Raw genomic sequence first — 57671 nt, forward strand, 5'->3', positions numbered from 1 at the left:
CAAAGACCTACTTAAATCTACAGGTCAACCAAATCCACAGACCGAAAAACCCATAAGACTATCTGCCAAATACCAACTACGGTTCGTTCAACACTACATTCATGCTTGGCCTATCGGCCGCACGAATGCTTAGTTATTACGCAGTTATTGTATTTTGTGATGTTATTTCTCGGAGGTAGAGATTAACATGCACACAGGAAATTGATGAAAAGGGATTTGGTATAATAATCAAATCCCTTTTTTATTTTAGATTTGAAGACAACATTACCAAATCCAAAAATGAATTTTAATTTTACAGAAGAGCAACTCGCTGTGAAAGAGGCTGCTCGTGAATTTGCCCAATCTGAATTACTGCCAGGAGTAATAGATCGAGACAACAGTCAAACCTTTCCTAAAGAGGAAATCAAAAAAATGGCTGATCTCGGTTTTTTAGGAATGATGGTTGACCCCAAATATAATGGAGGCGGTATGGATACTGTTTCTTATGTGCTGGCCATGGAGGAAATTTCCAAAGTGGATGCTTCCTGTGCAGTAGTTATGTCGGTAAACAACTCTCTGGTATGCTGGGGACTGGAAAAATACGGCACAGAAGATCAAAAAGAAAAATACCTCAAACGCCTGGCAACAGGAGAAATTCTCGGTGCTTTCTGTTTATCAGAACCGGAAGCAGGTTCTGATGCTACTTCGCAACATACTACAGCCGAAGACAAAGGCGACCATTATTTGTTGAATGGAACCAAAAATTGGATCACAAACGGTAATAGTGCCTCAATATATCTCGTGATGGCTCAAACCAATCCCGAAAAAAGACACAACGGAATAAATTGCCTGATTGTAGAAAGAGGAATGGAGGGATTTGTCGTTGGAAAAAAAGAAGACAAGCTTGGCATCCGAGGCTCGGATACACACTCTTTGATGTTTACCGATGTAAAAGTCCCAAAGGAAAATAGAATAGGAGAAGATGGGTTCGGTTTTAAATTTGCCATGCAAGTATTAAACGGAGGTCGTATTGGTATTGCATCTCAAGCTTTGGGAATTGCCTCGGGAGCATATGAACTTGCCTTAAAATACTCCAAGGAAAGAAAAGCTTTCGGAAAAGAAATTTCTCAACATCAGGGTATTTCTTTTAAGCTAGCAGATATGGCTACTAACATTGATGCTGCCAGATTGTTGTGCATACAAGCTGCTCAACTAAAAGATCAGGGAAAAGGCTTTGTAAAAGCCGCAGCTATGGCAAAGCTTTTTGCCTCAAAAACGGCCATGGATACTACCATTGAAGCTGTTCAGGTTCATGGAGGATATGGCTTTGTAAAAGAATTTCATGTAGAAAGAATGATGCGTGATGCCAAAATCACCCAGATATATGAAGGTACTTCGGAAATACAAAAACTGGTAATAGCGAGAGAATTATTGAAATAATCAAAAAACCGCTATGTATAATTTCACATACAATATTTTGTATTGAATTGATATTATATTAGATTTATACAATAAATTGGGCTGATTTTATTGAAAATTCAGAGATTATTTATAAAAATTAATGGAAGACTATAATAAAATAATAGAATCTTTAAACGTCAGATTTATCAGTGCAAAAAATATTGATATTCTGAAGCCATTGACAATAGAGAACTATTATGATGTAGAAAATGTGGTTCTGTTTGTCCATAAAGGTGAAGTAAGGTTCGGTAAAGACAAACAAGTGGTTAATGAGAATGAAATTCTTTTTATTCCCGGGGGCAAGATGGTTTCCATTACCTATGGAAAAGGAACAGCCACAAGTCTTTCCAATGACGATTTTATTAACAACAGAGACAAATTTTTCCAAAATGCTGATAAAATCGTTCCCAAATCAGAAAACGACAATGTGAGCTTTATAAACTTTGATGCCAAAGTTTTTGACACAGTAAATTTCTTTGCCTCCTTAGATATTCCTCCTTTTATCATCAAAGGTAACAATAAATTGATATCAATAGTGAAAGAAGTGGTATCAGAAATGTATTCAGGGTTTGCAGGAAAGGGCAGGGTTGTAAAACTAGAGACCGATCATTTGGTAGTTGAGATTATCCGACACATTTTAAACAAAGGTTTGTTTGTAGAACAGTTCGCAACCAACTCTACTTACTTCAAAGATCCTCGGCTAATTGACATTTTTGCATATATCAAAAAGAATCTCAACGAAGATCTATCAAATAAAATATTGGCGGATGTCGCCAATGTTTCAGAAGATTATGTTGGTCAGTATTTCAAAATGCTCACAGGCATTAACCCTCAAGACTATATCGAATATCAGCGTATGGAAATGGCAGTGAATATGCTCAGAACATCTAAGAAAAGCATACGAGAAATCGGAAAGGAAGTAGGATACAAAGATACTGCTTATTTCTGCCGACGTTTCAAAATGATGTTTGGGATTCCAGCCGGTAAAATGAGAAGAAGGGAAACACTAATGAATGTTTAGTGCCCTGTTCATCGAGTTAATTTTATCAGAAACACCTATCAACAAACTTTGATTTTTTTCAATCGCATTTCCTATTACTATTAAGTCCGCACCTGCTTCTATAGCATTGTTGGCTTTTCCAACAGAATTGATGCCACCACCTACGATCAACGGAATGTCGATACACCTTTTCACATTAGAAATTATCTTCTGTGAAACAGGCTCATGAGCACCGCTACCAGCGTCCAAATAAATCATTTGTAAACCCAGCATCTCTCCTGCCATAGCCGTACTAGATGCGATGGTAGGCTTGTTTGCCGGAATAGGAGTAGTATTACTCATATAACTTGCTGAGGTCTGATTTCCGGAATTAATCAACATGTAACCCGTAGGAATCACTTCCAACTTGCTGCGCTTGAGGATCGGTGCTGAAAGCACGTGCTGCCCTATCAACATATCCGGGTTTCGACCGGAAATGAGCGATAAAAATAATATGGCATCAGCAGAAGGGTCTATTTGAATATTATTTCCCGGAAATATAATTGTGGGGATGTTGCTGTTTGACTTTATCGTTGAAATCACATTGCTGAAGTTATCATTCACAATGAGACTCCCTCCGACAAAGATGTAATCAACTTTATTCTCTACGCAGAGGTTTACCAGCTTTATTACACTACTCAAATCGTCAACCTTATCCGGGTCGATTAAAACAGCAAACGATTTTATTCCATTCTTTTTTTTATCAATCAGTTCTAAAAGTATATTACCAGCGGTCATTTTATCATTTTGTTTTTTAATGAATCAATCAATAAAGCAAGACTATTTTTGATTAGAAATGCAAGAACCGGATTCATAGACTTGGTTTTGTGAGTCAACTTCTCTACTGATTTTTTATCTTTTTTTAAAGGCTTTTCTTTTCCACTTATTATTTTGAAAACGGCATAACCAGCAACCAAAGCACCACCCACCAAAAGTGATCTTTTCAGGGTTTTATTCAATGATTTATTAAGAGCCGTAGTGCTTCCTTCGATTTCAGACAGCAACCTATTCTCCTTATTAATGAGTGCCTGTCGTTTTTTTGACAATATGGAACTCCCCTGGTCACTCATGCCCTTCATCTGAGATTCCTCCCACAATATTTGACTCTAAATATTGTTTCATTTTTCCTGATTTCAGGAAATATAAAATGACCAAAAGAAGCATAGTATATACACCAGCAAGCACCAAATAACCGCCATAAGTATTTCCCCATATTTCATTTAGGAAATTGGCCAACGCAAAACTTGCAAATGCCAAGACAAACATGGCGATGATAAAAATAATGAGAAAGGCAATCACCTGAGATAAGATTTTAGAGATGTGTTCTGTAAGATCCAGTTTAAGCAACTCGATCTTTACTTTCAGGTAGCCCGATAAGATTTCTTTTAGCTTATTTAGGTTTAGCAAATCCACGTCTCTTTGTCTCTTTAATTAATGAGATAAAGGTATAGTATAAAGCCTATTGAATAAAAATTTGTAAGGAAAGTTTGTAAAATTTATTAGCTGTGGAATGCAAAAAAGATTTTAACCTGCCCTAAGGTGTGGGGCAGGTTTGAAAGTCAACTAAGCTGTAATTTCTTTGATCCGCTCGTCAACAAGCATAAGGCTGGTAGCATCACTACCAAAGTTATCAAAAAGAGCAAGAATGTCACGTGCTGTCGATTCTTCTTCCATTTGCTCGTTGACAAACCAACGCATAAACTCTTCGGTAGCAAAATCATTGGCCATGCGACACTGACTGTAGATTCTGTGTATAGATTCCGTAACAGCTATTTCTGTATTCAGAGCTTCCTCAAATGCACTACGAACAGAATCAAAATCCAAAGTAGCTTCTTTAGAAGCAGGGACAGAGGGCTGTACCCCCATTTTAATCAAATATTTGTATATTTTGAGCATATGCTCACGCTCTTCCTCTGACTGCTTATAGAAAAACCCGGCACTGTTGGTATATCCTTTGATATCACACCAGGCAGCCATAGATAAATAGGAATTTGAAGAATGAAGTTCTAACTGTAATTGTTTTTTTAGTGAAGAGGCAATCTCATCACTTATTGCTATTTTTTGTCTTATCAAGTCTTTCATAATAGTAATTTTAGATACTTAAATTTACTACATTCGACTCTAAAAGGTTTGAACAAATGTTAATTTAAAATCAATCCAAATACAAATAAAGAAGGCTAGACAAGAGTACTTCGATGAATGCTTTGATGAATTATACTATTGAGCTGAAGCATTGCAAACGTTCCTTCCATAAGATTTCTAAGTTCAATTATTTCATCAATAGATAAAACAAAGAGCTTATCTACACAATGTAAGTTTAATATTTCTAATGGAGCAGAATTTGAATCAAGAAGTAAAGACTCCAGATTTACATCAAAAAGCTTTTTTCTGAATGAAATCAAGGTACATACATTCAATTGAAATCGTTCTCCAAATATGTCAAGGTACAATGCATTAGATACATCACACTGGTAAGATGCACATGAGTTTGTGCTATAAATTTGCTCAGGAGAACGCTCTATTTCTTTATGATTCTGACTAAACATTATCTTTTAGGACAGCTTTTACACTTTTTCTTTTTTGCCTTTTTGTACTTCTCACAGCATTTTTTGAACACACAACCGTCCTCTGCTTCACAGTGAAAAAACGAATTGTGAAAATGCTCGGAAATCTTCATTCCACAAAAGTACCTATTTAGAATTAATCTAAATAAAAACCGCCAGTTTTTTTGCAGAAAAATTTTATGAATTCAATTCACTTATTGCCAACCAGGCCATAAGGCCTGGACTAAATGCCAAAGCAGATTCATCTATATCAAAAGTGGGAGTGTGCACTCCGGAAACTATATTTTGGGCTTCATTTCGAGTGCCAAGTCGGTAAAAGCAAGCATTTACCTCCTGAGAATAATATGAAAAATCCTCTGCCGCCATCCATATATCAAGATCCACCACATTTTCTTCTCCCATGTATTTTTTCGCTGCTTCAATTGATCTGGCCGTAAGTTCGGGTTCATTCTTTAAAAATGGATATCCTCTACGGACTTCAAAATCACAGCTGCCACCCATTGATTCCGCCAAGCCCTCCGCCAATTTCTTCATCTTTTCATGTGCTTTGGCACGCCACGGTTCATCAAGGGTTCGAAACGTTCCTTCCAGCTCTACTTTATCGGGGATTACATTGGTAGCACCCTTGGCTGTCACTTTGCCAAATGACAACACAGTGGGTGTCTTTGGATCTGCCACACGACTGACGATTTGCTGAAGTGCTACAATGATATGTGATGCGATCAAAACGGGATCGATGTTCATATCCGGCAATGCACCATGACCGCCTTTTCCTTTCACGGTTACATATATTTCATCAGCACTGGCCATGTACATGCCTTTTCTAAAACCTACCTTACCTGCAGGGATCAATGGCATCACATGTTGACCGAAAATACTTTGTGGAACAGGATTTTGCAATATTCCTTCCTTAATCATGAGGGAAGCTCCACCAGGAATTTTTTCCTCTCCAGGCTGGAATATAAACTTGACTGTTCCTTCAAATTCTCCTTTTACCTGATTTAAAATATAGGCAGATGAAAGTAGAGAAGAAGTATGTACATCATGCCCACAAGCATGCATCACTCCTTCATTTTTAGATTTATAAGGTTTCTCATTTTCTTCCGTAATGGGCAGAGCATCCATATCACCTCTCAAAGCAATTGTTTTTTTCTTAGGATTTTTTCCCTCAATAATCGCTTCAATACCTGTTCCCGCTATTCCCGCTTTATACGAAATCCCCCATTCCCTGAGCTTCGATTCAACAAAAGCACTTGTTTCGTATTCTTCAAAAGATAGTTCAGGATTAGCATGAAGATGTCTTCTATTCTTTTGTGTTTCTTCAAAAAAATTGGTCGAAATCTCCTTAATTTTTTCCAGTAATGGCATTAGTTCTTTGATTCTATGGGAATTCTAATTGGTACCAGTAATGACTGGGCAAATTCGGATTTTAAGATATTATAATCCTTGTTGGCTTCCATTCTGGTATAATACTCTCCTACACTTACTTTGTAGTTTGGCTGATCGTAAGTCACCAAAGGGCTGTACTGATCGGATATTGAATAAATTTGCTTCTTTATTTCGTATGCTTTTTCCTTGTCGTTTCCAGAGTAAACCTGAATACTAAGCCCATTGATAAACTTAATATTCTCTTTAGATTTCTTCACTCTGAGTAAAACACTATCCAATTCACTTTTTATGTGATGGGTTGGTTCAACCATCGGTTTTAGAATGACCTGATCACCCCCAGTATTGTCGTCAAATGAATAATTCGGTTCAGTGTATTTGTTCCTATAAATAGAAATATCTTCCTCATAAGTGGTAGTAGTTGTAACGCTCTTGATAGCAGAGGGCGCACAAGAATAGATTGTAGCCGCAAAGCAAACTACCAGACTGACTTTTAAATATGTTTTATTCCAGAATAACACAGCTATTGTTTTTCAAGTCTTCCTCTATAGATTTAAACTTCACATTTTCCTTAACCGTACCATCCGAATACTGAACATTGACACGGTCATTCCTGCCATATATCTTTTCCGATTTTACAGGAGCACTTCTTTCAACAGGTGGCCGATTGTTTTCTCTTCTACTCAGCAAAGATCTGCTTTCTTCTTTAGACTCGCTATAATTTTGCTTCGACTTTTGCTGCTTTGCTTCATGAACTTCGTCTGGGTTTTCTATGGGTATTACAGCTTTCATCAGGAATGAAATGGTGTCTTCATTCACCTTTGCTATAAACCTCTTGAACAGTTCGAAAGATTCGAATTTATAAATAAGAAGAGGATCCTTTTGTTCATACACCGCATTTTGAACTGATTGTTTCAGATCGTCCATTTCGCGTAGATGTTCTTTCCAACTTTGATCAATGATCGCCAGAGCAATCATTTTTTCCATCGCTTTAATTACCTCTTTTCCTTCGGTTTTAACGGATTTTTCCAAATTGGCTACTACACCTACTTGCTTTTTGCCATCAGAAAAGGGAATCATTACATCCTGAACAGTAGCACCTCTGGTCAACTGAATATTCTTCAATACCGGTAACGACTGGTCAGCAACTCTTTTGTTTTTATTGTGATACTGACTTAATACATCGTTGTACAATTTATCGGACAATTGTGCTTCCGAATTTGATGTAAATTCCTCTTGAGAAATTTTCACATCCAAACCCAACACACTCAAACAATTTAGCTTGAAGCTATCATAGTCAGATGCTGCTTTGGCATTGATTACCAAATCTTCTGAAGTATCGTACATCATGTTCAGAATATCAAGATCAAGTCTTTCCCCGAACAGTGCATTTTTTCTTCTGGTATAGATAACATCACGTTGCGAGTTCATAACATCATCATATTCCAATAGCCTTTTTCTCATCGCAAAGTTGTTTTCTTCAACTTTTTTCTGAGCCCTTTCGATTGACTTGGTGATCATGCTATGTTGGATTACTTCACCCTCTTCAAGGCCAAGTCTGTCCATGATTTTTGCAATCCTGTCCGAACCAAAAAGTCGCATAAGGTTGTCTTCCAGCGAAACGAAAAACTGGGAAGACCCAACATCTCCCTGCCTACCCGCACGCCCTCTCAACTGACGGTCAACACGACGAGATTCGTGACGTTCAGTACCTATGATTGCCAACCCTCCTGCTGCTTTTGATTCAGGAGTAAGCTTAATATCGGTTCCCCTACCCGCCATGTTTGTGGCAATTGTAACTGTCCCTGGCTGACCTGCTACAGCAACCACATCAGCTTCCCTGGCATGTTGCTTCGCATTTAGCACCTGATGTTTAATTCCCTTCATATCCAGCATCCTGCTGATCAACTCTGATATTTCTACAGAAGTGGTACCTACCAACACAGGCTGTCCTTTTCTGGTTAGCTCTAAGATTTCTTCCGCAACAGCGTTGAATTTTTCACGCATTGTTTTGAAAACTTTGTCCTCCATATCACTCCTGGTAATTGGACGATTTGTTGGTATTACTACTACATCGAGTTTATATATCTCCCAAAATTCTCCTGCTTCGGTTTCCGCAGTACCTGTCATACCACATAGTTTGTGGTACATTCTAAAGTAGTTTTGAAGCGTGACTGTAGCGTAGGTTTGAGTAGCATCTTCAACTTTCACGTTTTCTTTTGCCTCAATAGACTGATGCAAACCATCAGAATACCGACGACCTTCCATCACCCTGCCAGTCTGCTCATCAACTATTTTCACTTTACCATCAACTACGATGTATTCCACATCTTTCTCAAACAGAGTATATGCTTTCAATAGTTGATTTATGGAATGAATTCTTTGAGCTTTTACAGAATAATCTTTTATGACTTCTTCCTTTTGAGTCAACATTTCTGTTTCTGACAAAGAACTATCCTCTTCCAGTTTAGAAATTTCAATACCTATATCGGGCATGATAAAGAAGGATGAATCTTCCCCTTCTCCTGTGATCAGATCTATTCCCTTTTCTGTTAGTTCTATACTATTGTGCTTTTCATCAATGGTGAAATAAAGAGGCTCATCTGCTTCAGGCATATTTTTTTGATTGTCCTGAAGATAAAAATTTTCTGTTTTTTGAAGAATCTGTCTCATACCCGTCTCACTAAGGAATTTGATCAGGGGTTTGTACTTAGGAAGTCCTCGGTACGCTCTGAACAGAGGCAACCCTCCATCATTTTCATTTCCTTCCTTAATGAGCTTTTTAGCTTCAATCAAATATTGAGATACCAGTTTCTTCTGAGCTTCTACCAGTTTACTTATACGAGGTTTTAATTCGTAAAATTCATGCTCATCTCCTTTTGGAATAGGGCCGGATATGATCAGCGGTGTTCTGGCATCATCTACTAAAACCGAATCGACCTCATCCACCATTGCGAAGTGATGTTTCCTTTGCACAAGTTCTTCGGGATCACGAGACATATTGTCTCTCAGGTAGTCAAATCCAAATTCGTTGTTGGTTCCATAAATGATATCACACTTATATGCATTTCTTCTTTCAGGTGAATTTGGTTGAAAGTTGTCAATGCATGCAACAGTCAACCCATGGAATTGAAATATTGGTGCATTCCACTCCGAATCTCTTTTTGCAAGGTAATCGTTCACTGTTACCACATGTACTCCTCTGCCTGCCAAGGCATTTAGGTAGGCAGGCAATGTAGCAACAAGCGTTTTTCCTTCACCAGTTGCCATTTCGGCTATTTTTCCCTGATGCAATACCACACCTCCAATGAGCTGTACATCATAGTGAATCATATTCCACTCAACCTCCGTGCCGTGAGCCATCCATTTGTTATGCCATATAGCGGTATCTCCCTGGATTTCAATATGAGCTTTGTTAGCTGCCAACTGCTTATCTTCCATTGTAGCAGAAACAGTCAATTTTTTGTTTTCTGTAAACCTTCTTGCGGTCTCTTTTACTACAGCAAAAGCCCTGGGTAATATCTTCAACAGGATTACTTCGAGTTCCTCATCTCTTTTCTCTTCCAGTTTGTCTATTTCTCCAAAAACTTCTTCTTTTTCGGAAATATCAAGATCCGGATTTTCATCTACTCTTTTGTGAAGTTCGGCTATTTTATCATCTATAGATTTTAGCCCTTCATTGATTTCACTCTTCAGTTCACGGGTCTTGTCTCTAAGTTGATCATCTGTGATCGAACTCAATTTTGTATATTCGGTATTTACCAATTCTACATAAGGAACCAGTTCTTTCAAATCTTTGTCTGCCTTGGTTCCAAAAACCTTCGCAATACCTTTAGCAATCGAATTAAACATATATATTGATTCTACTAATTTTCAATTTATTTGGGTAGTTCACCTTACAACATTCGAACCAACCAAACTAATGGGACAAATTGTCATGAAGGACTTAATCGGATGTAAAGGTAGTAGCTTTTTTAGTTTTGAAAAGCAATATAGAAAGGTCTGTTTACAATTTCGGTTTGCTCTTACTGTTTGCGTTCTTTCCCGTATAAATTGAAAGCCAAAATCTCATTCAACTAAAATGTAAGATTGTTTAATTATTCAGCCTTCCACAACTAGCTTTGTTTTTCAATAAAAAAATCAACTTACTACAAACAACATACGTTCACCTCTTTGAATTCATCAAATCAGTAATATATAGATTTATAAATCTTACTCACCACCTTTCCAAAATGAACAAAATCTTTTCACTTTTTTTAGTTTTAGTCCTAAGCTATACGATTGCAATTGGTCAGGGACAAGTAACCATCAGTGGCTATATTAAGGATTCCTCCAATGGAGAGGATTTGATAGGTGCTACTGTGTATGTCAAAGAACTTGAATCCGGAACTGTCACCAATGTGTATGGTTTTTACTCATTTTCTCTTAGTCCGGGAATTTACGAGGTTGAATACAGATACATTGGTTATGCAACGGAAATCCGAAAACTAAACCTTGAAGCCAATCAAAGAATAGATATAGAACTGAACAATGCCAGCAAGCAACTCGAAGAAATAGTGGTGACTGGTGAACCGGAAGATGTGAATGTCTCCGGAATACAAATGAGTGCAGACAAAATGGATATGAAGACCATGCAAAAAATCCCCCCACTACTAGGGGAAGTGGATGTGTTGAAAAGTATTCAATTATTGCCGGGAGTATCAACTGTAGGAGAAGGAGCCTCTGGATTTAATGTGAGGGGTGGAAGCACAGGACAAAATCTCGTCCTTTTAGATGAAGCTCCTGTTTTCAATTCGTCACACATGCTGGGTTTCTTTTCTGTTTTCAATCCAGATGCAGTTAAGGACATCAAACTTATCAAGGGAGGAATTCCCTCAAGATACGGAGGAAGAATTTCTTCCATTCTGGATATAAGAATGAAAGACGGAAATAATAAGGAGTTTGAAGCCACAGGTGGAATTGGAACAATTTTTAGTCGGTTGGCAATAGAAGCCCCCATAGTAAAAGATAAAGCATCCTTCATCCTGGCGGCACGTCGGTCTTATATTGATGTATTGACCAAACTGACAACCGACGTATTAGACGATGGGGCGGCCTTGAATTTTTACGACCTGACTTTAAAAACCAACTATAATATCAATAAGAAGAACAGGGTGTTTGTTTCAGGGTATTTAGGTCGAGACAATTTTAAGTTTGATGCCCAGCAGGGATTTAATTGGGGAAATAGAACACTCACCACTCGTTGGAATCATATTTTTAATGACCGTCTTTTTTCAAATATCACAGGTTTTTTCAGCGACTATGACTACCAACTGGCTTTTGGAGAAGATGAATTGGATCGGTTTGATTGGAGTTCCAGAATTTTCACTTATGATTTAAAACCCGAATTTACTTATTTTATAAATCCTCAAAACGAATTGAGTTTTGGAGGGGAATTTTTGTTGTACCGCTTTGAGCCTGCCAACGCCGTAGGAGTAAGCAACGGTGAAGTACAGGACATTACTATAGATCAAAAATATGCTGTGGAAACATCCACTTATATTGAAAATGTACAACAATTAGGATCTAGCGTTTCTATTCAATATGGTGCCCGTTTTTCTCATTTTCAATACATTGGCCCGGGCACTTATTTTGAGTTTGATGAGCAACCTGCCGGAACGAGAAGAAATGTTATAAATGAATATAAAGCCGAAAGTGGTGAAACAATTCAATCGTATAACAATCTGGAACCCAGATTTTCATTCAAATACCAATTGAATAATTCTACTTCACTCAAAACCAGCTACAACAGAACCAGTCAATATGTTCACCTGATTTCAAATACCACCGCCTCAAATCCATTGGATATCTGGATACCAAGTAGCAACAATGTGAAACCACAAACCGGACATCAGATTGCGGTAGGATGGTTCAAAAATTTCGGAAACGACAACAACATAGAAACATCAGTAGAAGCCTACTACAAAAAAACCAATAACCAGATTGACTATATAGACGGAGCTGATATTCTGATCAATGAATTTTTAGAAGGAGATCTGCTTACTGGTATCGGCCGGGCTTATGGATTGGAATTTTCTGTCAAGAAGAAAGTTGGTAAAGTCAATGGCTGGGTAAGCTATACGCTTGCCAAAACTGAACTTAAGGTTGATGGTATAAACAATAGCAACTGGTATCCTACCAGATATGATCAAAGACACAATTTAAAAATTACATCATTTTATGAAACGCCCGGAAGATGGTCGTTTTCTTCAACTTTCACACTGATCACCGGAACACCAACTACATTTCCATCTGACAGGATCGAAGTGCAGGGAATGGTTATTCCATACAATGCTGAGGGCTCAAGAAACAATGTCAGGATAGGTTCCTACCATAGACTAGACTTGTCAGCAACACTTCAGGGCAAAAAATTAAGAAATGGAAAACCAAGAAAGAACGAAAACTTCTGGGTATTCTCTGTTTACAATGCCTATGGACGTAAGAATCCATTCTCCATCTATTTCACTCAGGAAGACACACGACGGGCACTGGGACAAGCCATTACAACAGAAGGCAGGCAGGTTTCCATTCTGGGTTCATTGATTCCTTCCATTTCCTACAATTTTAAATTCTAGAAAAAATGAAAAAGTTATTTATATTCTCCATAATTTCTTTGACAGCACTTTTCATCTCTTGTGACGACAAAATAGATATCGACTTACCTGATTCGGATGCGGTGATTGTAGTAGATGCATGGCTCAACAACCTGCCAGAAAATCAGAAAATAATACTCACCTGGAGTCAAAACTATTTTGATAGCAATGAACCAACCGGCATAACTGACGCCCAGGTAACTGTAACCGATGGAGCAGATACTTTCGACTTTGTCCACACAGACAATGGAACTTACATCTGGACACCTCCAGATGGTGAAGTCTTTGGAACTATTGGTTCAGAATATACCCTGGCAGTAAATATTAATGGAGAAGAATTTACCTCTGTCACTCAAATGAATCAAGTACCAACTGTTGACAGTGTTACTTTTAAATTCGAACCAGAAGACACTTTTTTCCCTGACAGCTATTTAGGAGAATTTTGGTCGAGAGATATAGAAGGAGAAGGAAATACATACTGGATCAAATCCTATAAAAATGGTGAATTACTAAGCAAACCTTCCGAGATGAATATCGCTTACGATGCAGGGTTCAACAAAGGTGGGGGGCTGGACAATTTAATATTCATCCCTCCGATCAGAAATGCCGTCAATCCATTTGATGAAGATGCTAATGACGAGTTTGTTTCTCCATATAAAGATGGAGATGCCTTAAAAGTAGAAATACACTCCATAAGTGAAGATGCATTCAATTTTTTAACCAACGTGCGTGTTCAGACAGACAGACCAGGTGGTTTCGGAGAGTTGTTTGCTCAGCCATTGTCCAATGTGCCTACAAACATAGTGAGTTCCAACCCAAACGCAACAAAGGTAGCTCAGGGCTTTTTTAATGTAGCTGCCATAGAATCCAATAGTGCTACGCTGGATGTCAGCAAGGTACCCAAAGGGAATTGATGAAGCTTTAGTAAACCCTAGATGCTTTTACATTCAATTGTGATTACAGGAGTCATTGCATAGTTTTGCGATTCAATTTTTGAAGCATCACTATGGTCATCAACAGTAAATTATTCAATACAATTTTTCAGGAAAGCATAAACATCTATCATATTAAAGATGATATAAATACTCCTTGCCCTAATCCGTATGAAAAAGGAAGTATTGAACATATTCTTTTTGCCAAAAACTGGATAGATACTGTACAATGGCACATGGAAGACCTGATCAGAATGGTAGATATCAATCCTGTTGATGCCTTGAAAATCAAGCGTGATATTGATGCTTCGAATCAGGTAAGAACAGATACTGTAGAACAATTCGAAGACTTTCTTTTTGCACAATACAGACATGTGAAAATATCACCTGATGCCAGAGTGAATACCGAAACTCCAGGATGGGCGATGGACAGGCTTTCCATTCTCAATTTGAAATTGTACCACTTCAAAGAAGAACTAAACAGAGAAGGTATAAGCCCTGCGCATTTTGAAAAATGCAAAAAGAAAGTGGATGTATTGGAAGAACAATACAAGGACCTCTCCAATGCCATTGATGCTTTATTAGAAGAAATAGCCACAGGAAAATGCCAGATCAAAGTCTATCGCCAAATGAAAATGTACAACGACGAAGAGCTAAATCCTATGCTGAGGAAGAAATAGGCAAAGTGACAAGCAAATTAGCCTTAATTAATCATTTCAACCCAGACTTGAATTAATGGTTTCTCAAAGTGGTCAGTAAGAATTACCCGTCATTGCGAGGAGGCACGACGAAGCGATCTTTCACCTAAACCCATCGAGGTATCTTATACAGATTGCTTCACTACGTTCGCAATGACGTGGAGTTCTTGGCTGTTGTATTTCATTCGGATTGAACTTATTTTTAGTCTATGGAAAAAGGTGGATGCATCTATATTCTAACCAACAAAAACAAAAAGGTTCTCTATACCGGAGTGACATCTGATTTGCAATCTCGTGTGTATGAACATAAAACCAGAGTTCATCCAAAAAGTTTTACTGCAAAATACAATGTTGATTGGTTGGTCTATTACGAGACTTTCCATTCTATCGAAGAGGCAATTGACAGAGAAAAGCAATTGAAAGCAGGATCAAGAAAGAAAAAATTAGACTTGATCAATAGTTTCAATCCTAACTGGAAAGATTTATATGAAGATATCTTAAAATGGTGAAATATGAATTATCCGTCATCGCGAGGAACGAAGCGATCTTTCCTTACATCCATACAGATTGCTTCACTGTGTTCGCAATGACGTGAAGCCCGGAAGTGTCTTTAATATCATTCAATCTCGCTCAACACTTCAATCCCGCGATCAATGGAATGAACCCCAGAGATAATCAATAGAAGTTTGTCTTTTATCTCTTTCAGACCGCAAGTTTTACTGTGCTGCTGAACGTACTGCAAGATTCTCCCAAATTTGTCTGAATTGAAATATTCCTGATTGTCAGATGGAAGAAAATTACACTTCATCTTGCCACTCTTTAAGCTCAACTTTTCAAAACCAAGCGATATAGCAAACCACCTTAGGCGTACGGTTTTAAACAAATCCTGAACTTCAGCAGGCAATTTACCAAAGCGGTCTTCAACAGAGCTGATAAATTCATCCAACTCCTTTTGGTCTTTGATATTATCAATTTGTGTATATAAGCTCAACCGCTCTGTAATGTTTTTCACATACTCCTCTGGGATCAGGATTTCCAAATCCGTTTCAATGATACAATCTCTGACGAGTGCTTTGGTTTGACTGGCCAACTCATTCTCAAAAAGGGCTTTGTATTCATTTTCTTTCAAATCCTGAATAGCTTCATCCAAAATCTTATGGTACATATCAAAACCAATATCAGAAATAAATCCACTTTGCTCACCACCCAATAGGTTTCCTGCACCTCTGATGTCCAAATCCCTCATAGCCACCTTGAAGCCATCTCCCAAATCTGAAAACTCTTCCAATGCGCTCAGCCTTTTTCTGGCATCTGCCGACAATTTAGAAGTCGGTGGGGTAAACAGGTAACAAAATGCCTTTTTGTTAGATCTACCTACCCGTCCTCTCATTTGATGGAGGTCTGACAACCCAAAATTCTGAGCGCTGTTGATGATGATGGTATTGGCATTGGGAATATCCAATCCTGACTCAATGATATTGGTTGAAACCAAAACATCGTATTCACCTTCAATGAACTTCATCATTGTCTTTTCGAGTTTAGCTCCATCCATTTGACCGTGTGCTACGCCTATCCTGGCATCTGGCACAAGGCGGTATATAATATTGGCTATGCCGTCAATGTCCGCAACCCTGTTGTGAACAAAGAAAACCTGACCTCCTCTGCGAAGTTCAAAACTGATCGCATCCCGGGTGATTTCTTCATTGAACACATGCAATTCTGTAGTAACTGGTTGGCGGTTCGGAGGGGGTGTAGATATTATACTCAGGTCTCTGGCACCCATCAGAGAAAAATGAAGCGTTCTGGGAATGGGTGTTGCTGTCAGGGTAAGTGTATCCACATTTACCTTTATCTCTTTGAGCTTGTCTTTTACCTTTACACCAAATTTTTGCTCTTCATCAATTACCAACAACCCCAGGTCTTTGAACTGCACATCTTTATTGGCAATGCGGTGCGTACCAATCAGTATGTCCAGCTTTTTCTCCTTCACTTTTCCCAAAATATCTTTGATCTCCTTTGTGGTTCTAAACCGATTGACATAATCAATATCCACAGGAAATCCGGCCAGTCTTTCTTTAAAAGTACGGTAATGCTGCATGGCAAGAATCGTAGTAGGTACAAGTATTGCCACTTGTTTTCCATTCACCACAGCCTTGAATGCCGCTCTGATCGCTACTTCCGTTTTTCCAAAACCTACATCTCCACAAACCAATCTGTCCATTGGATGTGGTTTTTCCATGTCTTCTTTTACACTTTCTGAAGCAGAAGCCTGATCGGGTGTGTCTTCATAGATAAAGGACGTTTCCAATTCTGCCTGTAGATAACTGTCAGGCTCAAAAGCAAATCCGGGAGCAGCCTTTCTCTTGGCATACAAAGCAATCAGGTCTTTGGCAATGTCCTGTACATTCTTCTTAACCTTTTTCTTTTTGTTCTCCCATTCAGGGGATCCAAGCTTATTCACTATCGGGGCTTCAGTATCTTTGCCACTGTATTTGGAAATTTTGTGTAATGCATGAATACTGATGTACAGCAAGTCATTGTCTTTATATACCAGTCTGATGGCTTCCTGTTTGTTGCCGTTCACTTCGATAGTGTCCATTCCGGCAAAACGGCCAATACCATGATCTATATGCACCACAAAATCTCCTGTTGATAATGTCCTCAGTTCCTTGAGGGTCAGTGCTTTTGATTTGGAATGTTTTTTTCGAATCTTATACCTGTGAAACCTTTCAAAAAGTTGGTGATCGGTAAAACAAGCAATCCGAGATTGGTTGTCAATAAAACCTTCTCTCAAACCAATAAAAAGACTGCTAAATTTGATGAATGGATTTATTTTTTCAAAAATAGATTCAAGCTGATTGATCGGTTTTTCAGACTCAGACGCCACTATAGTGGTATAGTCCTTCTGCTGAAAATCTTCCAACGATTGAGTAATCAGATCAAAGTTTTTATTGAAAGAAGGCTGGGCAGAAGTGTCAAATTGAAATACATGATCCGGTTTTAAATAAAACCTGTTTCCAAATTCGATCTTCACATATTTTTCTATGGAGTCTGAAAATGATTGCTGCGTTTCAAACAAATAATCCGGTTTGAAAATCCCCGTATTGCCACTAGAATCAATAATTGTTTGAAAACTTTCGCTTGCCCGGGTATAATATTTTTCTATTACATCCAGCGTTTGTTGATAATCTTTGATCCAAAGTTTCGAGTTCTTTGGAATAAAATCGAAAAAAGACTCTCGCTTTTCTTCAAGCAGTTTAGTTTGTACATTCGGAATAATATTTACCTCTTTCAGGCTTTCGTTGGAAAGCTGGGTTTCCGGATCAAAAGTCCTGATGCTTTCAATTTCATCCCCAAACAACTCTATCCTGGCCGGAAGCTCTCCGGCATAAGAATAAATGTCAACAATACCTCCACGAATGGCAAACTGACCGGGTTCATAAACAAAATCATCCTGTACGAAACCATAGGTCAAAAACAGCTCCGTCAAAAACTCTATATCCACCGATTCCCCCACTCTGGCTGTCCAGGTATTGGCCACCAACGACTTTTTGTTGATTACTTTTTCAGTCAATGCCTCAGGGTAGGTCACGATCAATTCCCCTGAAGACGCTTTATGATTGATCCTATTGAGGATTTCGGCCCGCATCAGAATATTGGCATTCTCAATCTCCTCAAATTCATACGGCCTTTTATAAGATGAAGGAAAAAACAATATTTCCTTATCACCAAATAGATTTTGAAGATCGTTGTGAAAATAGGCAGCCTCCTCTTTTTCATGCAGAATGAAAATATGGTTCTGATGATTGATAGAGTATATGGAAGAAGCCACTATTGCATCCAGGCTACCCGCCAAACCTTTAATTTGAACGTTCTTCGGTTCGTTCGGTTTGGCCGTTTCCGCCAATCCGATAATATTGCTTTCTGACTTAAATAGCTTTAATAGGTCTCTTCCTTTCAACGGTCTGTATTTATTTTAGAGGCTGCAAAGGTAAAAATTAATTCGAGCTAAAATAGAGCTGTGGTATTTGTCTGTTGGGCGTGCCCCTTCGGGTCGGGCTTTCGGCACTCGCCTGGCCTTCCCCACTCCAACTTCGGGCTCAAACAAAGCCTCTATCCCTCACGCAAAAAGGGCATACACATTTAAAATTTCTTACTCTCCCCAGAACAGTTCTGGGGTCTGTTAGTATTGACTGTGACTTTAAAAGATACCGCAACAAGTGCGGTAAGGAGGTTTAATTTTTAAATGAGATTGTCCTTACGTTCCTTTTTACAAACAATACTCTTTCAAAGCCTCCGCCGACAATTTTTTGTCGTAATTGGCCAGATTTTTAAAATCCTGGCAAGCTGCTTTTTTATTTTTAATCTGAAAATTGCAAACTCCTCTTTTATAAAAAATTTCCCAGGTTTTCAGATTCAAATCTATGGCCTTGGAAAAATCTGAAACCGCCAACGGAAAGTTTCCAATTTGCTCAAGAATTACACCCCTGTTGTAGTAGGCATGAGCAAAATCCTTTTTTTTATTGATGAAAAAGTTAAAGTCTTTCAATGCACCATATTGATCGCCAAAGGATGCTCTTGCCACACCCCTATGATAGTAGGTATTCAAATGATCGGGATTGGTTTTTAGTGCTTCATTGAAATAATGGGTAGCATCCATGAATTGCATCAGCTTAAAACAACATTTTCCCTTCAGGCTATTTGCATCAAAATTACTTTCGTCAAGAGCCAAAATATTGTCTGCATCTACTATCACACTTTCATATTTTTCCATTTTCATATTGCATCTGGCTCTACCTAGAAAACCCTCTACAAACTTGGGGTTGAGTTTTATGCTTTTGGAATAATACGGAACCGCTTCTTTAAAATCGCCAAGTTCTTCATGGCATCTGGCTATGTTGTACAATGTATAGTAGCTGTTAGGATCCAGTTTATCGGCGGCTTTGAAGAACTCCAAGGCATCTCCATAATCTTCATTATTGAAAGCCTCCTCTCCTTTTTCCAGGTTGTTGACGCATGACATCAAAAAGAAAGTAGCTGAAATGGAAATGCAAAAAGCTATTTTATACATTGGCTTGAATTTGACATTGCCAAGCAAAAATTATTCCTTTCTTATATTCATGTTTTTTTCTGCGGCTTCACGCCCCTATTTGGTATTAGCATCATCAGAGAGATTTGCGACCTCAGCGGAGGCAGAGGTGATGAAAACAAGAACCTCTTTGCGACAAAGAAGCAGACTTTGATTTGAGGATTTTAATTGTGGTAATAGTATAGCCAATTTAGGACATGCCAGATATAGAAATGGTACTCTTATGAATGAGGATTCAAAACACCATAAGCGTCCAGTACCAATTTAGCTTGCTGGGTAAGCTCCTTTAGCTCGTAAAATTCTTCCTGAAAAAAGACGAGTTGAATATCCTGATGACAGGTGTTTACCACGATCTGTTTGCTGCTACCTGACACCCCTGAAGCGCATGTTTCAAAATCAATACGACTTATCGACTTACAGAACAAATGAAAATGTTCGTCAGTAAATCCAAGTAAAAAGTTTTTATAATAAAACCCGACTCTTTTGCAGCAACCACAATTTGATATGCTGAAATATTCTCCTTCGATCAATATTTTTGGTTTGCATTTTTTCATATCATTGGTTGTTTTCTCTATTTGGCATGGCACTGTAGTGCGTTAAGAATACTCCTTTGTAAATAGGGGCATTGCGAATCTCTGGTGATCTTCAATATCAATTTCTTATTGGGCTTTGGTTTTGCAAGTTCAGTCTCCATCTCCTGCATTACTTTATCATAATTGAATCTATTATCCATTCTGTTTTGGCTTATAATGTAGTGCCTTAAGCGGTCTCGGATCTTTAAAAGGAATTATTACTATGCTCAAGGATTACTTTCCGAGACTGCTAAGGACTTTATCAATTAACTATGACACAAAGATGGGCTGTATCTCACTGGTTGTCAATCGCTATCACTAGGCAATTTGATCACTATTAGTAGCTAATTGAGCGGTCTTTAGAAAGGGTTATAAAGTTTTGTACTCATGGAATGGCTTCACCCAAACTTCCAGGCACCTTTTGCATATTACGGGAAATAACCTGTGGCCTCAACCAGTATGGATTATGCTTTTTAGAATATGGCTCGTTTTATTCCAACCCTATCTGTTTTGCTTTTCGTTTTATCAGTTCTTTATAACCATCATTCATGGCATTTGGCAAAAAGCTTTCATCAATAAATTTGATCCATTTTGGGAATAGCTTTTTGTATTTCTTAAAAATATTATCTGTTACTTTTTGATCCAATCCCGAACCTTTCATAGCCGTTTCAAAATCATTTCTTACTATCTTTTTCTTCCTCCCATTTAAAGTAAGTGCCAAATCTTCATCGTCACCCTCCACAACCAATTCGGATGCTACCAGGTCATAAGCCGGACACAAAGAATAGTCCGAGTCCATCCTGATAAGTGAAAAATTTTTCAAATGCATGTCGTTGTTGCCGGTTAAAAAACTAAAAAGAACCAGCTCGTAAAAATCAGTCAAATCAAGCCCTGGGTTTGCAGAATACCTTCTTATTGCTTTCCCGATTTGCTCATAAGAGCCTTTGTATTTATGCTCTGTCAGTCTTTCTGTCAACTGGCACATGTCTTCCATGTGTATCTTATTGCCATTCTTCCGGTCAATTCTTTTTGTGATGTAAGCCAATTGTCCGGATTTCAACCTGATAAGTGAATGATCAACAGTTTTAATCTTACTCATCTCAGCCAGATGCATGGTCAAATCCTCATTCTCCGGAAGATTTGGGTACATTTCGGTTTGAGGTTTCAAGATGTATTCTCCCCACAGCCCAACGATTGCGAATCGTTCTGGAATGTCAGATCCTTTCTCTAATCCAAGTGACAGTTTAGGTTGTACTCCTGTAACAGTTTTTTGACTTTTAACTACCTGCTCTGCCAATTCCAGCATTTGCTCTTGGGTAAACTCTAATTTTGGTGGAGCCAACGTTCCAAAAAACTTCTTGCTACATCGTGAGTGATATCCTTCCTTTCCGGCAGGTGTCATTAATTCTCCCGAATCAATTTTTTTGTAACAGTACAGGCATTTGTTTTCCATCTTTTTAAATAGCTTGTATTGATACAGCACCTATACAATCATGGCATGTTTTGAGCAAAACATCCATTCTGTCTCGTGGATTCAATTTCCAGTTTTTCTGAGCAATATCCAATAACCAGCCTTCCGGTATCAACCCATCAAAAAATGGAAACATAGTCATGCTTTCGTATTCCTTGTCTGTTAGTGGCAGGGTCAGGCTAACAGGCTCTGCTTCATTGCTTGCAAGGTAAGATGAGTCGTACTGAAAATGATATCCATCTTCATCTTCGGTCAACAGACCTGCTATCCTGTCGTACATATATACTTTAGCTTGCTTCATGTCTCTCTGATGGTATAGGGCCAAGTTCATGACCAAATAGTGATAGTACCTGATTTACTTTATCCGTTTGCAAGCTTGGTTTTCCTTGTTCAAGGTCTCTGACGAACCTTAAACCAACACCGGCTTTAAAAGACAGATCCTCTTGGGTCAAGCCCAGAGCCTTTCTTTTGTTTTTGACAAAAAGACTTAGCTTATTCATATCATTTATACCTTTTCGGGTATAAATGTATAAAATTTATTTGTAAATATACCTTTTCGGGTATAATACTATAGTATGAAATATTAATTATACCTCAACGGGTATAAAACAACAGATTTTACTCTATTTATACCTGATCAGGTATATTTATTTGAGGTACTGCTTAAACGATTGAGAGCAGAATATAAAACCCGATATGGAAATTGTGCTGTCACGCATTGCGTCGAAAAGGCTAAATTCAGATTGTGAGATTGCTATGCTATAAACAACTGGTCATACTATTTGATTTCAGTTGAACCCAAATTCAGTTTACTAATTTTCTTAAGAATTACTTTAGTACATTCCATTATTGCTTGATCAAACATGACAATATTATTTCCTTTTGGATGCAAGGAACTACGAAATCTGATACCATTCGCACCTGTAAATGTTTTAATAAATTCACAAATAAATTGTGTTGGAATATATTCAATATCCGTATCGTAGCGTCTCATGGGTTTTGATAGCTCCAAACTAACCTTATCTCTTAGTAGTCTCGCTTTAATCGTGGAATTTATTCTCCCTGATTGATATAGCATAGTATCTTCAGTAAAGTCAACAATTTTTACTTTATCAAATTCCTTTTTTAATTGAAATTCGCCAATGCTTAATTCATCTAAGTATGAAGCTCTAACCTCATAAAGTACTGTTTCTGTATTATCACTTAAATATAGAAACGGAATTCCAGAAGGGTTAGCACGTCCACCACTTGCCAATTTTGGCTCGGGGCACATCATATTCTCTGAAATATATGGCTTCATTCCACTTTCATGATGAACACGTGCGCGAAACAGTTTTGTCGTTGAGTCCAATTCGTATTGTGTATTGAAAAACTCATCCCACCCTAATTCCATAGTTAAAAAATCAATATCTTGAACATATCTTCTTTCCCATTTAATACTTTCTTTTAATGTATCCCAATATGAACCGTTTTGAATAATATCTTCGGTGTAATCAACCAAATCATCAGCACTCGTAATTTCCGAATTTAAGTTCTGTGCAACCTTATTTAAAATTTTAGAGGCATTCTGGGGTGATGAGAAAAAATTCCAATTCTCTTGTATTTTTGATTTTAATGAAGTCCCATTTTTAGATAGTTGGAAATTATTAAGCAGCTCTTGAAAAAAATCAAGGAGTTCTTCTAATTCTAAAGTTGAAACACCTCTGGAGTTACATACTTCACAATCACCTTTTTTACCTGAAGATTGTATAAAACCTATTAATTCTAATTCTTCATCTGAAAAGCAGTTCTTACAGACCAACATAACTTATCTGTTTTTCAAATATTCAGCCACAATTAATACATGGTTTTTGATCGAAATTTTCTTAACAGTGCCTAATCCAGGGTAATGTTGTTTATCAAAATTGTCAAAAAGTTCCTCCAAAGCAGAGTTGGTTAAGCCGTTGTGACGACAATAATTCACAGCCTTTTCAGCAGCTTCAGCAAACTTTCCTTGAACGTTTGCAATGGAGTCGTTTGTAGTTGATGTAAAATGACGTATCCAAATTTGATTCTGTCCATTGAGGTATGTTAAATGTATAACAACAGCCCTAGGTGCACTTCCTCCCTCAATATAATCGCTTGGCAAAACTGTATAGTCCGAAAAACCATTGAAATTGTCTTCTTCAAAATAAAGATGCTCTTCAGAAAATGGATGTTCAACAATAGACAAAAAATCACTATTTCTTATTTGCCTTTCGAATGGATCATCTAATCTTATGAAATTCTTATTTAAAGTCTTAAGGTATCTACTTAAAGATCTATTTCTTCCAGGATCTTCGACATTAAAAGCTACTACTGAATCCAACTCTGCTAAATCAGTAAAATCAGAATCACTTACATTAACATCATTTTGACAAATAAGCATACAATCACGAAGATTGTAATCTTGAATACACTGGCTGATATACTCCCCATTTGATTTGTAACGAAATGCAGGTATAAAAGTGCCTTGCTCTAATGAATCAAGATATTCGAGATAATGAGTTCCATCACCTGTCACTTCACCATCAGCCGGATTCAGTACTAGATAAGAAGTCTGCCCACCCTCTCGAAAAACTTCAAAAGCAAGATTAAGATTATTATGTGTTTCTTTAACCGGCTCTAATATTGGGATAACAACACCCTGAATCTCCCCTTCTATTGTTAATTCACGCAAGGAGATTAGTTCAAATTGGCGAGCTCGAAGAAGGGGATAATACATTATTTTTATTAGCTAATTAGTGGAGATTTTAAAATAGAAAAGAATTGTTTACGGTTTTGACTATTCATTTTAAGTGCTAAGCTGAGTTGATTAAATTCTGAATGATTTTTCTTTGATAATACATTTTTATTACCTCGTTTCTTCATTTGGGCAATGAAGAGCTCATTCAATTTATTATTTGGTATATCCTCAATCAACCCACTGCAAATAGAAAATTGATTAAAACTTGTCATTTTTGGCATTTTACCAAAGAATTTCTTTACAACTTCTTTGTATTCCTTGGAATGAAAGACATGCATTAATGTCCTTGGTTCAACAACAGCATTATTGATTGCTTTTCTTTTCAGATCAAACCTTTCACTCTTATTATTGTCAAAAGTTATTATTCCAATGCTCTTATCATACTTTAGATATAAACGTAATTTTGAGGTAGGTATGATAAGATATATTTGGTTAAATGCTTTTCGATATTGTTCTAATTGAGTGTTAAGCCGTTTATCAGAGTCCATTTCGGTTTTGATTTCAAATACTTTAGACACTCCATTAAACATTACTAAATCTGCAATTGCATTGCCTACTTTAAATTCGCTAAAGACTTGTGACTGGCTTTCTCCAAGTTCTTTTATCAGCCAATCGTTTAAAAAGGAATTTTTAAGTATGTACTCGTTCTGATAATTGTTTTCTAATATATTATAGACATATTTCAGGTAATCCAAATATCTTTTCCTTCCCTTCGAAAGCCAAATTTGATCATAACGATTTACCTTGAAATCTATGGATGACAAATCTCCCCTCAACCACTCCAAGACAGTGCTTCTCGAGAAAAGAGATGAGTAATCTCTAAGTTGATTCGAACTATAAATTTTAGTCAAAGAATTCATTAATGCGAATTTACAAAACATTATTCTCTCATCATAGGAGACAAATTAATATAAAATACATTGATCAAATGCCCAAACACATGAAGTACAACGAACCGTACGATTTATCCATCTTTCAAATTAGGTTATTTATTCCTATTATCCTATATGTTTGAATATTAAGAACCCCTTTCTCTAAAAAGATGATTAACCACTGAAGAGTCCCTTTAACTATGTAAAAAATAGAGGCTGTCTCAATAGACGGACAGCCTCTTTATTATAATTCTTTGATGCGCAAGTTGCGGAACCATACATGGTCGTCATGGTCTTGCAGGCCGATCACGCCCTTAGTAGGTACATTGGCCCAGTCGGGATTTAACTTTGGAAACTTGCTTACTGCTACCATTTCCTTCCACTCAGGGCTGTCCAAAGTGTATTTCACTACTACCACACCATTTTGTTTGTGTGTTACTTCTCTGTTGTTGATGGTGATTTCCACTTCGTTCCATTCTCCCACAGGTCTTACATTTTGAGGATCAGCAGGAATCAAATCATACAGAGAACCAGCCTTTCTGTTGCCATCTTTCCCTTTTTTCGCATCAGGGTGCTTGTTGTTATCCAGTACCTGCATTTCAGGAGCGGTTTTGTATATTTTATCCATTCCTTCTTTTCCCAGGTAAAATATGCCGGAGTTGCCCCCTTCTGATATTTTCCATTCCAGTCTGAAAATGAAATTTTCGAATTCCTTGTCATAGATCAGATCGGCACGGTCAGCCTTTTCCTCTTCGGTCAGGTCTTTTCCTTTCATGTGGAGCGTACCGTCAACAACTTCCCAGTTTTTAGGAAAGTGGTCCTTATTGAATCCTCTCCATCCATCAGCAGCTTTGCCATCAAACAAGAGCATCCACCCGTTATTTCTTTCTTCCGTACTCAGCAGATTGTCTCCTGATACTATAGTAGCTTTCACGGTTTGTTTTGCTACAGGTGCTTTTTCTGATGCAGGCTTACTACTGCACGACACCATAATAAGGACTACCAACAATGAAGCCCAACGATTTAATAAATTCATGTTTTTCTGATTTTTATAAAGACCAAACATTTCCAACTTGTTCCACAGGAACGCACCCTTCTTGTCGCCCGGGCACAGGGTCATAACTCAATATTTCTTCACCAACTTTTTCAGAGGTGAAATAGAAGTTGATGGTAAGCTTACGGTGATCAACCAAAAAGCTATACATGAAATACTTGTCTTCCTGTCCTGAAGGAGCACTGGATTTTCTAACCAGGCTCAATACTTCATCTGTTTCATCCTCCGAAAGATTGTATAGCTTTTCTACAAATGCCTGCTGTTTTTCCTGACTCCCCTCGTGAAACTCTACACCATTTTCTTTTTTGAATTGACTCGAAAATGCCTTCAACCCTTTTCTGTATTTATCATTGTCTTTGTCTTCAAAAACGTCTTTCATCATAAGGTCTATTACCTGAGGCACTCCCACATCAAGTGCCCCCGGCATTTCGTCCGATGGCAAAATAATGTTAGACAATTCACTAATCGTAATGGCTTCCTGCTCACTCAAAAACTTCGGCACCCAGGTAATGCTGTCTTTTTCCTGACATGACTGTAACAAAGTCATCAGTGTGCCTGATGAAATAACTATCCCTGTAGAAAGTGTGATCGACTTTAATGCTTTTCTTCTATCCATCTTTTTACAATTTTTTCTTTTTCAATTGATCAACTGCATAATTTGCCGCTCTGGCAGTGAATGCCATATATCCCAGCGAAGGATTGTGACATGCTGCGGAAGTCATAAAAGACCCATCCGTTACAAATACATTGGGAACGGCATGCACCTGATTGTATCCGTTCAATACGGAGGTTTTAGGATCTCTACCCATCCTTGCAGTTCCCATTTCGTGAATACCAAGACCTATTCCTGTTTCTTTATCATATCCCTGCACATCCTTATATCCGGCAGAAGACAACATTTCTATGGCACTTTCTTTCATATCTTTCCTCATCTTCAACTCATTTTCCTTCAGTTCGGTATCGAAAGTAACAGTAGGCAAGCCCCATTTGTCTTTCTTTGTTTCGTCCAGGTACATCTTGTTGTCATGGTTGGGCAGAATCTCACCAAATCCCCCCATGCCTACTCTCCATGGTCCTGGTTTGGCAAGCTCTTCTTTTAGCCCCAAACCTATCGACATCTCTTTGATACTTCTCATCCAGTTTTCTCTGCTGGCACCTCCCTGATATCCATAACCACGGATAAAATCTTGGTTGCTATCAGCTTGCCCTGGAAGGTTTCTAAACCTTGGAATGTAAAATCCATTTGGCCTTCGACCAGTGTAATACTTATCTTCAAAACCTTCGACGCTCGCTGATGCACCTACTCCCAGGTGATGATCCATCATATTGTGACCAAGTTCTCCCGAATCATTGCCCATACCATTAGGAAATCTGTCCGATTTTGAATTGAGCAAGATGGAGGTAGAGGCTACTGTAGAAGCACAACTAAATATTACTTTGGCAAAATATTCGAATTCTTCTTTAGTTTCTGCATCTATCACCCTAACCCCGGTGGCTTTTCCTATTTTATCGTCATAAATCAACGAATGCACAATAGAATAAGGACGCATGGTCATGTTTCCAGTATCAACAGCATAAGGCAAGGTAGATGACAAACTACTAAAATACCCACCATAGGGGCATCCGCGCATGCATCGGTTTCTAAACTGGCATTTCCCCCGACCTTTGAAGTTTTTGTCTCCGGTAAGATGTGCTACTCTGCCAATGGTAAGTAAACGATCAGTAAAATTCTTGTCAATACTACTCTGTAAGTGCTTTTCCACACAATTCAACTCCATTGGCGGCAGGTATTTACCGTCGGGAAAATGGGGTAATCTTGATCCCAGATTTTGACCACTAACTCCTATATGTTGCTCTACATAGTCGTACCAGGGAGCAATGTCTTTGTATCTGACTGGCCAATCTACTGCTATTCCATCCTTCAAGTTTGCTTCAAAATCAAGATCAGTCAATCGATAACTTTGCTTTCCCCAGGTAATAGACCTACCTCCTACATGATATCCCCGCATCCAGTCAAATCTCTTGCCTTCCACTTCGTTGTAGGGATGATCTATATCATCCACAAACCAGTGATTGTGTTCTGGCCTGGTTGTATATCCCGTCCTCGCTTGCTTAGGTTGTCTTAATAAATCTGCTTTAGTAGCTTGTCCCCTGTGCTCAAAATCCCAGGGATCCATATTCATGGTGTGGTAATCTTTGACATGCTCTACATTGCGTCCCCGTTCCAATACCAGTGTTTTGAGGCCTTTTTCACACAATTCCTTGGCGGCCCATCCTCCGCTTATTCCACTTCCAATGACGATTGCGTCATAGGTTACTGAATCCTTTCCCATAGTTAAATAGTAGTTTATAAGAGTTAAACTTTAGCTGTCGAATTTATGATATAATTCGCAGTAAAAAAACCTGAAAGTAAAATTGATTACTTATTATGGACAATAAGGATACATATTATTACCAAAATGAAAAATTGGACATAATTTAAAAAGGGAATTATGACATTTTTTTAGTTGTAAATAAGAAAATTGAAATGGTTGTAAATTTTTCTTACTTTTTTATGGAATTCTCAATTAAAATGCAAATCACAAGCATTTCTACTAAATTTGTAGCTTAAATAATAAAAACAACATGGCATTAGAAAATGATACTACCACAGAAATCGAGAAACCTGAGAAGGAAGTAGATTTCAGTGGGAATTATATAGAAAAATTCGGTAAGCAAGATACCAGAGATCAATTTCCCGGAGCTTATGTAAATTGGGAAAAAGTAGGTAACAGCTATATCTTTCATAGTGAAAACACTTCACTTGAATTAACTGTTGTAACAGAGGACATCCTAAAATTCAGATACGGAAATTTTGGATACTTTGAAGATGATTTTTCTTATGGACTTGATCCGGATAAAAAGTTTGAAGGTGTTACTTCCAAGTTTAAGGAAACCAAAGATCATTTTAAAGTAGTGACTAAAACTTTAAAATGTTATATCTATAAGGATTCTTTAAAAACTAAAATATGTGACACCAAAGATGTCATTCTGGTAGAAGATGAAAAAGGGTATCACTGGCAGGATGAAAAAGTATTTGGTGGTAATGTTGTGATCACTACCAAAAAATTAAAAAAAGGAGAAAACTTCTTTGGTCTTGGCGATAAAACAGGAAACCTCAATTTACTTGGGTCAAGGAGGGAGCTTTGGGGAACAGATTGCTACGGTTATGGCAATGAAACGGATCCTGTATATAAAAACATTCCTTTTTATCTGAATTTATATAAAGATACAAGTTACGGAATTTTCCTTGACAATACTTTTCGTAGCTTCTTTGATTTTGGAAAAGAAAGAAAGAGTGCTTGCAGTTTTTGGGCTCAAGGTGGTGAAATGCGCTACTACTTTATAAATGGCCCTAAGCTTGTGGATGTATGTGAAAAATATACTTACCTGACAGGAAAGTCCCAAATGCCTCCAAAATGGGCTTTGGGATACCATCAGAGTAAGTGGAGCTACTATCCTGAATCAACCGTAAGAAATCTCGCAAAAGAATTTCGTGACAGAAAAATCCCATGTGATGTGATTCATTTGGATATTGACTACATGGACGGTTTCAGGTGCTTTACCTGGGATAAAAAGAGATTTCCTAATCCTAAGAAAATGATCGGAGACCTTAGACAACAAGGCTTCAAATCCATAGTGATCATCGATCCGGGAATAAAAATTGACAAAAACTACTCTGTATATCAGCAAGGCGTGAAAAACGGATATTTCTGTACTCGTGGAGATGGCCCTTTGCTCAAAGGAAGTGTGTGGCCGGGCGAATGTCATTTCCCGGATTTCACCAACCCAAAAGCCAGGGAATGGTGGGCTACCCTATACAAAGGATTGATCAGTGATGGTGTTGCCGGAGTTTGGAACGACATGAACGAACCTGCAGTATTCGAAGACGGATCTTTCCCATTTGATGCGCGCCACGATTACGATGGCCATCCATGTACACATAGAAAAGTACACAATGTCTATGGATCATTGATGGCACAAGCTACTTGCGATGGACAAAATCTGTATCTGGATAACAAAAGGGCATTTACCATAACCCGTTCTGCTTATGCAGGTGTGCAAAGATTTGCTTCAGTCTGGACAGGAGACAACATGGCCACATGGGAGCATTTGAAAATTGCGAACATTCAGTGCCAGAGACTTAGTGCTTCCGGTGTGTCATTCGTGGGTTCTGATGTTGGTGGTTTTATAGGTTCTCCTGATGGAGAGTTATATACCCGATGGATACAGATGGCTGTGTTTCACCCATTTTTCAGGACACATTCTTCGGGAGATCATGGCGACAAAGAACCATGGATGTTTGAGGAAGAATATACCAATATAGTACGTAAGTTTATTGAAATGCGCTATGAGCTGATGCCATATATCTATACTACTTTTTGGCAATATGCTACAAGGGGTACTCCTATGATTCGCTCTCTCAATCTGATAGCACAAGACGATCCTGAGTCGTATTTTAGAGAAGAAGAATTTATGCTTGGTGATAATATACTGGTAATACCTGTATCGGAAGCTGGTGCTAAAAACCGAAAAGTCTATCTGCCGGAAGGAGATTGGTACTGTTACTGGACTGATAAAAAATATAAAGGGAAAACAGAAATAGAAGTTGAAACACCATTGAATCAGATTCCGCTTTTTGTAAAAGCAGGTGCAGTGCTACCGTTCCAACCCAAAATGCAATATACGGATGAATTTGAATTTGATGAACTCACCTTACATATCTATGCTGATGACGATGAAAACACTTCTATTCTGTATGAAGATGCCGGAGACGGACTGGAATATAAAGATGGAGAACAATCAGTTAAAAAAATAATAACAATAAAATCACTATCTGCATATATCATAAGACAAAAGATGCAGGGTAACTTTGAATCGGTTTACAAGAAATACAGAACTGTATTTCATGGTTTTGATTCTAAGCCAAAAATGCTAATGGTTGATGGAAACGACATCACAAATCAAATTGAACTATTGGATAATACTTACACTATATCACTACCCAAAAATTTCAAAGAAGTATTAATTAGTTAAACAATAATATCATGAGTATTAAAAAACAAATTTTAAAATCCAAGCCTGTTTGTAAGGTAACTTTCGGGCTTGATAAAAAAGAAATTGCGCAAGCAGACACAGTAAACTTAGTGGGAGATTTCAACGACTGGAGCAAAACCAGTACGGAATTGACCAAATTAAAGTCTGGTGGATTCAAATTGGTAATGGAACTTCCTGTCGGTCAGGAATACCAATTCAGGTATTTGGTTGATGGAAATACATGGCTCAATGATTCCACTGCTGACAAATTTGTAAGCAATGGTATTTCTGGAGAACAAAACTGTGTGATAGCATTATAATTTCAGCACAAAATATGTATCTTAAAGCCATTCAGAAATTTGAATGGCTTTTTTTATTTCATCTCCAAAAAACATGACCAAGCTAAAAGTACTCATGATAGGTCCGGGCGAGCCAAATGCCTTAAATAGCGGGCTTGGCGTAGCTGCCCATCACATAGCCAAATACCTGGCAAATGAAACCGAGTTGACAATAATACAGCCTGATGAAAAGATAGGTCAGGAACATTCAAAAACAGATTTCTCTCTCAAAGTAAAAAACCTCAACGCCAATAAACTAAATGAAACAAACCTGATCTCTGATCTTACAAAAATTAATGTCAGGGCTAAGATTTCGCCGTATTTTTATCCATACATAGAACTTGCCGATGACGACAACAGTGTCCCTGAATTATCCGATTCAGATGTGAAAACAGCACTTGCTGAATTTACTCAACTTGTGGTCAACGAATCAAAAGCTATTGATTTTGATGTGATATATGCACACGACTGGACGGCTTTGCCAGCAGGAATGGAAATCAAGGAAAAAACCAATAAGCCTTTGATCACACATATTCACTCTCTGGACTATGATAGAAATTCAAAGCTCAACCATTCTTGGGTGTATGAATTGGAAAAAAAATCTTTTCAGCTGTCCGATGCGATTATCAGTGTGAGCCAATACACCAACGATGTAATTGCCCATAATTATGGGGAAATAGACGAGAGCAAAATTCATACTGTGTACAACGGTAACGAGCCAATAGCTCACCGAAAAACCAAAAAAGTATTCAAAGAAAAACTTGTGCTGTTTGTTGGTCGCCTTACCGGACAAAAGGGGCCAAACATATTTATGGAAATCGCCGAAAAACTCCTTCAAAAACATAAAAACACAAGGTTTGTATTAGCAGGGAACGGACATTTGATGACCAACCTGATCAATGCTGCCGCCTCTAAAAAATTAGGAAGCCGGTTTCACTTTACGGGTCATATCGATCAAGATCAACTGCTGGATTTGTACGCAATGTGCGATGTTTATTGTATGCCTTCAGTCTCTGAGCCTTTTGGACTTACAGCCATTGAAGCGGCGAATGCAGGCTTACCCATGGTTCTTTCCAGACAATCAGGAGCTTCAGAAGTTCTATCCGGAGCACTGTACGCCGACCATTGGGATGTGGATGGGTTTGTCAGCCACATTCTTACTGTTTTTAAGAATGACAAAAAGAGAAAAAAGATGATCGAACAAAACAAGACGGATTTAAAAACCCTTACCTGGGAAAACACTGCCGATCAGGTTTTGAAAGTTTTCAACACATTTAGATAAAAGTATATGGATATATGCCTTGTTTTCAATTTTCACGTAGAAAAACCCATAAACCCATTTTCCTTTTTTGATGTTGGCAAAAAGCAGCCATATTTCGACTTGTCATTGGTTGAAAAAGAATTTGTTGAAAACGGTAGCAAAAAACACCTTTCTTTATTAGATGCCATCCTGAAAATTTCAAGTAAGAAAGATCATAAATTTTCAATATTCTTTTCCGGTTTGTTTTTAGAGCTGATGGTAAAGTACTATCCGGAATACATCAGGGAAATCAAAAAGCTGGTTAGTTTAGGGAAAATAGAATTGCTTGGTGGGACATATAATAATTCATTGAGCTGTCTTTTCTCTATTGAGATTTTCAAAATAGAAGTGGAAAAACACCTTAAATTGATTAAAATATTATTTGGCTGCAAACCAACTTGTTTTTCCAATACTGAAAACATTTATTCCAATGAATTGGGTAAAATGATTAAAGCGTTGCATTTCAAAAGTGCCATAGCTCCCGCAATTGATTGGTATCTGGAAAGAAATGATCGGCATCAAATTTATCAGTCCAATGGAGAGAAGAAGCTCCCTTTACTACTCACCGACTACCAGACCAACCAGCTTTTGATCAACTCCAATGCTTCCTCGATATTGAAAGACAATTCATTGAGCGACAAACTATATGTGGTTCAAATCAACCCAACAAGCGTAAATCCGAATACCAACTGGATAGATTTACTTTCTGGAATTAAAACCAGAAAAAATAAACTCGTATCGACCAGTGAAGCCTTAAAAGACCACAAGCCTTCGGCTACTTACAATATTCCTAACGTATTGGCAGTAAACGCTTCAGGCCAGGATTTATCCTATTTTGTAGAAAATCCCATGCAAAAGGAAACCATAGAAAAACTCAAATTCATAAAAGGACAACTACACATAAAAAGTGACAAAAAACTGCTAGAGGATTTAATGGATCTAAGTTCGGCAGATCATTTAATAAGAATGAATACCAAAGTCCATTCCAATGAAATCACCGGCCCATACGATCAGTACTTAAGCATGATGAACATACTGGCAGATCTTGAAATCCGGATATCGAAAAATAAAAGACCTTAAGCATTACCAATGTGTTACCCTTATTTCACAAGCAAAGATCAACTGAATAGGGAGTTTTTTACTTCACAGATATTTCAATAATTCTACTACTAGTTCAAAAACCGTTGTTGATGATTCTTCTTTGGCAGGGTTTGTATGGTCAAAGAATTTATAATTCCTTTCAGCTCTATCAATAGCTAATTGTTTTCTTTCCTTTCCAGTTTTTTCATCAATGCCATCTAACAGCTCAAAAATTTCTTCTGTGATCATTTTGCTATTTGTCCCATCATATGTCACCTTATATGGTTTAAGCAATTTGTTGATTTTACTATTATAGTCATCCCTATGCATTCCACCTCCTTGATGATCATCAAAATGCAATATTATCCAATATTCAAACGCTTGATTTGAATACGCTACTCCAAAATTATTTGCTTTCGCAATGGCAATTGCATTATTGAAGTCTACATCACTAAAATCATCTTTATCAAAAACGCACCAAACTTGTTCAAATTTTCCTTCACTTGCAATTTGTATTGTCCTATTAACTAGAGATGTAGTATTATATCCTTCGCCAACGGGTTTAATTGTGGCTGATGAAAATCTAAATTGTTTGAAATATGATGGCTCAGTATTTTCTCCTTCACACACAATTAAAATTGTAGGCTTTTCAGCAATTAGCGGTTCAGACCTTTCAAAACTGGGTTCAGACCTTCTATTGGCTTTAAGCTGTTCCTTATGCTTTTGTCTTGCTGCTATTTGTTCAGCCTTTTTGTCCTTCATTTTCATACTGTGGTAGAATGTTATTAAGGTTGTCAAAAAAGCCTAAGAACGGTACAGCACCATACTTACCTCTGATATAATTTTCTTCAAATGATTCAGTTTTTCTTACTTCGCCAGATTTAAAATCTGCCAATGAATAAAGTTTTCCTTCTCCAAATTTATTTTTATCAGTAAACCAAATTTGATCTCGTCTGAAAAGACCTGAGCTTAAAAGGTTTGTATCATGAGTATTGAAAATTAATTGTGCGTTCTTTTTATTCAATTCCCCAGAGTTAAATAACGAAACAATTTTGCAAACTAGATTTGGATGTAACTTAGAATCAAGTTCATCTCCAATCAAAATTCCTCCGTTTTCAAGTACATCAATAATGGTTCCGCTCAAGTAAAGGAATTTTTTTGTCCCATTTGATTCATCACTTAAAACTGATAATTTGACTTTACCTACATTTTTTCTATTGCTGTCATATGAATTATGAATAGTTGATATATCTGAGAATATTTCTGGATCAATATCTTTCATCTTCTCTTTTATACTTTTAAACTCCTCTTTTATTTCATCTGGAACATCACTAAAGGAGATTTCTTCATATTGAATATCTTGAATACCTAAATCAGCAGCTTTTAAAAATTCTAAAATCTTATCTTTTTCTTTCTTATTCTTGATTTTTTCAATTGTATTATTTTTGAACTCTCTTTCTTCTAAACCTGAAATGATATTAAGATTTTCAAACCAATCAATAACGGTAATGGAAGTTGAATCATTGAACTGAGCAGCAACAGACACTAATAAAGCATTGTCTCTTACTAGTCCTTCTTTAATAACTGTATTTCCTTTTGAGAAATTCCTATCGTGGGTTTCAAATTTGTTGCCATCTCTGTAAAAAAGCTCAATTTCTTTGGTCTTAGGTTTGTAATACAACCATTCTGAAACAATCTTTTTCTTATCAGCTTCAAATCCATAACGATACATTACATTTTTATGAGTAAAAATAATCTCAAACTCAGTTGGTGATTTTTCACTCTCACTATTTAGTTTAAATGGCTCAACATTAATTTTATCACCCTTTTGACTATCTTTTGAGCTGGAGATTACAAAGTGTTTCATGAAAATAAGAGCTTCAAAGAATTTGCTTTTTCCACTGGCATTAGCTCCATAAACAACAGCACTTTTTAAAATTCGTAAGTTGAATTTTGCATCTTGATTAATATTATCAATTTCTCGTGTGTTCTTATCATAATTTGATGCAACAAGGCTTAAAGAGGCTTTCTCTTTGAAAGTTCTAAAGTTCTTAATTGAGAATTGCAAAAGCATAATATTTTATTTTTTCGTAAGTTTTACGCAAAAATGCGTAGTATTTTACAAAAATTAGTAAAAAAGAATCCTTTTTTACTGCTATATCCTCAAACTCAGATGATTTCTTAGACCTGACATATTAGATGTGAAAGAAACCGACGAAATACCTTATTCATCTCTCAGAGACTCAATCGGATTGACCAATCCCACTCTGATGGATTGTGGTAAAACAGACAAAGCTGCAACAAGCAACACTGCAAACAGCGGAATAACAAACATCCAAATACTAATGTCAATCCGAAAAGCATACTCCAAGAGCCATTCCTTTGCCATAAAATAAGTGACGGGCAAAGCCAACAAACCAGACATCAATACCAAGCCTAGCAAGTTTCTGGGCATTATGAGCATCACATTCCACATACTGGCACCCAACACCTTTCTGACACTTACTTCTTTTGTCTTTTGCAGTGCCATGTAAGAGCCCAGACCAAATAGCCCTAAGCCAGCGATAAAAATTGCCAGCCCGGCAAATACCAAACAGATTCGGCTAAACTTCTGTTCCGCTTCGTACTGCCTGTTAAAATAATCATCAAGAAAAAAGTACTTATATGGATCTTTGGGGAAAAATCGCTCAAATTCATCACCAATAGCCGCCACGGTTTCTTTGACGTTGGATGTATTCATATTAATAGTCATATAGATGGCACTGTAGAAATCGGGATTTAAAAATATGATTGGTTCAAAATCCTTTTGCAATGATTGTTGATGGTAATCTTCCACCACACCTATCACTTCTGCGGTTCGATCAACAGGCCCATATTTGAAAATAATTTTTTGATTTACTGCCTCTTCTGGAGTCAAAAAACCTAAGGATCGGACACCTGTTTCATTGATCATTACCCGATAAGGCCTTTCCTGGCTTTCGTCACGCCTGCCATTCATCCCATAAGACGATCGATCCTCCCAGGTAAACCCTCTTCCCGACAACAAACCAATATTGTAAGTCTTTAGAAAATCATGATCAACAGTGATAATATTAGAAACAACACCTTCCTCTTTGCGCTCATGTTGTTTTCGGGTCAAATTCCTCTGCACCATCTGCTTCCCGGGTACCTCATTAGTCAGGGTTACAGAATTTACCTTTGGATTATTCATCAGTTTGTCTTTGAAAACCTTCATGGTATTGTTGATGGTAGAATCTACCACCATGGGCGCATTTACAACCAGATTGTGCTCTACATCATAGCCCAATTCCTGATTTTGCATATAAGAAAATTGACTGTAAACTATAAATGTACCGGCTATTAAAGCCATGGATATGGCAAATTGAGCCATCACAAGTACTTTTCGCATCATAGCTCCACTACCCGATTGTGAAAATTTCCCTTTTAGTACTTGAATTGGTTCGAAGCTTGAAAGTACAAATGCAGGATACACTCCAGCCAGCAATCCTCCGATCAAAAAGATAATAAACAAAACAAGCCATGTACCTGGATCGATCCAAATATTCATGGAAAGCACATTCATTCCTACCAATTCATTGAAAGGGTTGATGAGTACACTCACCATTGCCACAGCTATAATCATCCCAATGAGATTAATCATCATAGACTCAAAAAGGAATTGACTTATCAAATCCCACTTACGAATACCTACCACCTTTTTAATGCCAACTTCTTTGGCTCGTTCTATTGATTTAGCAGTTGATAAATTGATGAAATTCATCAGTGCAATGAGGATTACAAAAGCAGCTATAACCATCAAGAAATTTAGTGTTTGTTCACTTGCATTGACCGACACCTCCCTGCTGTGGTGTGAAGTCAAATGAATGTCTTTCACAGGCTGCAATCCAAATCTGGCTTCAAAACCATGTTCCTGCATGATGTCGCTAAGGTATTTTTCAACAAATTCAGGAAATTTAGCTTCCACGATAGCCGGATCTGTGCCGGGTTTTAACCTTACGTAATTATAAAACTCCGGCCATATCCAAGTATTGTCTGTCCAGTTACCCAAGGTAGAAAATGAAACCAGCATATCGAATTGCAAATGCGTATTTTCCGGTACTTCTTTAAATACACCAGTCACTTTGACAGGCAATTGATTGTTAACCATCAGGGTCTTATCCAATGGATCTTGATCTCCAAAAAATCTTTTTGCCACTTTTTCGGATAAAATAATAGTCTTTGGATCAGACAGAGCAGTTTTAGGATTGCCACGAATCAAATCAATTTTAAACAGGCTCAATATTGAACTGTCAGCTATATACATCCTGTCGTCATTGGCATTGGACTTTACGATATCCCCTCGTTCGTTGGTATGAGAAAGAACGAATGTCCCCCACATAACAGTCTTTTCCACCACTCTGGCATAACTCTCTACCTCAGGCATATCCTGCTTCATCGCATAAGCCACTGCCGGATGATTGGTTGCTGAAGTAACAAAGCCTTTTTCTCCTAAATTGGAAGATAAAGTCACTCTGTACAAATCATCAATTCTCGGATGATACTGATCGTACCCTGATTCGAAATTGACGTATTGCGTTATCAGTAAATAAGCAGTAATACCGATAGCCAACCCTGATATATTAATAGCTGTGAAAAGCTTGTTTTTTAAGAAAACCCTTATCGTAATTTTTAAATGTTCTTTAAGCATATCAGTTCTATGTTTTGGAATGCACCTGTAGGGATTGTAACAAAAGAATGACTAATATGATGCCAATTCTAAAAAGCTATAAAGAAAGCCATGAAGCTAATTTTTGTATTTAAAATATGTACGAAACCGTACTATCTTGTCCAATGATGGACAGAATTAAATGGTTAAAAAGATAAATGTTTGGATTGCTCAAATCCCTAGTTTGCAGCAAAGGTAATATTCCTGGCCTTATAGTTAATTACAAAATCATGACGTCTCATCATATCTGATCCAATTATACCAGCTATTCTGATACTTCCATTACCTGCAATTGAGCTTACTATATGTGTAAGGTCTATTGCCTTGTAGGAACCTTTCATTTTTCTTCCACCCACAACCAATTCTACATTTTTTGCTATCCGTATTTCTCCCTGATGCTCTATATTAAGACCAGATAATTTGTAATTATTCCCAGCCCACGGTCTTGTTTCATAATTATATTTCTTTGATTCCATCGAATTTAGCATGGTCACATCCGCACCAGTATCTATCAAAAAATACGCCTTTTTGCCATTGAGTTCCCCCACTACGATAGGCTGGTATGCTCCCAGCATCCTAATAGGACTTTGATCAACCATCGTGCGACAGCTAAACAATAAAAACGGAAAAAGCAGAAGAACTCTCACTGATTTAAGCATATGGTAATTAGCAAACTAAACTTACCATTAGCATGCCAAATGCCATAAATGAGCTCCAGAGAGCTTTTCGCATTTTGAGATGAACGGTTTCGTTCTTTTTTTGTGCGAAGATGTACAGTTGACAAATGAAAATTCTCAGGGTGGTCAAAAGTTAAGGCCTAATATTTTATTCATCCCGTAAGGAATCTGCCGGATTAGCTGTCGCAATGTTCAACGTCTTAAGGCTAACGGAAAAATTGCAACTAACAATACCATCATCAAAACCGAAAGTACAAAAATCGGCCAGTTTAGTTCGATTCTGAATACAAAGCCGTTCAACCCATTTTCTACAACATAGTAAGAAAATGAACTAAAAACTATCCCCTTAACAGTTTTTTTTGAAAAATACTTATAATAACATATATTAAGATTATATAATTTTTATTAGAAAAAATATGACATTGTTAAAATTTAATCTTATCTTAAAAAAAGCAAACTTTTTCACTTAAGGATGCTATATGATTTCTCTACTTACATGAAATAAAGTAAAATGTAATGATATTAACTTAAACTTCATAAATATTAAGTTGGAATTATCAGCTATGAACAAAATAAAAGAGATTAGAATCATTTCATTGAAAAGAATTCCTATCCACAGCAAATCTATTTCGATACTAAGTGTTAGGCTTATTTTATTTTGCATACTTTTTTTGACCCATACAGGCCTTTATGCACAGGAACCATCGGAAGAAATCAAGCAACTGAAAGCACTCAGCCTTGAGGAGCTTCTGGAAATAGAAGTTTTTTCCGTGTCGAAACGCTCTGAAAAACTTGTAGAAAGTCCTTCAGCCATTCAGGTAGTGTCCGATGAAGATATTGAACGCTACGGAGCTACCAATATACCGGAAGCTTTATACCTGGCAGGCAATCTCCAGGTAGCGCAAAGTGCATCAAGCTCATGGAAGATCAGCTCACGTGGTTTTAATACAGAAACAGCAAACAAGCTTCTGGTATTAATGGATGGGCGTTCGGTTTATACACCCTTATATGGAGGTGTTTTCTGGGAAAGGCAAGACTACCTGCTCGAAGATTTGGAACAGATCGAAGTGATCAGTGGCCCTGGAGGCACTCTTTGGGGGGTCAACGCTGTAAACGGGGTTATAAATATCACTAGCAAAAGTGCGGAAGAAACCCAGGGGCTATATGTAGAGGGTAGTACTGGAAATGAATTAAAAACCTCCGTAGGACTTAGGTATGGTGCTAAGATCGGGTCAAAAGTGTCCTATCGTGTATATGGAAAGTATGCCAACCGTGATGCTACGGTTTTCCCTGATAGCGTTGATAATACGGATGATTGGAAGATGGCTCAGGGAGGGTTCAGAGTAGATGCCGATCCGAACGAAACTACTCATGTAACTCTACAGGGAGATCTTTATGATAATTACCTCAAAGAGGCAGAGGGCGACCCGGGAGTTGTTGGTGGGAATACCCTGGTGCGTTTTACAAAAACATTTTCAGACACTTCATCGATGCGCATACAGAGCTATTATGACCGCACCGTACTCCGTATACCTACAGAACAAGGAACATTTATTGATGACTTGACTACTATGGATATTGAGTTCCAACATCGTTTCAAACCTGGTGTTAAGCATGACTTTGTTTGGGGACTTGGTTACCGCTTCACCCATGATGATGTGACAAATGTTATGGCATTGGGCTTTGAGCCTGAAGACCTAGATCAGAACCTCTATACTGTTTTTGCCCAAGATGAAATTCACTTGTTTAGGAACTTTTATTGGACAGTGGGTTCAAAACTAGAACACAATGCCTATGTAGGTTTTGTTGTTGAACCCAGTACACGTATCCGTTGGAATATGAATGATCATAATGTGCTTTGGGCAGCAGTGTCACGGGCCGTTCGTGCACCCTCGCGTACTGACCGGGATCTGAGACAGGATATAGCACCAGGGGTAACCTTACTTTCAGGTAATAGTGATTTTCGATCAGAAACAGTTGTTTCGTGGGAAGCTGGAATTCGAAATCAATTGGGTGATCGTGTCACCACTTCATTTTCCCTTTTTTACAACCAGTATGATGATATAAGAAGTGCAGTAACTCATCCTGAAACTATTATTCCAATTACATTTGAAAATGGTGTGGAAGGGAAGACCTACGGGCTTGAATTTACTCTCAACTGCCAGATGACCTCTTGGTGGCAGGTATTTGCCAGTTATAACTTTCTGGAAGAGGATTTGAAAGTTGAGGAAGGTAAGGAAGATATTAACAATGCACGTAACGAGGTGGCCGATCCCCAAAATCAGTTTTCGATCCGCTCCTCTTTTCTTCTTCCTCACAGACTTAGCATAAATCCATCTTTTCGTTGGGTGGACGATCTGATAATCACTGAAGGTTCAGTGCCTTCTTATTCCGAATTAAATGCAAAAATATCCTGGGAGGCAACTGACAATATTGCCATATCATTAGTCGGAAGAAATTTGTTAAATGACTATCATGTGGAATACGGTTTTGCCAATAGGGAAACTGTTGCCATTCAGAGAAGTATATACGGAAAAGCCATATTTAGATTTTAAAATGGATTCTCCATATCCCGTTCTATTTCCTCCAAATAGTCCGTTTTCACAAAGCACCGTAGAAGCTTAAGTGACCACTTGGGTGGGATAATATGGTGGTATTTATTATTCATCTCTTAGTGAATCCACTGGATTAGACAGAGCAATTTTGACAGACTCCAAGCCGATGCTAAAAGCAGCAATAACAAAGGCAGATAGTCCGGCAAGTAATGGTATTGAAAATTCAAAATCAATTCGATTTACAAAATTGGCAAGGTATAATTCCGATGCATAATAAACCACTGGAATAGAAAATATGAAAGCTACCAATATCAAAAGGCAAAATCTTTTTGACAGAAGCAAGGATATCCCAGCCATTGAAGCACCAAGTACTTTTCTAATGCCCACCTCTTTTCTCCTGATCCTGATAGAAAAAGAAGCAATGCTGAATAAACCCAATGATGCTATGACAATAGCAATCAATGAAAACAATGTGGTAGTGGTAGCGATTCGCTCATGTGACTTGTACAGTTGGTCAAATTCATAGTTTACGAAAAAGTATTCCATCGGCTCATAAGCGTCCATTTCACTCCATCTCTTTTCCAAAAGTGCAATACCGCTATTTATATGATCAGGATGAAAGCGCACAATCAATTTATTGGAAACATGTTTGGAATAGAAATGTATCATTGGTTGAATGTCATTTTCGAGACTTTGGTAATGGTAGTCATCTACCACCCCAACTACTTTGAATTTTTCCGTTTCACTTCCACCAGCCAATAAAAACTTGTCATCCAAATCTACCCAACCATACTTTTCCATTGCTGTTCGATTGATAATGACAGCCGTTGAATCTGACACCAAATCAGGAGAAAAATTTCTTCCTTCTACTAATTTAATTTTTAAGGTCTCAAAATAATTGTGATCGACCGCTATTTGTCTGAGGCTAATGGTAGCTGTACCCGTTGGAAAAGACGGGCTGAATCCATTATAATTTTGCCAGTATTTACCCGGAAAACTCTGGGCTGAAGCAATAGATTCAATTGAAGACTCATGTAAAAGTTCCTGTTTTAAGATTTCAAGTCTTGATCCTGCTTTTTTCGAATCTTTGAACAAATCCGAATGACTCTCAATGGCTATCACGTTGTTTCCATCAAAATTCAAATCTTTTGTTTTCATGTAGTCTATCTGTTTCCATATAACCAGTGTTGCCGCTATCAACAGAATTGAAAAAGCAAATTGCACTACAATCAGACTGTTTTGAAAATATTGACCTATGCCTCCTGTCTTCAATTTGCCCTTTAAAGAATCAACCACTTTGAGTCTGGAAATAACTAATGCCGGATAAAAGCCAGAGGCTATCCCTACAATACACCCTATCGTCAAAAGAGAGAGAATCAAACCGTTGTTTTGAATCGCAATAGTTGCAATATCCATATCAAAATAAGTATTGACCCAGGGTACAGAAAAGATGATAATTCCCAAACCAAAAATCAAGGCAAGCAAACTAATCAAGGTCGATTCAGTCAAAAACTGTCCAACCAATTGCGATTTGCTGGAACCCATTACTTTTCTTACGCCTATCTCTTTGGCTCTGCCTATCGACTGAGCAGTCGATAAATTCATGAAATTGATACAGGAAATGATCAAAATAATGAATGCCACCAAGGTAAGTATAGAAAGGGTTTTGTCCTTTTGAGTGTACCTTTTATGCTCATCTTTTAAAGGTAACAAAACAATATCAAGTGCTGATTGACGATCTTCCAGATAATATTTTTCTTTAAAATCAACCAATTTTTCCTCAAACTCTTTTGGATTTGTACCATCCTGAAGCCTTATATAAGCAACCATAAATGTATTGTACCAATTGCCACCATTCTCAAAACTCAACCAATCGGGGGCATTGAGCCAGGGAATCAGAATTTCAAATTGAATAGTAGAGTTTTTCGGTGGATCTTCCAAAACAGCTCCGACCGTGAAATGGGATTTCTCGCTGGTTGACGTTACCACCTTTCCAATGGAATTTTCATTCCCAAAGAATTTCCTTGAAGCCGATAATGTGACTGCTACACTATTTGGAGTAGAAAGTGTCTGCTCCAAATTCCCATAAACCTCTTTAAACCTAAAAGTATGGGCAAACCCAGAATCCACTATATGAACAGCAGTCTTAAAATAATTTTCACCACATTGGACAATATCTTCTGAATCAAAAAATCTGGTACCAGCCGCTATCTCAGGGTACTCCTCCAACATCGCTGGTAAGGTAGGTGACGTAATGTTATCGCTTATCCCACTGCCTTTCCAGTTATCCGCCAAACGATATGTGTTTTCATATTGAAAGTTATCAAAAGAATGCTCGTAATTGATAATCATCAAAAGAAGAAAGGTTGAAGCGATTCCAACTGACAGCCCAAATATGTTAATGGATGAATAGCTTTTGTACTTTACCATATTCCTCCAACCTATTTTCAGGTTGGTTTTCAACATACCAAATTGATTCATTCGATAGCTTCCTCCTATATTTTTCATAATGATTGGCCTTAATAATTTCAACAATTCCCAAGTGTAAAGCCGTTTGGCTTTCTTTTCAGAATAGCTTTCCAGATTCTCTTGAAAAACTTCTTCCATATCTCCCTCCACTTCTTCCAGGTATTCTTTTTTCACAAAGAATCGAAGAAGCTTTAGTGGCCATTTGGGTGGGGTGATATTAGTTGGATTGTTATTCATCTTTCAGATTTACTGTAGGGTTTATACGAGATGCCTGAAAAGTCTGTGATCCGATCATTAATACGGCAATAGTGAGTACCCCTAAGAATCCCACAAGTAATTCGGTAATGCCAACTGGTTCATGATATGGAAAGTTGATCAATATTACTTTATCGAAAAGCAAGTAGGTAAGAGGAAGAGCAATTGCAGCAGCCAAGGTGAAGATCAACAAAAAACTTCTACTTAATAAGTATATCAAGCTCCCTTCGCTAGCTCCTAACACTTTTCGTATGCTAATTTCTTTCAGACGGCTTTCAGTAGCAAACACCACCATTCCAAGCAATCCTAAAGAGGATATACAAATTGTCAAGAATGACAAAAATCCGATTACTTTGAGTATCATGGAGAAATGGCTGTAGGATCGTTTGATTTGATCGTCGTAAAACATAGCATTTAGGGGGTGAGTTGGGTCAATTTCTTCCCAGACATTTTGGAAACTGACCATAGTTTCCTCCGACTCTTGAGTTGTTATTTTTACATTGAGGTAGCCCTGTGGATTTGAAGAGTGACGCATAATGAATGGTTTGATCTTACTGGTCAAATTCTGATAGTGAAAATCTTTCACTACACCAGCAATCACTAAATTTTTACCATCGATGCTTACAATTTCGCCGACTGCCTGAAAAGGATCACCATTCCCTATATTTAATTCCCTTATTACCTGCTCGTTTACAATCACTTTGCTTTCTTCAGATCCATGAGGCTTATAACTAAAATTTTCACCTGATAAAAACAGATACCGATGTAAAGACAAATAGTTCTCATCCACAAAATTTTGATAAAAGCTGCTAGAGTCACCTTTGTACTTCACATTGCCACCTCCGTACACACTACCTAAACTGGTGATCAGCTGTGATTGTGAGATTTCGATCACTTCTGGCAGTCCCAACAATTTTTGTTTTAACAGATTGGCATTATTGCCCTGCAAGCTAATATTTACAATGCTTTCGGTTTTAAATCCTAGGTCATGGGTGAGAATACTCTTGTATTGTTTATATCCAAGAACTGTAGTAGTGATGAATAAAAGGGAAAAGACATACTGGATAGCTATGAGCGATTTTCTTATGTTCACATGTTTGAATAGCTGAAATGATGACATTCCTTTTACCACTTGTAGTGCCTTGATTTTAGAAAATAAAAGAGCAGGAAAGAAGCCCGCAATAACTCCGATGGTAATAGCCAAGCCAATAAAATATAGAATTACTTCTAGAGACAAATTCAAAGAAGTCAATTTAGAGATATAGGGATGAATGTTAACAAACTGATCTTTAAGTGCAAGAAATATGATAAATGAAAAAGCTAACGCCAGCACTGATACCAATATAGACTCAGTAATAAATTGACCTGCTATCTGTCCTCTTTCAGCACCAACGACTTTTCGAATGCCCACTTCCCGGGCGCGTTTCATAGCCCTGGCTATGGATAAATTTGTGTAATTGAAACAAGCTGATATGATTACAATTACCACCAGTATTATCAAAACCAACAAAGCGATGGGATCCATAGATGAGCCAATTTGATTAGGAAGAAATCCGCCTGTGGAAATGTCAGTCAATGGCTGAGGTGACAACATGATTTCTTTGTTTTCAAGATTAAGATTGACATTCTGTTCTTGACAGAGCCTATCTAAATTAGCCTGAAAAGATTGGAGGTCGTGACCTTCAGAAAGAACGGCATAAGTATAGTTCATATAAAAATTTTCCCAGTCCAGAAATCCACCATTTGTGTCCGGTTTGTATAATTCCACTGTGGAAAACGAGACTAGTGCTTCAAATTGAAAATGTGTAAATTTTGGCAAATTCCGTAGTAAGCCAGTCACTGTATAATTCAAGGTATCGAAACGTACTGATTCTCCTACAACATTGGTTTTACCAAAAAGCTTTAGGGCTGTACTTTCCGTTAAAACAAGGGAATATGGATCACGAAGGGCTGACGCTGGATTCCCTTCAATAAGATCGAAGGAAAAAACGTCCAGAAAAGAATTGTCTGCATAAAGCCCACTAAGTAGTATTTTACTATCACCCACTTTCGCATCCGCACCAAATCCCCGACGTAGAAAAGTGATTTTTTCAACACCGGGAATTGTTTCTCTGATTTCGTAACCTGCTTTGACAGAAGTTGTTGCAACTGTCATTGACGAACCATTCCTGCGCTGACCAATGGTTGTAATTCGATAAATCCGGTCTTTTTTAGCATGAAAATCATCGAATGATTTGAGATCAGAAATGAAAGCTATAATTAGCAAGCCGACGGACATGCTCACTGCTAGACCTATTATATTGATAGCTGTGAATAGTTTATTTCGAGCCATGCTACGGTACGATACTTTAAAATAACTTTTCAACATACCAAATTGGTTTAATCTGACTGTCCCTTCCATATTTTTGATTAGAATTGGTTTAAGTAATCTGAGTGTCTCCCGGACATAAAGCCTTCTGGCTTTCTTTTCAGAATGTCTTTCCAAATTCTCCTGAAAAACTTCTTCCATATCTCCCTCCACTTCTTCCAGGTATTCTTTTTTCACAAAGAATCGAAGAAGCTTTAGTGGCCATTTGGGTGGGGTGATATGGTGAGAGTTGTTATTCATATTGTTTTAAGATCTGATGCCAACCTGGGAAGAGACTCCCAAAGTCCAGCCCTTACTTCTTTCATCTCAGACAATACTCTATGTGCATAAGGAGTTGTTGAGTATATTCTTTTGCGTTTTCCCCCTCTTTTTTGAGTAGCTTCTCCAAATTCGGATGTCAGGAAGCCTTTTTGTTCCATTCGTTTTAATGCAGATTGGATTGAACCTACACTCAGTTTTTCATTGAGCCGCTGTTCGAGCTCTCTTTTGATTTCAACACCATAGGCCTCTTCTTGCAATACGGCCACCGTTAGCAATACAAGCTCTTCAAATTCACCCAGTTTTGTTTTCTTCATTTTATATATTATTCGTAATTGCAGTAAATATATATAAATTATTTTATTCGCAATTGCAGTTTTAATAAAAAAGGTAAAATTACTTTTTATTAAAGGTAAAAATATATACATTTGAGTGTGGCTAAAAATGAAAAACCATATCATATCCCGGAAAACATTCCGCAGAATGTTTCAGAGCCAGAATTGCTCTATGCAGTGATGCAAAACAATATCACTTCCGAATATCTTACAGACCTAAAAGAAGTATCGGGTTTGAAAGATGAAACCCTTTCAGGTTCACTGAATATGAACATTAAAACCTTCAGAAGCTATAAAATGACTCCCCTTCCCATGAAACCACACTTACAGGAGCATGTATTCGCCATGTTGTCTCTGTACAGGCATGGCATCCATGTATTTGGTTCTTATCAAATATTCAACGAATGGTTAGAAAAGGTCAATTACTTCTTTGACAATGACAAACCTCTCAATTTTTTAACCACTATAAGTGGGATCAAGTATATTGACAACAGGCTCACTGCCATCCAATATGGTGACAATGTATGACGGTCTATCGTTTGACCCATGCAGAATATGCGGATAACCTTAAAGCTTCCGGGGTTTCCAACAGGTGGAACAGGGCAGAACAATATGTAATTTATACTTCTGGCAGTATTTCACTCTGTGCTCTGGAACTCCTTGCTCATACAAATGGAATACGACCAAAAGGAACTTTTAAAGTGATGCATATTGATATTCCCACCTCTATCAATATAGCTACTATCGCATCAGAGAAACTTCCCTTAAACTGGCATCTATTGGCATCATATCCTATCACCCAAAAGCTCGGAAGTGATTGGTATGAAGAAATGAACAGTCTGATGATGAAAATCCCATCTGCGATCATACCATCAGAATCCAACTATATTGTGAATGTCAAACACCCTGCCTTCAACGAAAAAATACGATTGGTCAAAGTAGAAGACTTTTTTTGGGATCATCGGTTTCCAACTGACTAATTTGATGGATGCTCGAATTCTATTGCATTAATATGCTTTTCTTCATTCATTAGATCTGGATGCAGAATAAGCATAAGAGCAGAGTAGGAATTTACTCATCGCGAAGCAAGTCAGCAGGGTTTTGTATGACAGCCTGTCGAATCTGCCAACCCATTGTTATTACTCCAATAATAAGTACTGTTAAAAAGCCGGAAAGAATTTCAATTACACCTATTTCTGTTTTATAGACGAAATCATTCAGAACCAAATCATCTACCAGGTATAATGCAATAGGAACAGCAACCGCTCCAGCTACTACCAACGTCCAAAAAAAACCACGTGAAAGCAGCAAGATCAAATTGCTTATTCCTGAACCAAGAACTTTTCGGATACTGATTTCTTTCATTCGGCTTTCTGTTGTAAATACAGCCATTCCCAACAAGCCCAAAGTAGAAATGGAAATTGCTATGAAGGCAAGAAACGAAATGATCTTATAGATGGTTTTTTGCTGCTGATAAGTTTGAGCGATTCTGTCATTGTAAAAAATAGCTTCAAATGGATGTACAGGATCCAGTTCTAGATATTTTTCTTCCATTTTGGCAACTGTAGAAAGCAAATCATCACCCATTACCTTCACTCCCAAAACCCGATAATCATCCAGCGAGTTTGTTTGCATAAAACCAAAAGGCCTTGTTGACTCCCAGAGCGACGCATCAACAAAATCTTTGACTACTCCTATGATCCTCAGACCTGCCTTATTACTGTTTGGCCAAATGGTTTTGCCAACAGCCTTTTGAGGTGAACCAAGATTCATTTCTTGTAAGAATTTCTCGTTGACCACTATATATTTTGACTTTTCATCTTTTTTTGGGGAGGTTGAAAAGCCCGATCCGGCAATCAGTTCAAACTGATACATGTCCAGGTATTTGTGATCTACGAAATTGAGCATAAAATTAACAGTATCGCTGCGATCCTCAGATATTGCAGTGTTTCCCCAGCTACTGCCAACACCCAATATAGTTGCTGACCGAGCAGTTTGTAGTACATTTGGTATTTTAGAATACTCGTTTTCCAGCAGGTCAATGTAATCCCCATGGATACTTACATTGATTACATTTTCGGTATCATACCCCAGATCATAGTTGACCGAAAACTGATATTGCTTATGTACAATAAAAGCACATGTGATCAAACCAATCGACATAGCAAACTGAAATACAATCAATATCCTTCTCAATGTCATACCAGAAAATGCATTCAATCTGCCAGCATCTTTCATAATAATCTTTGCCTTAAGTTGAGATAAAAATGCAGCAGGGATAAGGCCTGCTATCATACCAATAAAAAGGGCAAATACCAGAAATAAAAAGAACTGCCAGAATTCAATATTCAATGAGTACATTTGATACCCATTGGCTGTATCATTAGGCAAGCTCATGAATTCAGGCTTTATCACATAAAATAATCCTAACCCTGCAACTACTGCCACCAATGATAATATCAATGACTCAACTATAAACTGACAAAAAATCTGAAAATGTGTTGCTCCTGAGACTTTCCTTATTGCCACTTCTTTGGATCGCCTCAAAGCTCTGGCTAGTGATAAGTTGGTATAATTAAAACATGCGGATAACAATACAATTAATGTAAGTACCAGCATGATGAAGATTCTACTTTTTAAATAAGTAGGCCCTATTTCGTTAAAATAGTCGCCACTCGGAACTATATCCGTCAAACGCTGTAATTCATGCATAATGGGTTTACCATTATCGGCCATGTTATTTTTGGTCACCATAATTTCATTCATCGTCTGTTGAACCTGGTCTTTTATAACCTCATTGTTCAACACCAGATACACGTAGTTCGTCCAAATACTTTCAAAATTGTTCACAAGATTCTTTTCCTCACCTTCTACATGTTGCTCTAGTGTTTTCAAAGAAACCAATGCATCGAACTGAATATGAGAGTTTATTGGAGGGTCTTCTACTACTCCGGTTATTGTACCCTTTTTTAAAAATGAATTGCGCTCCACCTCTACAGTTTTACCTATCGGATTTGCTTCTCCAAATAGCTTTTCAGCCATAGATTTGGTCAGGACTATGCTAGAGGGTTCTACTAGTACCGTATTAGGATTACCCTTTATTAGATTAAAAGAGAATACGTCAAAAAATGAGGCGGAAGCGTAGTGACCTGATGTGCTAACCGATCCATTTGGGGTTTTGATGTCAGCCCACATATCTCTTCTCATGATCACCATCTTATCTACTCCTGGTACCTGTTCTTCAATCTGCTTACCTATGTATATTGACGAACTAGCGAAATGAATGATATCACCATTATTAGGATATGTAGAAGTAACCCGATATATATTTTCTTTTTTTGCATGAAAATCATCAAAGGAATAAAGCTCAGTCAGCAACACAATCATCAATATGCCAACAGCCATACTGATAGCTAACCCCACCACATTGATTCCTGAGAACAGCATATTTCGTTTGATGCTTCGAATGGAAGTTTTTAGATAACTCTTCAACATACCATATTGATTTAATCTATTGTAGGCTTCTCCATTCTTAATAATCTCAGACCGGAACAATTTTACTACCTCCAAGAAATAAAACCATTTTGCAGTTGTAATGCCTTTTTCTTCCACTTTCTTTTCATACAACTCATTCAAATCCCCTTCTATATCTTCCAGCAGATCGGGGTGACAGAACCAGCGCAAAAATCTAATCGCAAAAGACGAATCTTGAGGTTTCATATTATGATATATTGTGTTTGAAGGCCATAGACGGTATCGCACTCCAAAGTTTCTTTCGGCTTTCCATCACATCGTCAAGAGCCTTTTTTCCAAAGGGTGTCACCCGGAAATATCGCTTTCTTTTACCACCGCGTACTTTGGTAGCTTCGCCAAATTCTGACGTAACAAAGCCTTTTTTCTCTAATCGATTAAGGGCTGTCCTCATTGCTCCCACACTTACATTTCTGTTCAAACGAGTTTCTATATCACTTTTAATAGCAACCCCATAGGCATCTTTGTATAGCACAGCAACTGTAAGGAGCACTACTTCTTCAAATTCGCCAAGGCTTAAATTTCCCATTTTATTTTATTTAAGTCTCAAATGTAATTAATATTTATTAAAATCCTAATCGTAGTTTTAATAAAATATCTTTCTAAAATGGTATTGTCTATTTAGGACTAGTCAAATAAAAATTCTGTGTGAAAAAATTGACTGTAGTTTGTTCAAGATGAAATATATTTGATTTTAGACGTATTCGATTTTCAACTATCAAGATGTTTATTGTTAGATAAACACCATCACACTGCCACACATTGAAACAACTCTCTCTTTTCATAGAAAACCTGATAGAATCCACCGGAAAGATAGTTTCCTGGCTGAGTATTGGTTTGATTGCTATTATTGGTATTGATGTGCTACTCAGGTATGCCTTCAACAAAAGCACAGCTGCATTGTTTGAACTGGAGTGGCATTTATTTGCCATTATATTCATGATAGGTGCTGCTTATACTTTAAAGTATGACAAGCATGTACGAGTAGATATATTTTATACAAACTTTTCTAGAAAACAAAAGGCATGGATTAATCTGATAGGAACAGCGTTTTTCCTAATCCCTTTTTGTGTAATCATTATCACTACTTCAATACCATTTGTTATGGCTTCCTACAATATTATGGAGTCAAGTGCTGATCCTGGAGGCTTGCCTTACCGATTTATGATAAAAGCCACTATACCAATAGGTATTTCACTACTACTACTGCAAGGGATATCAGAATTATTAAAATCTCTTCTTGTTATTTTAAATAAAGAAACCGAAAGCATTGATGAGTGAGTATGTTCCTTTTATATTGTTTGGATTGGTTTTCTTACTCATCCTTTTTGGCTATCCGGTAGCCTTTACTTTGGGCGGACTGTCTGTGATTGCCGGACTCATTTATTTTGACACAAATTTCTTCTACTTGCTGTCTTTGAGAATCTTCGGCACGATGAACAATTTTGTTTTGATGGCAGTACCCCTATTTGTCTTTATGGGCATTATGCTGGAAAAGTCAGGTTTGGCAGAACGGCTATTAGAAACCATGGCGATGCTGTTTGGCAAACTCAAAGGAGGCTTGGCTATTTCAGTTGTGATCGTTGGAGGAATGCTTGCAGCTTCTACAGGGATTGTAGGAGCTACGGTGATCACTATGGGGATGATCAGTTTGCCAACTATGCTCAAAAGAGGTTATAAAACGGAATTGGCTACCGGAGTGATCGCATCATCCGGCACATTGGGACAAATCATTCCACCATCTGTCGTTTTGGTTTTGCTGGGAAGTGTGTTGAATATTTCTGTGGGAGACTTGTTTACAGCGGCCATTATTCCCGGGGTGGTTCTTGTGGGACTTTACCTGATATACATTGTCATATATGCCATGATTAAGCCTGAGGTGGCACCATGTATTCCTGAAGGAGAAAGAAAAGAATTTTGGAAAGAAGGCGCTACTAAGAAAATAGTGTATGCTTTCATTTTTCCTTTTCTATTAATACTGACGGTACTAGGGTCAATATTTGCAGGCATAGCTTCGCCCACAGAAGCAGCGGCAGTGGGGGCAATCGGCTCAATATTGTTGACTGTTGCGCAGAAAAGGTTTAACCTGAAAATACTTAAAGAGGTAATGAAGGAGACCACTTTTCTTACTTGTATGGTTTTTGTGATTCTCATAGGAGCTACCTCTTTTTCTTTGGTCTTTCGGGGAATGGGTGGAGACAAGCTCTTGTCAGAGCTTATCGTGGGAGCCAATCTGTCTCCTTATGTTTTTCTGGCTTTAGTACTTTTAGTAGTGTTTGTGGCAGGTTTTTTTATAGACTTCATTGAAATTATTTTTATAATAGTACCTGTTGCAACTCCTATTTTTGCTGCTTTGGGAATAGATCTTGTATGGATCGGAATTTTGATTGCCCTCAATTTACAAACTTCTTTTCTCACTCCTCCTTTCGGATTTTCATTGTTTTACTTGAAAGGAGTAGCCCCTCCGGAAGTCAAAACAAGTCAATTGTATAGAGGCATAGTTCCCTTTGTGGCCATCCAGATACTACTCTTGATTTTGGTTATTATTTTCCCTGAGTTAGTCTCATTTCTTCCTCAACTGCTGGAAAAGTAAAAAGGTAGATTGATTATATTTGTTTGGTACATCAACCTTTAATACCATGTGGATTGAAAAAGACAACAAATTAACAAAGACATTTACCTTTCAGAACTTTACCGAGGCATTTGGCTTTATGACCAAGGTGGCTATTGAAGCTGAAAAAATGAATCACCATCCGGAGTGGTCAAATGTTTACAACAAAGTAAACTTCAAACTTTCGACCCATGATGCGGGTGATGTCGTTACAGACAAGGATAGAAAACTAGCTGAAATAATAGAAAATTTGGCAAACTGAAATCTAAAATCATTTCTTTAGTCATCTTCCTGTTTGTTTGTTGATTCTTATTCTACAACTTTGGGGAAATTGTCATTTCCTTTGGTATAAAATATGGAATTCAAATCTTCCCTTTACCTGGTGCCCACGCCAATTGGTAATCTAGATGATATTACCATTCGGGCTTTGGAAGTGCTCAAATCAGTAGATGTCATATTGGCTGAGGATACCCGTACTACAGGGGTATTGCTTAAACATTACGAAATAAAGAATTCTCTGAAGAGTTATCACATTCATAATGAACATTATCAGACCGAGAAAATAATAGCTGACTTGAAAGCTGGCAAGAAGATGGCTTTGGTGTCTGACGCAGGAACCCCGGCAATATCCGATCCCGGATTTTTACTTGTCAGAGATTGTTTGCAAAATAATGTTTCTGTAGAATGTTTGCCGGGAGCAACTGCCTTTGTTCCTGCTCTGGTTTCCTCAGGCCTGCCCAATGACAAATTTGTTTTTGAAGGGTTTTTACCTGTGAAAAAAGGAAGGCAAACCAGACTTGAAATATTGGCAAATGAAACCAGAACTATGATCTTTTATGAATCACCTCATCGACTGATAAAGACACTGAATCAATTCAAAGAACACTTTGGAGAAGACAGGAAAGCTTCTGTTTCCCGGGAACTGACCAAAATGTTTGAAGAAACAAAAAATGGCACACTAGGTGAAATAATAAGTTATTTTGAAGAAAAGAAAATAAAGGGTGAGATCGTTGTAGTAGTTGGAGGTCAAACAAACTAGGATATGAATCTTGAAAATATACAAAAAGAGGTAGTAGCACTTTCTCTTGAATGTGGAGCTTTCATGCAAAAAGAAGCCGAGTCATTCGACTATTCTAAAGTGGAACTAAAGGGCAAAAACGATTTGGTATCTTATGTGGATAAGGAACTTGAAATCATGATTGCCAATCGGCTCAAAAAGGTTTTACCAGAGGCTGGTTTCATTACAGAAGAAGGTACTCAACAGATAGATAACAACCCACTAAAGTGGGTAATAGATCCACTGGATGGCACAACAAATTTCATTCATGGGCTGCCTGTCTATTGTACCAGCATCGCACTAATTGATGCCAATGAGCTTTTGGTAGGTGTAGTGTATGAGCCGAGTAGGAATGAGTGCTTTCATGCACGCAAAGGAGGAGGTGCATTTTGCAATGATAAAAGAATACATGTTTCCAAGCTGAACAAGATAAGTGACAGTTTACTGGCAACAGGCTTTCCGTTTTATGATTTTGAAAAAATCGGTAACTATGTAAAAATCTTGAATGAACTCATGCAAAATGCGCATGGCCTGAGAAGGCTTGGTAGTGCTGCCGTTGACCTGGCGTATGTGGCTATAGGGAGGTATGAGGCTTATTTTGAGTACAACCTCAATGCCTGGGATTTGGCGGCAGGAGCTTTGATAGTGCAGGAAGCAGGCGGTACTGTTACAGATTTTTCAGGTGGTGACAACTTTGTTTTTGGTAGGGAACTGGTTGCTGCCAATTCTATTCATACAGAAATGATCGAAGTGATAAAAAAATACTGGTAAATTTGCTAACAGAAAAAGAATCAACCCGTTTGAACAGACATGCAAGACATTTTTATACTCATAATATTTCTCATTTCACTATTTTTTGTCGGTAGAAGAATCTACCAGGAGTTCAGTGCAAAAGATGGTTGTGTAAAGGGATGTGGTGATTGCAGCATTGCTAAACAAGACATATCAGATAAGGCTATCCAGCCATAAAAACATTTATTGAATAATTCGGCAAAATAGGCATAAGAAAGTAGATTTGCGCCTCAATCAACAAGATATCAATGGCATTTGGTTTATTTAAGAAAAAGAAGAAAAAAGAAAATACAGATTCAAGATTTTTGAATTTAACAATAAAGGAAGTGGTTAAGGAAACCGAAGATGCCGTAAGCTTGGTATTTGAAGAGCCTGAATCAGGCAAGCTCTCATACAAACCGGGACAGTTTATTACTTTGATTGCTACTATAAATGGCAAGAAAGTGAGAAGGGCATATTCACTATGTAGTTCTCCCTTTTTAAATGAAAATCCAGCGGTCACTGTCAAAAGAGTGGAGGATGGAGTAATGTCAAACTTCATAAACAATACACTCAAAGCGGGTGATCAAATTGAAATAATGGAACCTATGGGTTCTTTTACTCCTGAAATAATACCAGCTAATAAAAGGCATATTTTTCTTATAGGAGGGGGTAGTGGAGTAACGCCGTTGTTATCAATTGCTAAGTCCATTTTATCTGAAGAAAAGGAAAGTAAGGTTTCATTGATATATGCCAATAGAGATGAATCTTCAATTATTTTTAATGCCACAATTGCAAATTTGCAAGAGCAGTATCCTGATAATTTCAATGTAGTCCATTTTCTGGAAAATCCCCCTGCTACCTGGACAAACTATATTGGTTGGTTAGATACCGCAAAACTAAGAACAGTATTTTCCAGCCTTGATGATACTTCCTATTCTGATGTGTCTTATTATACCTGTGGGCCAGAGCCAATGATGAATATAGTCATGGATACTCTGAGTCAAATGAATGTACCCGACGACAAAAAGCATAAAGAGAGTTTTGTTGCAGGAAACACTTCTCCTAAAGACATCATAGCAGACGAAAATCAATCCATAGAAGAGCAAGAGGTTACCGTGATACTTGACGGGGAAGAACATAAGTACATGGTATCTCCGAAGAGTACAATTCTGGAATCAGGGTTGGATCAAAATCTTGATATGCCCTACTCCTGCCAAAGTGGGTTGTGCACGGCTTGCAGAGGAAAGTGCTTGTCAGGGAAAATAAAAATGGATGAGGAAGACGGCCTTTCGGAAGAAGAAAAAGCTGAGGGATATGTGTTACTTTGCGTGGGTCACCCTATGACCGACGATGTTGTAGTTGAGATTGGTTAACTCATACATCACATAAGTTTACCGCATTATGTAATGATTCAATGAATTTTCTCCTTTCGGAACAAATTCCTGTGTTAAAAATCCGGGATTTCCTATTACTAATATTACCTTCTGCAGAATAATTCAACTCTTGTGGATGTATAAATGAGTCATAGACATAACTAGTTGATCCATTAAAAAGTAACCCCAGAAATTAAAAGACAAAATACTACTATTATTACCAGTTATGCTTCCGGTATGAGATGTCCATTCCACAAAAAAATGGCTGCAAATCTGTATGCAACGGAAGAAGAGTCAAAAATCAGATCAGAAATTAAAATAACATCTGGGAATATACTTCCTTCAATTAGTAAGAAAAAGAAGATAAAAGCGTTA

Annotated in this window: 50 protein-coding genes; 20 read left to right on the forward strand and 30 right to left on the reverse strand. The window is 37.6% G+C overall.

Annotation, left to right across the window (positions count from 1 at the left end):
- Positions 1-279 precede the first annotated feature (279 nt).
- Positions 280-1419, forward strand: coding sequence for an acyl-CoA dehydrogenase (locus AAOP42_RS21240; RefSeq protein ID WP_349530601.1), 1140 nt, complete (start codon positions 280-282; stop codon positions 1417-1419).
- Positions 1420-1540: 121 nt separating this feature from the next.
- Positions 1541-2461 carry a helix-turn-helix domain-containing protein gene (locus AAOP42_RS21245; RefSeq protein ID WP_349530602.1) on the forward strand — a complete coding sequence of 307 codons (921 nt, stop codon included), beginning with the start codon at positions 1541-1543 and terminating at the stop codon, positions 2459-2461.
- Here AAOP42_RS21245 and AAOP42_RS21250 read toward each other — a convergent pair.
- The 8 genes from AAOP42_RS21250 to secA form a co-directional block, all read right to left on the reverse strand.
- Positions 2447-3217, reverse strand: a complete 771-nt coding sequence (locus AAOP42_RS21250) for a phosphoglycerol geranylgeranyltransferase (RefSeq protein WP_349530603.1) — start codon at positions 3215-3217, stop codon at positions 2447-2449. The genes AAOP42_RS21245 and AAOP42_RS21250 overlap by 15 nt on opposite strands.
- On the reverse strand, positions 3214-3549 hold the full coding sequence (locus AAOP42_RS21255) for a hypothetical protein (RefSeq protein ID WP_349530604.1): 336 nt from the start codon (positions 3547-3549) through the stop codon (positions 3214-3216). The genes AAOP42_RS21250 and AAOP42_RS21255 overlap by 4 nt, the downstream gene beginning before the upstream one ends.
- A complete protein-coding gene (locus AAOP42_RS21260; RefSeq protein WP_349530605.1) occupies positions 3542-3886 on the reverse strand; it encodes a phage holin family protein in 345 nt (114 codons plus the stop codon). The genes AAOP42_RS21255 and AAOP42_RS21260 overlap by 8 nt, the downstream gene beginning before the upstream one ends.
- A 156-nt stretch (positions 3887-4042) precedes the next feature.
- On the reverse strand, positions 4043-4561 hold the full coding sequence (locus tag AAOP42_RS21265; RefSeq protein ID WP_349530606.1) for a ferritin: 519 nt from the start codon (positions 4559-4561) through the stop codon (positions 4043-4045).
- A gap of 95 nt (positions 4562-4656) precedes the next feature.
- On the reverse strand, positions 4657-5025 hold the full coding sequence (locus AAOP42_RS21270) for a hypothetical protein (protein ID WP_349530607.1): 369 nt from the start codon (positions 5023-5025) through the stop codon (positions 4657-4659).
- A gap of 195 nt (positions 5026-5220) precedes the next feature.
- Positions 5221-6411 (reverse strand): M20 metallopeptidase family protein, encoded by a 1191-nt coding sequence (locus AAOP42_RS21275; protein WP_349530608.1) that lies wholly within the window; start codon positions 6409-6411, stop codon positions 5221-5223.
- Positions 6411-6950, reverse strand: a complete 540-nt coding sequence (locus tag AAOP42_RS21280; protein ID WP_349530609.1) for a hypothetical protein — start codon at positions 6948-6950, stop codon at positions 6411-6413. The genes AAOP42_RS21275 and AAOP42_RS21280 overlap by 1 nt, the downstream gene beginning before the upstream one ends.
- Entirely contained in the window at positions 6934-10281 is a 3348-nt protein-coding gene (gene secA, locus AAOP42_RS21285) for a preprotein translocase subunit SecA (RefSeq protein WP_349530610.1), read from the reverse strand. Before secA ends, AAOP42_RS21280 begins: the two co-directional genes overlap by 17 nt.
- Before the next feature lie 380 nt (positions 10282-10661).
- Here secA and AAOP42_RS21290 point away from each other — a divergent pair, with 380 nt between their 5' ends.
- The 4 genes from AAOP42_RS21290 to AAOP42_RS21305 all read left to right on the forward strand — a co-directional run bounded on the left by AAOP42_RS21290 (position 10662) and on the right by AAOP42_RS21305 (position 15200).
- Complete coding sequence (locus AAOP42_RS21290) at positions 10662-13043, forward strand: TonB-dependent receptor (RefSeq protein ID WP_349530611.1); 2382 nt, start codon at positions 10662-10664, stop codon at positions 13041-13043.
- Between the two features lie 5 nt (positions 13044-13048).
- Positions 13049-13975, forward strand: coding sequence for a DUF4249 domain-containing protein (locus AAOP42_RS21295; protein WP_349530612.1), 927 nt, complete (start codon positions 13049-13051; stop codon positions 13973-13975).
- A 92-nt stretch (positions 13976-14067) separates the two neighbouring features.
- The gene (locus AAOP42_RS21300; RefSeq protein ID WP_349530613.1) at positions 14068-14673 is read left to right on the forward strand and encodes a DUF4254 domain-containing protein; all 606 of its coding nucleotides are present in this window, start codon (positions 14068-14070) and stop codon (positions 14671-14673) included.
- Between the two features lie 227 nt (positions 14674-14900).
- Positions 14901-15200, forward strand: coding sequence for a GIY-YIG nuclease family protein (locus AAOP42_RS21305; RefSeq protein ID WP_349530614.1), 300 nt, complete (start codon positions 14901-14903; stop codon positions 15198-15200).
- A gap of 107 nt (positions 15201-15307) precedes the next feature.
- Here the strand turns inward: AAOP42_RS21305 and mfd are convergent, their stop codons facing one another.
- The 13 genes from mfd to AAOP42_RS21370 all read right to left on the reverse strand — a co-directional run bounded on the left by mfd (position 15308) and on the right by AAOP42_RS21370 (position 28846).
- Positions 15308-18652 carry a transcription-repair coupling factor gene (gene mfd / locus AAOP42_RS21310; protein WP_349530615.1) on the reverse strand — a complete coding sequence of 1115 codons (3345 nt, stop codon included), beginning with the start codon at positions 18650-18652 and terminating at the stop codon, positions 15308-15310.
- Positions 18653-18961: 309 nt separating this feature from the next.
- Complete coding sequence (locus AAOP42_RS21315) at positions 18962-19762, reverse strand: tetratricopeptide repeat protein (RefSeq protein WP_349530616.1); 801 nt, start codon at positions 19760-19762, stop codon at positions 18962-18964.
- 239 nt (positions 19763-20001) lie between these two features.
- A complete protein-coding gene (locus AAOP42_RS21320) occupies positions 20002-20334 on the reverse strand; it encodes a DUF6686 family protein (protein WP_349530617.1) in 333 nt (110 codons plus the stop codon).
- 17 nt (positions 20335-20351) lie between these two features.
- Positions 20352-20513, reverse strand: coding sequence for a hypothetical protein (locus AAOP42_RS21325; protein ID WP_349530618.1), 162 nt, complete (start codon positions 20511-20513; stop codon positions 20352-20354).
- Positions 20514-20842: 329 nt separating this feature from the next.
- Positions 20843-21805 carry a HipA domain-containing protein gene (locus AAOP42_RS21330; protein WP_349530619.1) on the reverse strand — a complete coding sequence of 321 codons (963 nt, stop codon included), beginning with the start codon at positions 21803-21805 and terminating at the stop codon, positions 20843-20845.
- 4 nt (positions 21806-21809) lie between these two features.
- Positions 21810-22124 carry a HipA N-terminal domain-containing protein gene (locus AAOP42_RS21335; RefSeq protein WP_349530620.1) on the reverse strand — a complete coding sequence of 105 codons (315 nt, stop codon included), beginning with the start codon at positions 22122-22124 and terminating at the stop codon, positions 21810-21812.
- Positions 22111-22323, reverse strand: a complete 213-nt coding sequence (locus AAOP42_RS21340) for a helix-turn-helix transcriptional regulator (protein WP_349530621.1) — start codon at positions 22321-22323, stop codon at positions 22111-22113. The genes AAOP42_RS21335 and AAOP42_RS21340 overlap by 14 nt, the downstream gene beginning before the upstream one ends.
- Positions 22324-22601: 278 nt before the next feature.
- Entirely contained in the window at positions 22602-23627 is a 1026-nt protein-coding gene (locus tag AAOP42_RS21345; RefSeq protein WP_349530622.1) for an RES domain-containing protein, read from the reverse strand.
- A 3-nt stretch (positions 23628-23630) separates the two neighbouring features.
- On the reverse strand, positions 23631-24566 hold the full coding sequence (locus AAOP42_RS21350; RefSeq protein ID WP_349530623.1) for a sce7725 family protein: 936 nt from the start codon (positions 24564-24566) through the stop codon (positions 23631-23633).
- Positions 24567-24574: 8 nt separating this feature from the next.
- Positions 24575-25447 carry a sce7726 family protein gene (locus AAOP42_RS21355; protein WP_349530624.1) on the reverse strand — a complete coding sequence of 291 codons (873 nt, stop codon included), beginning with the start codon at positions 25445-25447 and terminating at the stop codon, positions 24575-24577.
- A 256-nt stretch (positions 25448-25703) separates the two neighbouring features.
- Positions 25704-26495 (reverse strand): 3-keto-disaccharide hydrolase, encoded by a 792-nt coding sequence (locus AAOP42_RS21360; RefSeq protein WP_349530625.1) that lies wholly within the window; start codon positions 26493-26495, stop codon positions 25704-25706.
- A 13-nt stretch (positions 26496-26508) separates the two neighbouring features.
- Positions 26509-27129 carry a gluconate 2-dehydrogenase subunit 3 family protein gene (locus AAOP42_RS21365; RefSeq protein WP_349530626.1) on the reverse strand — a complete coding sequence of 207 codons (621 nt, stop codon included), beginning with the start codon at positions 27127-27129 and terminating at the stop codon, positions 26509-26511.
- Between the two features lie 4 nt (positions 27130-27133).
- Positions 27134-28846: a GMC oxidoreductase gene (locus tag AAOP42_RS21370; RefSeq protein WP_349530627.1), complete on the reverse strand. Its 1713-nt coding sequence runs from the start codon at positions 28844-28846 to the stop codon at positions 27134-27136.
- Between the two features lie 292 nt (positions 28847-29138).
- Here AAOP42_RS21370 and AAOP42_RS21375 point away from each other — a divergent pair, with 292 nt between their 5' ends.
- From AAOP42_RS21375 to AAOP42_RS21390, 4 genes are all read left to right on the forward strand, one after another.
- On the forward strand, positions 29139-31589 hold the full coding sequence (locus AAOP42_RS21375) for a glycoside hydrolase family 31 protein (protein ID WP_349530628.1): 2451 nt from the start codon (positions 29139-29141) through the stop codon (positions 31587-31589).
- An 11-nt stretch (positions 31590-31600) separates the two neighbouring features.
- A complete protein-coding gene (locus AAOP42_RS21380; protein ID WP_349530629.1) occupies positions 31601-31909 on the forward strand; it encodes an isoamylase early set domain-containing protein in 309 nt (102 codons plus the stop codon).
- A gap of 73 nt (positions 31910-31982) precedes the next feature.
- Positions 31983-33209, forward strand: a complete 1227-nt coding sequence (locus AAOP42_RS21385) for a glycosyltransferase (protein WP_349530630.1) — start codon at positions 31983-31985, stop codon at positions 33207-33209.
- A gap of 6 nt (positions 33210-33215) precedes the next feature.
- Complete coding sequence (locus tag AAOP42_RS21390; protein ID WP_349530631.1) at positions 33216-34307, forward strand: polysaccharide deacetylase family protein; 1092 nt, start codon at positions 33216-33218, stop codon at positions 34305-34307.
- A 63-nt stretch (positions 34308-34370) separates the two neighbouring features.
- On the opposite strand, the gene AAOP42_RS21395 is transcribed toward AAOP42_RS21390, so the two are convergent.
- The 4 genes from AAOP42_RS21395 to AAOP42_RS21410 form a co-directional block, all read right to left on the reverse strand.
- Complete coding sequence (locus AAOP42_RS21395) at positions 34371-35069, reverse strand: RloB family protein (RefSeq protein WP_349530632.1); 699 nt, start codon at positions 35067-35069, stop codon at positions 34371-34373.
- Positions 35050-36381: an AAA family ATPase gene (locus tag AAOP42_RS21400; protein ID WP_349530633.1), complete on the reverse strand. Its 1332-nt coding sequence runs from the start codon at positions 36379-36381 to the stop codon at positions 35050-35052. Before AAOP42_RS21400 ends, AAOP42_RS21395 begins: the two co-directional genes overlap by 20 nt.
- Positions 36382-36531: 150 nt before the next feature.
- Positions 36532-39015, reverse strand: coding sequence for an ABC transporter permease (locus tag AAOP42_RS21405; protein ID WP_349530634.1), 2484 nt, complete (start codon positions 39013-39015; stop codon positions 36532-36534).
- Positions 39016-39212: 197 nt separating this feature from the next.
- Positions 39213-39632 (reverse strand): pepsin/retropepsin-like aspartic protease family protein, encoded by a 420-nt coding sequence (locus AAOP42_RS21410; protein WP_349530635.1) that lies wholly within the window; start codon positions 39630-39632, stop codon positions 39213-39215.
- Between the two features lie 641 nt (positions 39633-40273).
- On the opposite strand from AAOP42_RS21410, the gene AAOP42_RS21415 reads away from it, so the two are divergent.
- Positions 40274-42265: a TOL_0244 family TonB-dependent receptor gene (locus tag AAOP42_RS21415; RefSeq protein ID WP_349530636.1), complete on the forward strand. Its 1992-nt coding sequence runs from the start codon at positions 40274-40276 to the stop codon at positions 42263-42265.
- Between the two features lie 105 nt (positions 42266-42370).
- On the opposite strand, the gene AAOP42_RS21420 is transcribed toward AAOP42_RS21415, so the two are convergent.
- Genes AAOP42_RS21420 through AAOP42_RS21430 form a run of 3 tightly spaced genes read right to left on the reverse strand, consistent with a single transcriptional unit; the run spans position 42371 to position 47932 of the window.
- The gene (locus tag AAOP42_RS21420; protein WP_349530637.1) at positions 42371-44971 is read right to left on the reverse strand and encodes an ABC transporter permease; all 2601 of its coding nucleotides are present in this window, start codon (positions 44969-44971) and stop codon (positions 42371-42373) included.
- Complete coding sequence (locus AAOP42_RS21425; RefSeq protein WP_349530638.1) at positions 44964-47597, reverse strand: ABC transporter permease; 2634 nt, start codon at positions 47595-47597, stop codon at positions 44964-44966. Before AAOP42_RS21425 ends, AAOP42_RS21420 begins: the two co-directional genes overlap by 8 nt.
- Positions 47594-47932, reverse strand: coding sequence for a PadR family transcriptional regulator (locus tag AAOP42_RS21430; protein WP_349530639.1), 339 nt, complete (start codon positions 47930-47932; stop codon positions 47594-47596). Before AAOP42_RS21430 ends, AAOP42_RS21425 begins: the two co-directional genes overlap by 4 nt.
- Positions 47933-48049: 117 nt before the next feature.
- Here AAOP42_RS21430 and AAOP42_RS21435 point away from each other — a divergent pair, with 117 nt between their 5' ends.
- Together AAOP42_RS21435 and AAOP42_RS21440 are read left to right on the forward strand one after the other, a co-directional pair.
- Complete coding sequence (locus AAOP42_RS21435; RefSeq protein WP_349530757.1) at positions 48050-48478, forward strand: antitoxin Xre/MbcA/ParS toxin-binding domain-containing protein; 429 nt, start codon at positions 48050-48052, stop codon at positions 48476-48478.
- Positions 48475-48930 carry an RES family NAD+ phosphorylase gene (locus AAOP42_RS21440; RefSeq protein WP_349530640.1) on the forward strand — a complete coding sequence of 152 codons (456 nt, stop codon included), beginning with the start codon at positions 48475-48477 and terminating at the stop codon, positions 48928-48930. The genes AAOP42_RS21435 and AAOP42_RS21440 overlap by 4 nt, the downstream gene beginning before the upstream one ends.
- Positions 48931-49021: 91 nt before the next feature.
- Here AAOP42_RS21440 and AAOP42_RS21445 read toward each other — a convergent pair whose 3' ends face one another.
- Entirely contained in the window at positions 49022-51670 is a 2649-nt protein-coding gene (locus AAOP42_RS21445; RefSeq protein ID WP_349530641.1) for an ABC transporter permease, read from the reverse strand.
- A gap of 1 nt (position 51671) precedes the next feature.
- Positions 51672-52010, reverse strand: a complete 339-nt coding sequence (locus AAOP42_RS21450) for a PadR family transcriptional regulator (protein WP_349530642.1) — start codon at positions 52008-52010, stop codon at positions 51672-51674.
- A 233-nt stretch (positions 52011-52243) separates the two neighbouring features.
- On the opposite strand from AAOP42_RS21450, the gene AAOP42_RS21455 reads away from it, so the two are divergent.
- The 7 genes from AAOP42_RS21455 to AAOP42_RS21480 all read left to right on the forward strand — a co-directional run bounded on the left by AAOP42_RS21455 (position 52244) and on the right by AAOP42_RS21480 (position 57296).
- Positions 52244-52762, forward strand: coding sequence for a TRAP transporter small permease subunit (locus tag AAOP42_RS21455; RefSeq protein WP_349530643.1), 519 nt, complete (start codon positions 52244-52246; stop codon positions 52760-52762).
- Positions 52755-54074, forward strand: coding sequence for a TRAP transporter large permease (locus tag AAOP42_RS21460; RefSeq protein ID WP_349530644.1), 1320 nt, complete (start codon positions 52755-52757; stop codon positions 54072-54074). The genes AAOP42_RS21455 and AAOP42_RS21460 overlap by 8 nt, the downstream gene beginning before the upstream one ends.
- A gap of 46 nt (positions 54075-54120) precedes the next feature.
- On the forward strand, positions 54121-54354 hold the full coding sequence (locus tag AAOP42_RS21465) for a 4a-hydroxytetrahydrobiopterin dehydratase (RefSeq protein ID WP_349530645.1): 234 nt from the start codon (positions 54121-54123) through the stop codon (positions 54352-54354).
- A gap of 93 nt (positions 54355-54447) precedes the next feature.
- A complete protein-coding gene (gene rsmI, locus AAOP42_RS21470) occupies positions 54448-55131 on the forward strand; it encodes a 16S rRNA (cytidine(1402)-2'-O)-methyltransferase (RefSeq protein WP_349530646.1) in 684 nt (227 codons plus the stop codon).
- A gap of 3 nt (positions 55132-55134) precedes the next feature.
- The gene (locus AAOP42_RS21475) at positions 55135-55920 is read left to right on the forward strand and encodes an inositol monophosphatase family protein (RefSeq protein WP_349530647.1); all 786 of its coding nucleotides are present in this window, start codon (positions 55135-55137) and stop codon (positions 55918-55920) included.
- 39 nt (positions 55921-55959) lie between these two features.
- On the forward strand, positions 55960-56118 hold the full coding sequence (locus tag AAOP42_RS23825) for a FeoB-associated Cys-rich membrane protein (protein ID WP_502947683.1): 159 nt from the start codon (positions 55960-55962) through the stop codon (positions 56116-56118).
- A gap of 71 nt (positions 56119-56189) precedes the next feature.
- Positions 56190-57296, forward strand: coding sequence for an FAD-binding oxidoreductase (locus AAOP42_RS21480; protein WP_349530648.1), 1107 nt, complete (start codon positions 56190-56192; stop codon positions 57294-57296).
- Positions 57297-57671: the final 375 nt, after the last annotated feature.

This window comes from Reichenbachiella sp. MALMAid0571, assembly GCF_040151475.1.
Taxonomy (GTDB): Bacteria; Bacteroidota; Bacteroidia; order Cytophagales; family Cyclobacteriaceae; genus CAXBNB01.

Bases quoted from the DNA above. Each gene is read 5' to 3' on its own strand.
- AAOP42_RS21255 (WP_349530604.1), bottom strand. From the start codon at position 3,549: ATGAGTGACCAGGGGAGTTCCATATTGTCAAAAAAACGACAGGCACTC.
- AAOP42_RS21390 (WP_349530631.1), top strand. From the start codon at position 33,216: ATGGATATATGCCTTGTTTTCAATTTTCACGTAGAAAAACCCATAAAC.
- AAOP42_RS21315 (WP_349530616.1), bottom strand. From the start codon at position 19,762: ATGTATAAAATAGCTTTTTGCATTTCCATTTCAGCTACTTTCTTTTTG.
- rsmI (WP_349530646.1), top strand. From the start codon at position 54,448: ATGGAATTCAAATCTTCCCTTTACCTGGTGCCCACGCCAATTGGTAAT.
- AAOP42_RS21420 (WP_349530637.1), bottom strand. From the start codon at position 44,971: ATGAATAACAATCCAACTAATATCACCCCACCCAAATGGCCACTAAAG.
- AAOP42_RS21425 (WP_349530638.1), bottom strand. From the start codon at position 47,597: ATGAATAACAACTCTCACCATATCACCCCACCCAAATGGCCACTAAAG.
- AAOP42_RS21445 (WP_349530641.1), bottom strand. From the start codon at position 51,670: ATGAAACCTCAAGATTCGTCTTTTGCGATTAGATTTTTGCGCTGGTTC.
- AAOP42_RS21415 (WP_349530636.1), top strand. From the start codon at position 40,274: ATGAACAAAATAAAAGAGATTAGAATCATTTCATTGAAAAGAATTCCT.
- AAOP42_RS21345 (WP_349530622.1), bottom strand. From the start codon at position 23,627: ATGTTGGTCTGTAAGAACTGCTTTTCAGATGAAGAATTAGAATTAATA.
- AAOP42_RS21395 (WP_349530632.1), bottom strand. From the start codon at position 35,069: ATGAAGGACAAAAAGGCTGAACAAATAGCAGCAAGACAAAAGCATAAG.
- AAOP42_RS21305 (WP_349530614.1), top strand. From the start codon at position 14,901: ATGGAAAAAGGTGGATGCATCTATATTCTAACCAACAAAAACAAAAAG.
- AAOP42_RS21360 (WP_349530625.1), bottom strand. From the start codon at position 26,495: ATGAATTTATTAAATCGTTGGGCTTCATTGTTGGTAGTCCTTATTATG.
- AAOP42_RS23825 (WP_502947683.1), top strand. From the start codon at position 55,960: ATGCAAGACATTTTTATACTCATAATATTTCTCATTTCACTATTTTTT.
- AAOP42_RS21290 (WP_349530611.1), top strand. From the start codon at position 10,662: ATGAACAAAATCTTTTCACTTTTTTTAGTTTTAGTCCTAAGCTATACG.
- AAOP42_RS21245 (WP_349530602.1), top strand. From the start codon at position 1,541: ATGGAAGACTATAATAAAATAATAGAATCTTTAAACGTCAGATTTATC.
- AAOP42_RS21375 (WP_349530628.1), top strand. From the start codon at position 29,139: ATGGCATTAGAAAATGATACTACCACAGAAATCGAGAAACCTGAGAAG.
- AAOP42_RS21460 (WP_349530644.1), top strand. From the start codon at position 52,755: ATGAGTGAGTATGTTCCTTTTATATTGTTTGGATTGGTTTTCTTACTC.
- AAOP42_RS21400 (WP_349530633.1), bottom strand. From the start codon at position 36,381: ATGCTTTTGCAATTCTCAATTAAGAACTTTAGAACTTTCAAAGAGAAA.
- AAOP42_RS21355 (WP_349530624.1), bottom strand. From the start codon at position 25,447: ATGAATTCTTTGACTAAAATTTATAGTTCGAATCAACTTAGAGATTAC.
- AAOP42_RS21440 (WP_349530640.1), top strand. From the start codon at position 48,475: ATGACGGTCTATCGTTTGACCCATGCAGAATATGCGGATAACCTTAAA.
- AAOP42_RS21350 (WP_349530623.1), bottom strand. From the start codon at position 24,566: ATGTATTATCCCCTTCTTCGAGCTCGCCAATTTGAACTAATCTCCTTG.
- AAOP42_RS21340 (WP_349530621.1), bottom strand. From the start codon at position 22,323: ATGAATAAGCTAAGTCTTTTTGTCAAAAACAAAAGAAAGGCTCTGGGC.
- AAOP42_RS21335 (WP_349530620.1), bottom strand. From the start codon at position 22,124: ATGAAGCAAGCTAAAGTATATATGTACGACAGGATAGCAGGTCTGTTG.
- AAOP42_RS21450 (WP_349530642.1), bottom strand. From the start codon at position 52,010: ATGGGAAATTTAAGCCTTGGCGAATTTGAAGAAGTAGTGCTCCTTACA.
- AAOP42_RS21465 (WP_349530645.1), top strand. From the start codon at position 54,121: ATGTGGATTGAAAAAGACAACAAATTAACAAAGACATTTACCTTTCAG.
- AAOP42_RS21265 (WP_349530606.1), bottom strand. From the start codon at position 4,561: ATGAAAGACTTGATAAGACAAAAAATAGCAATAAGTGATGAGATTGCC.
- AAOP42_RS21270 (WP_349530607.1), bottom strand. From the start codon at position 5,025: ATGTTTAGTCAGAATCATAAAGAAATAGAGCGTTCTCCTGAGCAAATT.
- AAOP42_RS21370 (WP_349530627.1), bottom strand. From the start codon at position 28,846: ATGGGAAAGGATTCAGTAACCTATGACGCAATCGTCATTGGAAGTGGA.
- AAOP42_RS21320 (WP_349530617.1), bottom strand. From the start codon at position 20,334: ATGAAAAAATGCAAACCAAAAATATTGATCGAAGGAGAATATTTCAGC.
- AAOP42_RS21430 (WP_349530639.1), bottom strand. From the start codon at position 47,932: ATGAAGAAAACAAAACTGGGTGAATTTGAAGAGCTTGTATTGCTAACG.
- AAOP42_RS21330 (WP_349530619.1), bottom strand. From the start codon at position 21,805: ATGGAAAACAAATGCCTGTACTGTTACAAAAAAATTGATTCGGGAGAA.
- AAOP42_RS21480 (WP_349530648.1), top strand. From the start codon at position 56,190: ATGGCATTTGGTTTATTTAAGAAAAAGAAGAAAAAAGAAAATACAGAT.
- AAOP42_RS21325 (WP_349530618.1), bottom strand. From the start codon at position 20,513: ATGGATAATAGATTCAATTATGATAAAGTAATGCAGGAGATGGAGACT.
- AAOP42_RS21275 (WP_349530608.1), bottom strand. From the start codon at position 6,411: ATGCCATTACTGGAAAAAATTAAGGAGATTTCGACCAATTTTTTTGAA.
- AAOP42_RS21295 (WP_349530612.1), top strand. From the start codon at position 13,049: ATGAAAAAGTTATTTATATTCTCCATAATTTCTTTGACAGCACTTTTC.
- AAOP42_RS21250 (WP_349530603.1), bottom strand. From the start codon at position 3,217: ATGACCGCTGGTAATATACTTTTAGAACTGATTGATAAAAAAAAGAAT.
- AAOP42_RS21365 (WP_349530626.1), bottom strand. From the start codon at position 27,129: ATGGATAGAAGAAAAGCATTAAAGTCGATCACACTTTCTACAGGGATA.
- AAOP42_RS21405 (WP_349530634.1), bottom strand. From the start codon at position 39,015: ATGCTTAAAGAACATTTAAAAATTACGATAAGGGTTTTCTTAAAAAAC.
- AAOP42_RS21385 (WP_349530630.1), top strand. From the start codon at position 31,983: ATGACCAAGCTAAAAGTACTCATGATAGGTCCGGGCGAGCCAAATGCC.
- AAOP42_RS21380 (WP_349530629.1), top strand. From the start codon at position 31,601: ATGAGTATTAAAAAACAAATTTTAAAATCCAAGCCTGTTTGTAAGGTA.
- AAOP42_RS21475 (WP_349530647.1), top strand. From the start codon at position 55,135: ATGAATCTTGAAAATATACAAAAAGAGGTAGTAGCACTTTCTCTTGAA.
- AAOP42_RS21300 (WP_349530613.1), top strand. From the start codon at position 14,068: ATGGTCATCAACAGTAAATTATTCAATACAATTTTTCAGGAAAGCATA.
- AAOP42_RS21240 (WP_349530601.1), top strand. From the start codon at position 280: ATGAATTTTAATTTTACAGAAGAGCAACTCGCTGTGAAAGAGGCTGCT.
- AAOP42_RS21410 (WP_349530635.1), bottom strand. From the start codon at position 39,632: ATGGTTGATCAAAGTCCTATTAGGATGCTGGGAGCATACCAGCCTATC.
- secA (WP_349530610.1), bottom strand. From the start codon at position 10,281: ATGTTTAATTCGATTGCTAAAGGTATTGCGAAGGTTTTTGGAACCAAG.